The 55,488-nt window shown below is 67.2% G+C and carries 59 protein-coding genes and 3 tRNA genes (1 of these 62 only partly in view); 31 read left to right on the forward strand and 31 right to left on the reverse strand.

Annotated elements, in window-relative coordinates:
- Positions 1-98: 98 nt before the first annotated feature.
- From rplI to AC1ROC_RS16630, 5 genes are all read right to left on the reverse strand, one after another.
- Entirely contained in the window at positions 99-551 is a 453-nt protein-coding gene (rplI, locus tag AC1ROC_RS16610) for a 50S ribosomal protein L9 (protein ID WP_085367432.1), read from the reverse strand.
- 11 nt (positions 552-562) lie between these two features.
- Positions 563-826 carry a 30S ribosomal protein S18 gene (gene rpsR, locus AC1ROC_RS16615; protein WP_055897232.1) on the reverse strand — a complete coding sequence of 88 codons (264 nt, stop codon included), beginning with the start codon at positions 824-826 and terminating at the stop codon, positions 563-565.
- Between the two features lie 60 nt (positions 827-886).
- Complete coding sequence (locus tag AC1ROC_RS16620; protein ID WP_085367433.1) at positions 887-1,399, reverse strand: single-stranded DNA-binding protein; 513 nt, start codon at positions 1,397-1,399, stop codon at positions 887-889.
- Between the two features lie 4 nt (positions 1,400-1,403).
- On the reverse strand, positions 1,404-1,793 hold the full coding sequence (gene rpsF / locus AC1ROC_RS16625; RefSeq protein ID WP_085367434.1) for a 30S ribosomal protein S6: 390 nt from the start codon (positions 1,791-1,793) through the stop codon (positions 1,404-1,406).
- A 278-nt stretch (positions 1,794-2,071) separates the two neighbouring features.
- Positions 2,072-3,499 (reverse strand): CCA tRNA nucleotidyltransferase, encoded by a 1,428-nt coding sequence (locus tag AC1ROC_RS16630; protein ID WP_493001526.1) that lies wholly within the window; start codon positions 3,497-3,499, stop codon positions 2,072-2,074.
- Positions 3,500-3,610: 111 nt separating this feature from the next.
- On the opposite strand from AC1ROC_RS16630, the gene AC1ROC_RS16635 reads away from it, so the two are divergent.
- From AC1ROC_RS16635 to AC1ROC_RS16660, 6 genes are all read left to right on the forward strand, one after another.
- Positions 3,611-5,914, forward strand: coding sequence for a DUF6049 family protein (locus tag AC1ROC_RS16635; RefSeq protein WP_493001528.1), 2,304 nt, complete (start codon positions 3,611-3,613; stop codon positions 5,912-5,914).
- Positions 5,907-7,523 carry a murein biosynthesis integral membrane protein MurJ gene (gene murJ, locus AC1ROC_RS16640; RefSeq protein ID WP_493001530.1) on the forward strand — a complete coding sequence of 539 codons (1,617 nt, stop codon included), beginning with the start codon at positions 5,907-5,909 and terminating at the stop codon, positions 7,521-7,523. Before AC1ROC_RS16635 ends, murJ begins: the two co-directional genes overlap by 8 nt.
- A 75-nt stretch (positions 7,524-7,598) precedes the next feature.
- Positions 7,599-8,585 carry a thioredoxin-disulfide reductase gene (trxB, locus tag AC1ROC_RS16645; protein WP_085367437.1) on the forward strand — a complete coding sequence of 329 codons (987 nt, stop codon included), beginning with the start codon at positions 7,599-7,601 and terminating at the stop codon, positions 8,583-8,585.
- A 12-nt stretch (positions 8,586-8,597) separates the two neighbouring features.
- Positions 8,598-8,924 carry a thioredoxin gene (gene trxA, locus AC1ROC_RS16650; protein ID WP_055897216.1) on the forward strand — a complete coding sequence of 109 codons (327 nt, stop codon included), beginning with the start codon at positions 8,598-8,600 and terminating at the stop codon, positions 8,922-8,924.
- Positions 8,925-9,059: 135 nt separating this feature from the next.
- On the forward strand, positions 9,060-10,382 hold the full coding sequence (locus AC1ROC_RS16655) for an aminotransferase-like domain-containing protein (RefSeq protein WP_493001533.1): 1,323 nt from the start codon (positions 9,060-9,062) through the stop codon (positions 10,380-10,382).
- 91 nt (positions 10,383-10,473) lie between these two features.
- A complete protein-coding gene (locus AC1ROC_RS16660) occupies positions 10,474-11,430 on the forward strand; it encodes a D-alanine--D-alanine ligase family protein (protein ID WP_493001535.1) in 957 nt (318 codons plus the stop codon).
- Positions 11,431-11,585: 155 nt separating this feature from the next.
- Here the strand turns inward: AC1ROC_RS16660 and AC1ROC_RS16665 are convergent, their stop codons facing one another.
- From AC1ROC_RS16665 to rpmH, 8 genes are all read right to left on the reverse strand, one after another.
- On the reverse strand, positions 11,586-12,539 hold the full coding sequence (locus tag AC1ROC_RS16665; protein WP_085367440.1) for a ParB/RepB/Spo0J family partition protein: 954 nt from the start codon (positions 12,537-12,539) through the stop codon (positions 11,586-11,588).
- Positions 12,539-13,456 carry a ParA family protein gene (locus tag AC1ROC_RS16670; RefSeq protein ID WP_085367441.1) on the reverse strand — a complete coding sequence of 306 codons (918 nt, stop codon included), beginning with the start codon at positions 13,454-13,456 and terminating at the stop codon, positions 12,539-12,541. Before AC1ROC_RS16670 ends, AC1ROC_RS16665 begins: the two co-directional genes overlap by 1 nt.
- Positions 13,457-15,200: 1,744 nt before the next feature.
- A complete protein-coding gene (rsmG, locus tag AC1ROC_RS16675; protein WP_085367442.1) occupies positions 15,201-15,830 on the reverse strand; it encodes a 16S rRNA (guanine(527)-N(7))-methyltransferase RsmG in 630 nt (209 codons plus the stop codon).
- 29 nt (positions 15,831-15,859) lie between these two features.
- Complete coding sequence (locus tag AC1ROC_RS16680) at positions 15,860-16,471, reverse strand: Jag family protein (protein WP_493001538.1); 612 nt, start codon at positions 16,469-16,471, stop codon at positions 15,860-15,862.
- Between the two features lie 12 nt (positions 16,472-16,483).
- Positions 16,484-17,446, reverse strand: a complete 963-nt coding sequence (gene yidC / locus AC1ROC_RS16685; RefSeq protein ID WP_085367444.1) for a membrane protein insertase YidC — start codon at positions 17,444-17,446, stop codon at positions 16,484-16,486.
- Between the two features lie 7 nt (positions 17,447-17,453).
- Positions 17,454-17,765, reverse strand: coding sequence for a membrane protein insertion efficiency factor YidD (yidD, locus tag AC1ROC_RS16690; RefSeq protein WP_085367445.1), 312 nt, complete (start codon positions 17,763-17,765; stop codon positions 17,454-17,456).
- Positions 17,762-18,115: a ribonuclease P protein component gene (gene rnpA, locus AC1ROC_RS16695; protein ID WP_085367446.1), complete on the reverse strand. Its 354-nt coding sequence runs from the start codon at positions 18,113-18,115 to the stop codon at positions 17,762-17,764. The genes yidD and rnpA overlap by 4 nt, the downstream gene beginning before the upstream one ends.
- Positions 18,116-18,124: 9 nt before the next feature.
- Positions 18,125-18,262, reverse strand: a complete 138-nt coding sequence (gene rpmH / locus AC1ROC_RS16700) for a 50S ribosomal protein L34 (protein ID WP_055897189.1) — start codon at positions 18,260-18,262, stop codon at positions 18,125-18,127.
- 445 nt (positions 18,263-18,707) lie between these two features.
- On the opposite strand from rpmH, the gene dnaA reads away from it, so the two are divergent.
- The 10 genes from dnaA to AC1ROC_RS16750 all read left to right on the forward strand — a co-directional run bounded on the left by dnaA (position 18,708) and on the right by AC1ROC_RS16750 (position 29,672).
- A complete protein-coding gene (gene dnaA, locus AC1ROC_RS16705; protein WP_085367447.1) occupies positions 18,708-20,132 on the forward strand; it encodes a chromosomal replication initiator protein DnaA in 1,425 nt (474 codons plus the stop codon).
- Between the two features lie 432 nt (positions 20,133-20,564).
- Positions 20,565-21,710 carry a DNA polymerase III subunit beta gene (gene dnaN / locus AC1ROC_RS16710; RefSeq protein WP_085367448.1) on the forward strand — a complete coding sequence of 382 codons (1,146 nt, stop codon included), beginning with the start codon at positions 20,565-20,567 and terminating at the stop codon, positions 21,708-21,710.
- Positions 21,711-21,745: 35 nt separating this feature from the next.
- Positions 21,746-22,633, forward strand: coding sequence for a phosphogluconate dehydrogenase (NAD(+)-dependent, decarboxylating) (gene gnd, locus AC1ROC_RS16715; protein WP_168688232.1), 888 nt, complete (start codon positions 21,746-21,748; stop codon positions 22,631-22,633).
- 6 nt (positions 22,634-22,639) lie between these two features.
- On the forward strand, positions 22,640-23,842 hold the full coding sequence (recF, locus tag AC1ROC_RS16720; protein WP_493001543.1) for a DNA replication/repair protein RecF: 1,203 nt from the start codon (positions 22,640-22,642) through the stop codon (positions 23,840-23,842).
- Positions 23,835-24,350, forward strand: coding sequence for a DciA family protein (locus tag AC1ROC_RS16725; RefSeq protein WP_493001545.1), 516 nt, complete (start codon positions 23,835-23,837; stop codon positions 24,348-24,350). Before recF ends, AC1ROC_RS16725 begins: the two co-directional genes overlap by 8 nt.
- 124 nt (positions 24,351-24,474) lie before the next feature.
- Positions 24,475-26,448: a DNA topoisomerase (ATP-hydrolyzing) subunit B gene (gyrB, locus tag AC1ROC_RS16730; RefSeq protein ID WP_085367452.1), complete on the forward strand. Its 1,974-nt coding sequence runs from the start codon at positions 24,475-24,477 to the stop codon at positions 26,446-26,448.
- A gap of 31 nt (positions 26,449-26,479) precedes the next feature.
- Positions 26,480-29,017, forward strand: coding sequence for a DNA gyrase subunit A (gene gyrA / locus AC1ROC_RS16735; RefSeq protein ID WP_434952401.1), 2,538 nt, complete (start codon positions 26,480-26,482; stop codon positions 29,015-29,017).
- Entirely contained in the window at positions 29,007-29,420 is a 414-nt protein-coding gene (locus AC1ROC_RS16740; RefSeq protein WP_085367453.1) for a DUF3566 domain-containing protein, read from the forward strand. The genes gyrA and AC1ROC_RS16740 overlap by 11 nt, the downstream gene beginning before the upstream one ends.
- Before the next feature lie 59 nt (positions 29,421-29,479).
- A tRNA-Ile gene (locus tag AC1ROC_RS16745) sits at positions 29,480-29,556 on the forward strand.
- Positions 29,557-29,599: 43 nt separating this feature from the next.
- Positions 29,600-29,672, forward strand: a tRNA-Ala gene (locus AC1ROC_RS16750).
- 29 nt (positions 29,673-29,701) lie between these two features.
- Here AC1ROC_RS16750 and AC1ROC_RS16755 read toward each other — a convergent pair.
- Entirely contained in the window at positions 29,702-30,166 is a 465-nt protein-coding gene (locus tag AC1ROC_RS16755) for an Lrp/AsnC family transcriptional regulator (RefSeq protein WP_493001548.1), read from the reverse strand.
- 93 nt (positions 30,167-30,259) lie between these two features.
- Between AC1ROC_RS16755 and AC1ROC_RS16760 the strand changes: the two genes are divergently transcribed.
- Positions 30,260-30,700, forward strand: coding sequence for a rhodanese-like domain-containing protein (locus AC1ROC_RS16760; protein ID WP_493001550.1), 441 nt, complete (start codon positions 30,260-30,262; stop codon positions 30,698-30,700).
- Between the two features lie 3 nt (positions 30,701-30,703).
- On the opposite strand, the gene AC1ROC_RS16765 is transcribed toward AC1ROC_RS16760, so the two are convergent.
- Positions 30,704-31,567, reverse strand: coding sequence for an Fpg/Nei family DNA glycosylase (locus tag AC1ROC_RS16765; protein ID WP_493001552.1), 864 nt, complete (start codon positions 31,565-31,567; stop codon positions 30,704-30,706).
- A 47-nt stretch (positions 31,568-31,614) separates the two neighbouring features.
- On the opposite strand from AC1ROC_RS16765, the gene AC1ROC_RS16770 reads away from it, so the two are divergent.
- Positions 31,615-32,031: an NUDIX hydrolase gene (locus tag AC1ROC_RS16770; RefSeq protein ID WP_085367458.1), complete on the forward strand. Its 417-nt coding sequence runs from the start codon at positions 31,615-31,617 to the stop codon at positions 32,029-32,031.
- On the opposite strand, the gene AC1ROC_RS16775 is transcribed toward AC1ROC_RS16770, so the two are convergent.
- Together AC1ROC_RS16775 and AC1ROC_RS16780 are read right to left on the reverse strand one after the other, a co-directional pair.
- The gene (locus AC1ROC_RS16775) at positions 32,028-32,225 is read right to left on the reverse strand and encodes a PspC domain-containing protein (protein WP_168688237.1); all 198 of its coding nucleotides are present in this window, start codon (positions 32,223-32,225) and stop codon (positions 32,028-32,030) included. The two genes, AC1ROC_RS16770 and AC1ROC_RS16775, sit on opposite strands and share 4 nt — an antisense overlap.
- A gap of 141 nt (positions 32,226-32,366) precedes the next feature.
- Positions 32,367-32,912, reverse strand: coding sequence for a hypothetical protein (locus AC1ROC_RS16780; protein WP_168688238.1), 546 nt, complete (start codon positions 32,910-32,912; stop codon positions 32,367-32,369).
- Positions 32,913-33,013: 101 nt separating this feature from the next.
- Here AC1ROC_RS16780 and AC1ROC_RS16785 point away from each other — a divergent pair, with 101 nt between their 5' ends.
- The gene (locus tag AC1ROC_RS16785; protein WP_493001555.1) at positions 33,014-33,553 is read left to right on the forward strand and encodes a peptidylprolyl isomerase; all 540 of its coding nucleotides are present in this window, start codon (positions 33,014-33,016) and stop codon (positions 33,551-33,553) included.
- A 23-nt stretch (positions 33,554-33,576) separates the two neighbouring features.
- Positions 33,577-34,413 carry a rhomboid family intramembrane serine protease gene (locus AC1ROC_RS16790; RefSeq protein ID WP_434950625.1) on the forward strand — a complete coding sequence of 279 codons (837 nt, stop codon included), beginning with the start codon at positions 33,577-33,579 and terminating at the stop codon, positions 34,411-34,413.
- Between the two features lie 225 nt (positions 34,414-34,638).
- On the opposite strand, the gene AC1ROC_RS16795 is transcribed toward AC1ROC_RS16790, so the two are convergent.
- On the reverse strand, positions 34,639-34,881 hold the full coding sequence (locus tag AC1ROC_RS16795) for a cell division protein CrgA (RefSeq protein WP_055897136.1): 243 nt from the start codon (positions 34,879-34,881) through the stop codon (positions 34,639-34,641).
- A gap of 121 nt (positions 34,882-35,002) precedes the next feature.
- Here AC1ROC_RS16795 and AC1ROC_RS16800 point away from each other — a divergent pair, with 121 nt between their 5' ends.
- Genes AC1ROC_RS16800 through AC1ROC_RS16810 form a run of 3 tightly spaced genes read left to right on the forward strand, consistent with a single transcriptional unit; the run spans position 35,003 to position 36,608 of the window.
- Entirely contained in the window at positions 35,003-35,809 is an 807-nt protein-coding gene (locus AC1ROC_RS16800) for a class E sortase (RefSeq protein WP_493001558.1), read from the forward strand.
- Positions 35,810-35,814: 5 nt separating this feature from the next.
- Positions 35,815-35,973 carry a DUF4175 domain-containing protein gene (locus AC1ROC_RS16805; protein WP_143465528.1) on the forward strand — a complete coding sequence of 53 codons (159 nt, stop codon included), beginning with the start codon at positions 35,815-35,817 and terminating at the stop codon, positions 35,971-35,973.
- On the forward strand, positions 35,970-36,608 hold the full coding sequence (locus AC1ROC_RS16810) for an anthranilate synthase component II (protein WP_434950629.1): 639 nt from the start codon (positions 35,970-35,972) through the stop codon (positions 36,606-36,608). Before AC1ROC_RS16805 ends, AC1ROC_RS16810 begins: the two co-directional genes overlap by 4 nt.
- 23 nt (positions 36,609-36,631) lie before the next feature.
- On the opposite strand, the gene pknB is transcribed toward AC1ROC_RS16810, so the two are convergent.
- From pknB to AC1ROC_RS16845, 7 genes are all read right to left on the reverse strand, one after another.
- Positions 36,632-38,323: a Stk1 family PASTA domain-containing Ser/Thr kinase gene (gene pknB / locus AC1ROC_RS16815; RefSeq protein ID WP_281727826.1), complete on the reverse strand. Its 1,692-nt coding sequence runs from the start codon at positions 38,321-38,323 to the stop codon at positions 36,632-36,634.
- A 79-nt stretch (positions 38,324-38,402) separates the two neighbouring features.
- Positions 38,403-40,148: a serine/threonine-protein kinase gene (locus AC1ROC_RS16820; protein WP_085367465.1), complete on the reverse strand. Its 1,746-nt coding sequence runs from the start codon at positions 40,146-40,148 to the stop codon at positions 38,403-38,405.
- Positions 40,145-41,599, reverse strand: a complete 1,455-nt coding sequence (locus AC1ROC_RS16825) for a peptidoglycan D,D-transpeptidase FtsI family protein (protein ID WP_493001561.1) — start codon at positions 41,597-41,599, stop codon at positions 40,145-40,147. The genes AC1ROC_RS16820 and AC1ROC_RS16825 overlap by 4 nt, the downstream gene beginning before the upstream one ends.
- Positions 41,600-42,997 (reverse strand): FtsW/RodA/SpoVE family cell cycle protein, encoded by a 1,398-nt coding sequence (locus AC1ROC_RS16830; protein WP_085367467.1) that lies wholly within the window; start codon positions 42,995-42,997, stop codon positions 41,600-41,602.
- On the reverse strand, positions 42,981-44,231 hold the full coding sequence (locus AC1ROC_RS16835; protein ID WP_085367468.1) for a PP2C family protein-serine/threonine phosphatase: 1,251 nt from the start codon (positions 44,229-44,231) through the stop codon (positions 42,981-42,983). The genes AC1ROC_RS16830 and AC1ROC_RS16835 overlap by 17 nt, the downstream gene beginning before the upstream one ends.
- 2 nt (positions 44,232-44,233) lie before the next feature.
- Positions 44,234-44,821 (reverse strand): FHA domain-containing protein FhaB/FipA, encoded by a 588-nt coding sequence (locus AC1ROC_RS16840; protein ID WP_493001564.1) that lies wholly within the window; start codon positions 44,819-44,821, stop codon positions 44,234-44,236.
- Positions 44,818-45,564 (reverse strand): FHA domain-containing protein, encoded by a 747-nt coding sequence (locus AC1ROC_RS16845; protein ID WP_168688246.1) that lies wholly within the window; start codon positions 45,562-45,564, stop codon positions 44,818-44,820. Before AC1ROC_RS16845 ends, AC1ROC_RS16840 begins: the two co-directional genes overlap by 4 nt.
- Positions 45,565-45,680: 116 nt before the next feature.
- On the opposite strand from AC1ROC_RS16845, the gene AC1ROC_RS16850 reads away from it, so the two are divergent.
- Positions 45,681-45,764 (forward strand) — tRNA-Leu (locus AC1ROC_RS16850).
- Positions 45,765-45,798: 34 nt separating this feature from the next.
- Here the strand turns inward: AC1ROC_RS16850 and AC1ROC_RS16855 are convergent.
- Positions 45,799-48,204: an FUSC family protein gene (locus AC1ROC_RS16855; protein ID WP_493001566.1), complete on the reverse strand. Its 2,406-nt coding sequence runs from the start codon at positions 48,202-48,204 to the stop codon at positions 45,799-45,801.
- Between the two features lie 58 nt (positions 48,205-48,262).
- Entirely contained in the window at positions 48,263-49,291 is a 1,029-nt protein-coding gene (locus AC1ROC_RS16860; RefSeq protein WP_493001568.1) for a diacylglycerol/lipid kinase family protein, read from the reverse strand.
- A 121-nt stretch (positions 49,292-49,412) separates the two neighbouring features.
- On the opposite strand from AC1ROC_RS16860, the gene AC1ROC_RS16865 reads away from it, so the two are divergent.
- Positions 49,413-50,420 (forward strand): hypothetical protein, encoded by a 1,008-nt coding sequence (locus AC1ROC_RS16865; protein ID WP_493001570.1) that lies wholly within the window; start codon positions 49,413-49,415, stop codon positions 50,418-50,420.
- On the opposite strand, the gene AC1ROC_RS16870 is transcribed toward AC1ROC_RS16865, so the two are convergent.
- From AC1ROC_RS16870 to AC1ROC_RS16880, 3 genes are read right to left on the reverse strand one after another with little or no spacing between them, the layout of a single operon-like run.
- The gene (locus AC1ROC_RS16870) at positions 50,395-50,751 is read right to left on the reverse strand and encodes a hypothetical protein (RefSeq protein WP_085367475.1); all 357 of its coding nucleotides are present in this window, start codon (positions 50,749-50,751) and stop codon (positions 50,395-50,397) included. The genes AC1ROC_RS16865 and AC1ROC_RS16870 overlap by 26 nt on opposite strands.
- Positions 50,748-51,341, reverse strand: coding sequence for a hypothetical protein (locus AC1ROC_RS16875; RefSeq protein WP_085367476.1), 594 nt, complete (start codon positions 51,339-51,341; stop codon positions 50,748-50,750). The genes AC1ROC_RS16870 and AC1ROC_RS16875 overlap by 4 nt, the downstream gene beginning before the upstream one ends.
- The gene (locus AC1ROC_RS16880; protein WP_085367477.1) at positions 51,338-51,901 is read right to left on the reverse strand and encodes an RNA polymerase sigma factor; all 564 of its coding nucleotides are present in this window, start codon (positions 51,899-51,901) and stop codon (positions 51,338-51,340) included. Before AC1ROC_RS16880 ends, AC1ROC_RS16875 begins: the two co-directional genes overlap by 4 nt.
- Before the next feature lie 195 nt (positions 51,902-52,096).
- On the opposite strand from AC1ROC_RS16880, the gene AC1ROC_RS16885 reads away from it, so the two are divergent.
- The 6 genes from AC1ROC_RS16885 to AC1ROC_RS16910 are packed head-to-tail and all read left to right on the forward strand — an operon-like array spanning position 52,097 to position 54,433.
- A complete protein-coding gene (locus AC1ROC_RS16885; RefSeq protein ID WP_085367478.1) occupies positions 52,097-52,534 on the forward strand; it encodes an Asp23/Gls24 family envelope stress response protein in 438 nt (145 codons plus the stop codon).
- Entirely contained in the window at positions 52,531-52,722 is a 192-nt protein-coding gene (locus AC1ROC_RS16890) for a hypothetical protein (RefSeq protein ID WP_493001573.1), read from the forward strand. The genes AC1ROC_RS16885 and AC1ROC_RS16890 overlap by 4 nt, the downstream gene beginning before the upstream one ends.
- Entirely contained in the window at positions 52,719-53,048 is a 330-nt protein-coding gene (locus tag AC1ROC_RS16895; protein WP_493001575.1) for a hypothetical protein, read from the forward strand. Before AC1ROC_RS16890 ends, AC1ROC_RS16895 begins: the two co-directional genes overlap by 4 nt.
- Positions 53,045-53,617: a DUF6286 domain-containing protein gene (locus tag AC1ROC_RS16900; protein ID WP_493001577.1), complete on the forward strand. Its 573-nt coding sequence runs from the start codon at positions 53,045-53,047 to the stop codon at positions 53,615-53,617. The genes AC1ROC_RS16895 and AC1ROC_RS16900 overlap by 4 nt, the downstream gene beginning before the upstream one ends.
- Complete coding sequence (locus AC1ROC_RS16905) at positions 53,614-54,231, forward strand: hypothetical protein (RefSeq protein ID WP_493001580.1); 618 nt, start codon at positions 53,614-53,616, stop codon at positions 54,229-54,231. Before AC1ROC_RS16900 ends, AC1ROC_RS16905 begins: the two co-directional genes overlap by 4 nt.
- Before the next feature lie 28 nt (positions 54,232-54,259).
- Positions 54,260-54,433 (forward strand): CsbD family protein, encoded by a 174-nt coding sequence (locus AC1ROC_RS16910; protein WP_085367483.1) that lies wholly within the window; start codon positions 54,260-54,262, stop codon positions 54,431-54,433.
- Between the two features lie 72 nt (positions 54,434-54,505).
- On the opposite strand, the gene AC1ROC_RS16915 is transcribed toward AC1ROC_RS16910, so the two are convergent.
- A protein-coding gene (locus AC1ROC_RS16915; RefSeq protein ID WP_247597219.1) for a LacI family DNA-binding transcriptional regulator crosses the window boundary here: on the reverse strand, positions 54,506-55,488 show its 3' portion. 22 nt of this gene lie beyond the right edge of the window; the window shows 983 of its 1,005 coding nt (coding positions 23-1,005); the start codon falls outside the window, past its right edge — the gene reads right to left on this strand; its stop codon occupies positions 54,506-54,508.

A 55,488-nucleotide genomic window follows, 5' to 3' on the forward strand; every position in this document is an offset into this window, starting at 1 on the left:
CCCCCCCCCCCCCCCCCCCCCCCCCCCCCCCCCCCCCCCCCCCCCCCCCCCCCCCCCCCCCCCCCCCCCCCCCCCGCTACAATCACTGCTTATCGTGCCTACTTGGCAGCGACCACCTGAAGGGTGATCACAGCGGACAGGTCGTCGTGAAGACGAACCGTGGCCTCGTGGTCACCGACGACCTTGATGGGCGACGTGATCTCGATCTTGCGCTTGTCCAGCTCGCCGATCCCGGCAGCCTTGACGGCGTCCGCGATGTCGGAGGTCTTGACCGAACCGAAGAGACGACCCTCGCGGCCCGCCTTCACGGTGAGCTTGACCTTGGTGGCCTGAAGCTTCGCCTTGAGGTCCTGCGCCTGCTCGATGGTGTGGAGCTCGCGAGCGGTGCGAGCCGCCTTGATCTGCTCCACCTGCTTCTCACCACCGCGGGTCCACGCGATAGCGAAGCCCTGCGGGATGAGGTAGTTGCGTGCATAGCCGTTCTTGACGTCGACGACGTCTCCGGCCGAGCCGAGGCCGGTGACCTCGTGCGTCAGAATGAGTTTCGACATATCCGTATCTCCTAACGGCCCGAGCCGGCGTAGGGGAGGAGTGCCATCTCGCGTGCGTTCTTGACGGCACGTGCGATCAGGCGCTGCTCCTGCACGGAGACACCGGTGATGCGGCGGGCGCGGATCTTTCCACGCTCCGAGATGAACTTCCGCAGGGTCGCGACGTCCTTGTAGTCAATGACGCCGACGCGAATCGACTTCGCCGGAGCGGCGTTCTTGCCGTCCTTGCCCTTGCGGATCGGCTTGCGGCGGTCGCCGCTCGACTTTCCAGCCATGATTTCCTTTGCTTTCCGCCCTCATCGAAGCCCGATGGGGCTGGTGAATGTTGGTGACCCTTAGAAGGGAGTCTCGTCGCTGTAGTTGCCCGGCGTGTTCCAGACGTCTGCTCCCGAAGAGGAGGAGGCGTCTGCAGGCGCCGATGCTGCCCACGGCTCTTCGACGGCGCCGCCACCGGAGGAGAACCCTCCAGGGCCACGGCCAGACGACTGCGCGCGCGTGATCGAAGCGGTGGCGTAGCGCAGCGACGGGCCGATCTCATCGATCTCGAGCTCGATCGAGGTGCGCTTCTCACCTTCCTTCGTCTCGTAGGAACGCTGCTTCAGACGGCCCTGCGCAATGACGCGCGAGCCCTTCGTCAGCGATCCGGCGACGTGCTCGGCGAATTCACGCCAGACGCTCGCGCGCAGGAAGAGAGCCTCACCGTCCTTCCACTCGTTCGCCTGACGGTCGAACGTGCGGGGTGTGGATGCGATGGTGAAGTTGGCAACCGCGAGCCCGTTCTGCGTGTAACGCAGCTCCGGGTCGCTGGTGAGGTTGCCCACCACGGTGATGACGGTCTCGCCGGCCATGGGACTAGGCGCCAGCCTTGTCGGCGGCGGCTGCCTTGGCGGGAGCGGCAGCCTTGCGGGCGGCCTTCTCGTCGGCGAGCTTCGTTGCGGCGGCGACCTGAGCGATCGCCTCTTCCGCACGGAGGACCTTGGTGCGCATGACGGCCTCGCTCAGCTTCAGCTGGCGGTCGAGCTCCTTGGTGGTCTCACCGTTCGAGGTCAGCTGAACGACGGCGTAGATGCCCTCGGTCTTCTTGTTGATCTCGTAGGCGAGGCGGCGGCGACCCCAGATGTCGACGTTGTCGACGGATCCACCTGCGTCGCGGACGACGTTGAGGAACTTGTCAAGGCTGGGAGCTACGGTGCGCTCGTCGATCTCTGGATCGAGGATGACCATCAACTCGTACTGATGCATGACTAACCCACCTCCTTTGGACTTGGCGGCTACAGACGGTCTGTAGCAGGAGGGTTCTACATCTGTCGTGCGGGCATACGTCTGCCCAGACAACCTGTCCAGCGTAACGGATGCGGGCGTGTCGCGCCAGTCGGCGGTGGCCAGGGGAGCGGCGGCGGGGGCTTCGAGGAGTGCGTTGGTCATGCATCCACCCTCGCGGGGAGGGGCGCATCCGGGAACAGGCGGTCAGTGATCGGTGGATAACCCGGCGGGCGCGCGTCCCTGTGGAGAACCCGGCGTCAGTGCTGCGCGTTCCACCACTCCAGCAGCCGCCTGGTCGCCTCCTCCTCGCCGAGCGGGCCGTCGTCCAGCCGCAGCTCCAGCAGGAACTTCATCGCCTGACCCACCTCCCTGCTCGGCTTGAGGCCCAGGATGCGCATGACCTGCTCCCCGTCGAGGTCGGGACGCACCGCATCCAGTTCCTCCCGCTCCTTGAGCTCGGCGATCCGCGCTTCCAGATCGTCGTAGGCGAACCCGAGCCTGTCGGCCTTGCGGCGGTTGCGGGTGGTGACGTCGGCACGTGTGAGCATGTGCAGGCGTTCGAGCTCGGGCCCCGCATCCCGGATGTACCTGCGCACGGCGGAGTCAGTCCAGTGCGCGTCCGCGTACCCGAAGAACCGCAGGTGCAGTTCGATCAGGCGGGAGACGGAGTCGATGGTCGCCTTGTCGAATCGCAGGGCGGTGAGCCGCTTCTTCGCGAGCTTCGCGCCGACCACGTCGTGGTGGTAGAAGCTGACGACGCCGCCCGGCTCCAGCCTGCGCGTCGCCGGCTTTCCGATGTCGTGCAGGATCGCCGCCAACCGCAGCACGAGGTCGGGCGCCTCGCCGGGGTGCCGCTCCTTCTCGTAGCCGATCGCCTGGTCGAGCACCGTGAGGCTGTGCTGGTAGACGTCTTTGTGGTGGTGGTGCTCGTCGATCTCCAGCCGCAGCGCCGGGATCTCCGGGATGACCTGGGCGGCGAGGCCGGTGGCGACCAGCAGCTCGATGCCCGGCCGAGGGTCGTCCGTGCAGAGCAGCTTGCTGAGCTCGTCGCGCACTCTCTCCGCGCTCACGATCTCGATGCGCCCGGCGAGCTCCGCCATCGCATCCTTCGTCTCGTCGTCGACGGTGAAGCCGAGCTGCGACGTGAACCGGGCGGCGCGCATCATGCGCAGCGGGTCGTCGCCGAACGAGACGGCGGGGGTGCTCGGCGTCGTGAGCGTGCGGCTCAGCAGGTGCTCGACACCACCGGACGGGTCGACCAGCTTCACCTCCGGGATGCGCAGGGCGAGCGCGTTCACGGTGAAGTCGCGGCGGAGGAGGTCGCCTTCGAGCGTGTCGCCGAACTCCACATCCGGCTTCCTCGTCTCGCCGTCGTAGCTGTCTGTGCGGTACGTGGTGATCTCGACCGTGTCGTCGCCGAACCGCGCGCCGATCGTGCCGAACTGGCGGCCGATGTCCCAGACGGCGTCGGCGAGCGGCGACACGACACGCAGGATGTCGTCGGGCCGCGCGTCGGTCGTGAAGTCGAGGTCGTGCACCGGCCGGTCGAGCAGAGCATCCCGCACAGGACCCCCGACCAGCGCCAGCTCGTAGCCCGCTCCGGAGAACGCGGAGGCCAGCGTTGCGACCGTCGCCGAACGGGCGAGGTCGCCGAGGCGGGCGAGGGAATCGGCGACGCTGTGCATGGTGCCTCAGTTTAATAGGGGCGCTCCACCGGGCGCGCTCGTCGGGGTCTCACAGCGGGCGGCCTCTAGAATCGTCGACATGGAGGCCGAGTCGGGATCGTGCATCGACGCATGAGCGCACCCCGATTCACCCTTCGGCAGGGGGTGAGGAGCCTCGCCGCGCTCGTCTGCGCCGCGCTGGCCGTCGCTGTCGTGCCGGCGGCAGCATCCGGTGCCACGGCCTCCGGAGCGGGGTCTGCGGCGTCAGTCAGTGCCGCATCCACCGTCTCCGCGTCCACCCTCACCGCCGTCACCACCGACGACATCTCCGCCTCCCTCTCCGCAGACAACGGCGGCGTGCTCGCGCCGACGCAAGACCTCACGGTCTCCGTCACGGTCACCAACCCCACCGATAGCGCGTACCCGGCCGGCTCGGTCTCGCTCTGGCTCGACCCGTCCCCGCAGAAGTCGCGTGCCTCACTCAACTCCTGGCTCACCTCCACGACGGCCGTGTCGAACAGGGTCACCATCGGCGACGGCCCCGTCACCGTCCTTGAGCCGGGCACCAGCACGGTCGTCCGGATCACGGTCCCGGCCGCCGCCGTCCCGTTCGGCACCAACCCCTCCGGCGCGGTCTACGGCATCGGTGCCACCGCCAGCATCGGCGGCAAGACAGTGGATGCACGGGGCAGCGTCGTCTGGAACCCCGGTGTCGCAAGCACCCGCTCCTCGGTCGGCGTCGTCATGCCGATCGTCAGCCCGTCGACCTCCGACGGTCTCATTTCGGCGGCCGACCTCGCGACGTACACGTCCCCGAACGGCGTCCTCACCCGCGACCTCGACGGACTGATCGGCCACAGCACGGTCACGGTCGGCATCGACCCGATGATCGTCGCCTCCGTCCGCGCCCTCGGGAACGCGGCGCCCGCGAGCGCGACCGACTGGCTGAACCGCCTCGCCGGGCTGCCCAACGACACCTTCTCCCTCGGGTTCGGCGACGCCGACGTGACCGGTCAGGTGCAGGCGGGCATCGCGGCCCCGCTGGCGCCCACCTCGCTCGCGTACGCGCTCGACCCGAAGAACTTCACGCCGTCGCCCACGCCGGTCGGCGAGCCGTCCACCGCGACGCCCACGCCGCCCGCAGAGACGCCGTCGCCGACGCCCACCTCCGGAACCGACGTCACCCTGCCGACCCTCGACGAGCTGGTGGCCTGGAAATACTCGCTGACCGGCATCGGCTGGCCGGGAGACAACACGGTGCGCACGGCGGACCTCGCGCCGCTGGCCGCCGCCGGCCTGCGCACCGTGATCGCCTCCGGGTCCAACACCAACCAGAGCACGCTCGAGAGCACCCCCAACGCGACGCTTCCCTTCGACGGCGGCAAGCTTGTAATCTCCGACGAGGCGCTCTCCACCGCGATCCGGCAAGCGGCCTCCGCCCCCAGCGACGTCGCCTGGAACACGGCCATGTCCAAGGTCAACGCGCAGCTCGAACTGATCAGCGCGGAGGGCACCCAGAGCAAGCAGCTGCTCATCTCCTTCGACCGTTCCTGGCCGTCCAGCGGCACCCAGCTGCGCCGCACCCTCGAGACCCTGTTCTCCTCCCCGTGGACGACGCCGGCCACCTTCCCGTCGACGGCGTCCGCGGCCGCGAGCTCCGGCCTCGCGCTCAGCGACGCCCCGGAGTCGCAGACCCGCATCGACGCGTTCAAGGCGCTGGTGCAGGACGAGCAGTCGCTCGACGCCTTCGCGACGGTGCTCGACAAGCCGGAGACGATGACGGGACGCACCAGGGCCGAGCTGCTGACCCTGTTCGCCGTGTCCTGGCAGAACCCGCGCACCGACTGGTCTGCAGCGGTCGCCGCCTCCCGGAAGGGCACCGTCGACACCCTCCACTCGATCAAGATCCTGCCGACCGAGAACGTCAACCTGGTGAGCGCCCAGGGATCTATCCCGTTCACGGTCAGCAACGAGCTGAAGGACGAGGCGGCGAACCTCGTCCTTACGGCCGCGCCATCCAACAGCCGGCTGGAGATCGACCAGAACGCGACCAAGCGCATCCCGCAGGACTCCCGCGCGACCATGCTGGTTCCAGTGAAGGCGAAGCTCGGCAACGGGCAGGTGGTGCTGTCGCTGCGGCTCTACAGCCCCGCCGGCGTGCCGATCGGCGACCCGAGCGCTGTGACAGTGGATGTGCACGCCGACTGGGAGGGCATCGGTGCGCTGATCTTCGGCATCCTGCTGGTGTTGCTGTTCGGCTTCGGCATCGTGCGCAACATCCTGCGCCGCCGCGACCAGCGGAGGAAGCGGCTGGCGGGGGAGAGCGGCGACGGCGAGGTAGCCGAGCCCACCGACGCGGCCGAACCCACGCACGCGGCCGACCCCACCGACGAGGCCGAGCCCACCACCCCGCCCGAGGGGGACGCCCGTGGCTAGCATCGGCCGCGCGAGCGCCGTGCTCGCTTCCGGCACGCTCGTCTCCCGGCTGCTCGGCTTCGCGAAGGCGTGGCTGCTGCTGCAGGCGATCGGCGCCGTGGCGTTCGCCTCCAACGCGTACGCCACCGCCACCATCGTCCCGAACAGCATCTACGCGATCATCGCCCAGGGCATCCTGAACGCCATCCTGGTGCCGCAGATCGTGCGCGCCTCCGTCAACGCGGACGGCGGCAAGGCATATATCAACAAGCTGGTCACGCTCGGAATCGTCGTGTTCGCGGCCGTCGCGCTCGTCGCGACCCTGCTCTCGCCCGTGCTGATCACGCTGTTCGGTCTGCGCGGCGGTCAAGCGGAGCTCGCCACGGCGTTCGCGTATTGGTCGCTCCCGCAGATCTTCTTCCTCGGCCTCTATACGCTGCTCGGCGAAGTCCTCAATGCACGCAAATCGTTCGGTCCGTTCACCTGGGCGCCTGTGGCGAACAACGTCATCGCGATCGGGATGCTCACTGCCTTCATCGTGATGTTCGGCGCCGACCCGAGCGGAACGCGCAGCGAGCACTGGTCGGGCGGGATGGTCGCCCTGCTGGCGGGTGGCGCCACGCTCGGCGTCGCCGTGCAAGCGTTCCTGCTCTTCTTCTTCTGGCGGCGAGTAGGCCTGCGGTTCCGCTTCGACTTCGGCTGGCGCGGCGTCAATCTCGGCCACGCGGGCAAGGCGGCGGGCTGGACGCTCGCCATGCTGATCGCCACCCAGGTGGCCGGGCTGGTCGAGACCAATGTCGCCAACTCCGCCGGGAAGGGCTTCGCGGGAACGCTGGTGATGAACAATGCGTGGCTGATCTTCATGCTGCCGCACGGGATCATCGCCGTGTCGATCGTGACCACCTTCTACACCAGGATGGCCGAGCACGCGCACCTCAGAGACGCCGCGGGATTCCGCGACGACTTCTCCTCGGCCACCCGCTCGATCATGCTGCTGATCACCTTCTCCTCCGCCGCGCTGATCGTCGTGGCGTTCCCGGTAGCGCGCGTGTTCACCGTCGACTACCAGGCGATGGGCTGGGTGCTGATCGCGTATCTGGTCGGTCTCGTGCCGTTCTCGCTCGTCTTCATGGCCCAGCGCGCCTTCTACTCGCTGGGCAATACACGCACGCCGTTCTTCTTCACGCTCGCCCAGGTGATCCTGATCGTGGTGGGCGTGCTCGTGTGCTTCGCCGTCCCCGCGCCCGCGAGGGCCGCATCCGTCGCCCTCGTCGTCTCGATCGCGAGCGTCGCGCAGGCCGCGCTCGCGTTCGCCCTTCTGCGCCGCGAGACCGGGGGAGTGGACGGACGGCGCATCCTGAGCGGGCTGTGGCGGTTCGCGGTGGCCGCTCTGGCCGCGATGATCGCCGGTGGCGGCTTCCTGGTGATCATGGGCGGGGTGGACGAAGGTGCGTTCCCGGTGAGCGGGATCATCGGCGCCGTGGTGTCGTCCGCGGTGGTCGGTGTGGTCATGCTCGTGGTGTATTTGGGCATCCTGACACTGCTGCGTTCGCGCGATCTGCAGGCCGGTCTGGCACCGGTTCTGAACCGGTTGGGCGTCCGCTCCGAACTCACACGTGAAACGGAATAGCATCCGCCTAGGATGTGTTCTACACCTCAGCGGTCCGGTTCCGGGCCGTTACAGATAGTGCAAGGAGCTCCCGCCGTGCGGCAGATCATCATCATCGGTTCCGGCCCCGCCGGTTACACCGCAGCGATTTATGCTGCGCGTGCCAACCTCCGGCCGCTGCTGATCGCTTCCTCCGTCGAAGCAGGCGGAGAACTCATGAACACGACCGAGGTGGAGAACTTCCCCGGTTTCCCCGAGGGGATCATGGGTCCTGACCTCATGTTCAAGATGCAGGCGCAGGCCGAGAGGTTCGGCACGGAGGTCGTCCTCGACGACGTCGTGTCCGTCGACCTCACCGGCGACGTGAAGAGCGTCACCCTGGGCTCTGGTGCCAAGCACGAAGCCCTCTCGGTGATCTTCGCCACCGGTTCCGCCTACCGCAAGCTCGGTCTCCACGACGAGGAGCGCCTGTCCGGACACGGTGTGTCCTGGTGCGCCACCTGCGACGGGTTCTTCTTCCGTGAGCGCACGATCGCTGTCGTCGGCGGAGGCGACTCGGCGATGGAGGAGGCCAACTTCCTCACCCGCTTCGCGGACAAGGTCTACGTGATCCACCGCAAGGAGGAGCTGCGCGCATCCAAGATCATGCAGGAGCGCGCTTTCGCGAACGAGAAGATCGAGTTCGTGTGGAACTCCGAGGTCGTCGCCATCAACGGCGAAGAGACCGTGGAGAGCGTCACCCTGCGGGATGTGAACAGCGGCGCCGAGAGCCAGCTCGCCCTCAACGGCCTGTTCATCGCGATCGGCAACGACCCGCGCGTCCACCTGGTGCACGGTCAGCTCGACCTCACGCCGGAGGGCACCATCGCGGTCGCCGGTCGTTCGTCCAAGACCAAGGTCGCCGGTGTGTTCGCCGCCGGTGATGTGATCGACCCGACGTATCGTCAGGCCATCACGGCAGCCGCATCCGGAACGGTCGCGGCTCTCGACGCGGAGCACTACCTCACGACCCTCCCCAAAGACCTGCTGGACCAGACCGTCGAGGTCGAGTCCAGCGATCTCGAACTCACAACCACCGCATAAGGAGATATAAGAATGTCTGCAGCACGTTCGGTCACGGACGCCTCTTTCGAGAGCGATGTCCTCAACAGCGAGAAGACGATCCTCGTCGACTTCTGGGCAGAGTGGTGCGGCCCGTGTCGCGCCGTCGGCCCGATCCTCGACCAGATCGCCGCTGAGCACTCCGACAAGATCGAGATCGTGAAGCTCAACGTGGACGAGAACCCGCAGACCGCTGCGAAGTACCAGATCACCTCCATCCCCGCGATGAAGGTGTACCAGGGAGGCGAGGTCGTCAAGACCGTCATCGGCGCCAAGCCGAAGCCTGCCCTCGAAGCCGACCTGGCCGCCTACCTCGCGTAGCCGACCAGTTCTTCACAGACCCGTCCGGCGAATACGCCGGGCGGGTCTTTTTTTGTATCAGCGCGCATCCCTCGATTTCGGGCACGGCGCACCACACAAATAGCATTGGCAAACGGCGTAAGAAACGGAAGACAAGTGACTGAACAGGGCAGCCCGCTTTCACGCGGCAACAATCTGGACCCGTGGTACAACCACTACGCGCAGCGCACGAGCGGCCTGGCCGCCAGTGAGGTCCGAGCCCTGTTCGCCGTCGCCAGCAGGCCAGAGGTGGTCTCCCTGGCCGGCGGCATGCCGTACGTCGCGGCCCTTCCGGAGGATCTGGTCGTCGGCGCGATGGACCGGGTGATGCGCGAGCAGGGCCCTGTGGCGCTGCAGTACGGCTCTGGCCAGGGCGTTCCTGCCCTGCGTGAGCAGATCCTGGATGTGATGGCGCTGGAGGGCATCAAGGCCAGCGCGGACGACGTGGTCGTGACGACCGGCTCGCAGCACGCGCTCGAGCTGTTCAGCAAGCTGTTCATCGATCCGGGGGATGTGGTGCTCGCCGAGGGGCCGAGCTACGTCACTGCGATGGTGATCTTCCGCTCGTACCAAGCCGAGGTCGACCACGTGCCGATGGATGAGCACGGCCTGATTCCCGAGGCCCTCCGCGAGCACATCGCCCGGGTGAAAGCCGCCGGGCGCAAGGTGAAGTTCTTGTATACGGTGCCGACGTTCCACAATCCGGCCGGTGTGACCCTCAGCTGGGAGCGCCGCCTGGAGATTCTGGAGATCTGCAAGGCCAACGACATCCTCGTGCTCGAGGACAACCCGTACGGTCTGCTGTATTTCGGTGAGCGGCCGCCGGAGGCGATGCGTTCCGTCGAGCAGGACGGTGTGGTCTATCTGGGCACGTTCTCCAAGACGCTCGCCCCCGGGTTCCGGGTCGGGTGGGCGCTGGCGCCGCACGCGATCCGCGAGAAGCTGATCCTCGCCAACGAGGCGGCCGTGCTGAGCCCCAGCTCGTTCAGCCAGCTGGTCATCTCCGAGTATCTGCGCGACGCCGACTGGAAGGGCCAGATCGACACCTTCCGCGGCGTGTACCGGGAGCGCAAGGAGACGATGATCGCCGCGCTCGAGGAGTATCTGCCCGAGCTGAGCTGGACGAACCCCAACGGCGGGTTCTACGTCTGGCTGACACTCCCGCCGCACCTCGACTCGAAGGCGATGCTTCCGCGAGCGGTCACCGAACTGGTCGCGTACACGCCCGGGACGGCGTTCTTCGCGGACGGTTCGGGCGCCCAGAACATCCGGTTGTCGTTCTGCTATCCGACGCCCGAGAGCATCCGGGTGGGTGTTCGCCGGCTGGCGAACGTCCTCAACGGCGAGCAGGACCTCCTGGACACGTTCGCCGGCACCGGCCCGCTGTTCTCCGCGCGCCGCGAGCGCAACAGTCCCAACCCGCCCACCGACCTGCGCTGAGCAGTCTTCGGTGTCCGGCCCGCTCGATCCCATCCTGCAGCAGGCCACCGCGCACTCATCACCCGACAGAGTTTGAAGAAAAGAGCTGATCATGGCAGAAAACGCCGCTCTCAACATCGTCGTGCTTGCCGGTGGCATCTCGCACGAACGCGACATCTCCCTCCGCAGCGGCCGCCGCGTCGCGGACGCGCTGAACTCGCTGGGTCACCAGGTGACGTTCCGCGACCCGGATGCGTCCCTGCTCGGCTTCCTCGCCGAGAACCGACCGGATGTGGTCTGGCCGGCCCTGCATGGCGCGAGCGGTGAGGACGGCGCTCTGCGTGCGCTGCTGGAGCAGACGGGCATCCCGTTCGTCGGCTCCCGCACGGACGCGTCCCGGCTGGCGTGGTCGAAGCCGACCGCGAAGACCATCGTGGACCGCGCCGGTGTCGCGACGCCGCCGTCGGTGGCCCTCCCGAAGGAGACCTTCCGTGAGCTGGGCGCCAACAGCGTCCTGGCGACGGTGCTCGACGGTCTCGGCACGCCGCTCGTCGTGAAGCCGGCGCAGGGTGGCTCCGCGCAGGGCGTGACGATCGTGGAGCAGGCCGACGAGCTGCCGCGCGCGATGGTCGACGCGTACACCTACGCCGACGTCGCACTGATCGAGCGCAAGGTCACGGGAGTGGAGGTGTCGGTGGCGGTCATCGACACGGGGGACGGGCCGGAGGCGCTGCCCGCCGTGGAGATCGAGCCGGTGTCCGGTGCGTACACGTTCGACGCGCGGTACAACGCGGGGGAGACGCGGTTCTACGTGCCGGCGCGGCTGGATGATGAGGCCGCCGCTGCGGTGGCGTCGGCTGCGACGACGGCGCACGTCGCGCTCGGCCTTCGCCACCTGTCCCGCATCGACCTCATCGTGGACGAAGCCGGGGTGCCGTGGTTCCTGGAGGCGAACGTGCTCCCGGGTCTGACGGAGACGTCGATCATGCCGCAGGCAATCGCGGCGTCGGGGCGCGACCTCGGGGATGTGTACGCGGCGCTGGCGCTAGCGGCTATCGCGGAGGCGTGACGGGGTCGCGGCGGGTGGCGGCTCCGATCGACCGCTAGTCGGGCCGCGGGGTCAACTGACTCGCGGCCCTAGCTAACTCGCGGCGTCAGCGGACTCGCGGCGTCAGCGTACCCGCGGAGTCAGGGGGGACCCGCTGCGTCAGTGCACCCGCCGCGTCAGCTGAAGGTCGGCCTGGTGTAGCTCGGCTGCCCGATCTCATCCAGGATGCGGTTGAGGTCCTGAATCGTCGCGAAATCCACCACGATCTGGCCTTTTCTCGCGCCGAGTGAGATCTTGACCCGCGTATTCAGACGGTCCCCGAGCTTCTCGGCGATCTCATCCAGGTGCCCACGGTGTTTGCCCGCCGTCGCTTTCGACCGCACCGGTTTCGGACTCTTGCTCGCCGCAGCCTCGGCCGCGCGCACCGAAAGCTCTTCGTTGACGATCTTGTCCGCGAGTCGCGCCATGGCTTCTTCGTCGTCCCCGACGGACAGGATCGCCCGCGCGTGACCCGCACTCAGAACGCCGGCCGCCACGCGGCTCTGCACGCTGGACGGCAGCTTGAGAAGACGCAGGGTGTTGGTGATCTGTGGGCGCGAACGTCCGATCCGCGTAGCAAGCTCTTCCTGGGTGATCCCAAAATCAGCAAGAAGCTGCTGGTACGCCGATGCTTCTTCAAGCGGGTTGAGCTGTGAGCGGTGAAGGTTCTCGAGCAACGCATCCCGGAGCATGTCCTCATCGGCGGTCTCTTTGACCACCGCCGGGATGGAGTCGAGCCCGAGTTCTTTCGTCGCGCGCAGGCGGCGCTCGCCCATGATCAGCTCGAACTTGTCCGGCTGCCCAGCGATCGGCCGCACGACAACCGGCTGCAGCACGCCCACTTCCCGGATGCTCGCCACAAGCTCGTCCAGCGCCTCGCGGTCGAACTCGGTGCGCGGCTGCACAGCGTTCGGCACGATGTCAGCGGGGGAGAGGTTGGCAAGCCGGGCACCCGGGACGGCGACTAGGCCATCCGATGCAGCGTTTGCGGAGGAGTCGGGGAAGAACACGTCGACGGGACGCGCCGACTGGTCGGTGGTGGGGATGAGCGCGCCGATTCCTCGGCCCAATCCTGTGCGCTTCGCTGCCATTAGCGGGGTGCTCCTCTGCGTGCGATCTCGGCGGCGGCTTCCAGATAGGAGAGCGAGCCGGACGAATTCGTGTCGTAACTGATGACGCTCTGCCCGTAGCTCGGTGCTTCCGAGATGCGGACCGAACGCGGAATGATGGTCTTCAGGACTTCCTTGGGGAAGTGATCCCGCACATCCTCGGCGACCTGATGGGCCAGATTGGTGCGGGAGTCGTACATGGTCAGCAGGATCGTGGACACCTGAAGCTTGGGGTTGAGGTGTCGTTCGATCAGCTGGATGTTCTTGAGCAGCTGGCTCAGGCCCTCGAGCGCGTAGTACTCGCACTGGATGGGAATGAGCACCTCGGTCGCGGCCACGAAAGCGTTGATCGTGAGTAGACCGAGCGACGGCGGGCAGTCGATCAGGACATAGTCGAAGTCGTACTCGTCGAGGAAGCGCGTCAGCGCGCGCCCGAGGCGCTGTTCGCGCGCGACCATCGACACGAGCTCGATCTCCGCGCCAGCGAGGTCAATGGTCGCGGGCACCACGAACAATCCGTCGAACTCGGGGGACTTCTGAATGACCTCGTCGAGTTCTTTATCGTTAACGATCACGTCGTAGACGCTCGGTGTTCCTTCGCGGTGCTCAACACTGAGAGCAGTAGACGCGTTTCCCTGCGGATCCAGGTCGATCACCAGGACCCGAGCACCCGACTTCGCGAGGGCAGCGGAGAGATTTACGACGGTGGTAGTCTTCCCGACCCCGCCCTTTTGATTAGAAATGGTGAAAATACGGGTCCGCGACGGCAGGGGGAGTGTCTCGGAGGCGATAGCCTCCCGTCGACGGGTCAGTTCGTGGATTTCCTGCGCCAGGGGAGTGGATGCGTCGAAGCCGGTTGGGCTCGATCCGACCTGGGCATCCTGGTCCGGTTGTTTCACGTGAAACCTTGTCGCTCGATCATGGTGCACGGCACCGGGTGTCTGAGTACGGGGTCGCATGCGCTCTGCGGCCATCAGTCAACTCTATCTTGGATGGCGTGCTTGCTATTCCGCATCGCGGCACGCTGTGGATAGTTGGAGGCTGTGGGAAATGTGGGGAGTGGCCCGAGATAATGGTTGCCTCGGGGCGCGCCCCGGCTAGCTCTAGGCAGTGGGGAATGTACTTCTTAGATTGCCTCGAAACCGCTTGCATCTACATAGGAATTCGGCGCGCCGGTCCTCGCGAGCTCCTCGCACCGTTCGCGGGCTGCGCCACTCGTCGATGCGGGCGCTTCCTGGGCTACAGTTTCACGTGAAACGTTCGGCGCGTCCGGCGCGTCCCGCGCGGCGACTCGTACTCACGCCATCGCGCAAAGGTTGGGTTTCGGCACGTCTAGCGTTCAGGCCACCCGATCATGCGGGCGTTAGGCGCATGGCCCCTGCGAGTGGATGTGCGGACCAGGCGGAACCAGTTCGCACACCAAGTAGTGCCGTGTAGGGACGATGTGCCGTGATGTGCGCGGGGAAACCGCTGGTCCTGAGCGGCGGAGATGGGCAGTGTCGGGTGGCGGATTTGCGCCGTCCAGAGTGACCCGACTTGAACGGCGCGCGCAGGATTCCGCGTGCCGTCATGTCGGCGCGCGGAGTTGCCGACACCTTCCCTGGTGATGCGGCGTCCTCGGATCGCAGCCACGCTGCTCGACCGGGGGCGGGCAGCCGGACAGCGGGCCACTCCCATTACATTGACCACCGCGGTGAAAGCGATCTCACGCTCTCTGGTTGGATCCGGAGACACCAACTCGTCTCCAGTGAGGAGCGCGGACACCTCTGGCAAGATACCAGCACCGAGGGACACACCAACCCGGTTCTAGCGACGGGCAAGCGCCCCCAGATGACAGGCAATCGCCACACCGGGCGCACCCGGTGACGGCCAGTTCGAGTGCCCGTTTCACGTGAAACGCCGCATAGTCACGCTGCAATCCCCGCGCCAGTCTCTATATGTCGGACGCGAATTGCGCTGGGAACCCAGTAGGCTGCGCCGCTCACCACATGCCCATCCAACGATCCGCGATCCACACGCGCGCGCCTGAATCGACCTCAACTCCGCGCCCGGCACGGCCCGCCAATACCATTTGCGTCGTCGCGGGCAACAGGAAGCCGACGAAGTAGATTCACCCAGGTCAAGCGACTCATTGGAGAGCGCGGGCTGATGTGGATCCTCAGGTCTCACGTCACACCCCGTTTCCCCGCATTGCCTCACGTCTATTGCGGAGCCACGAGGGAAGCAACTCCACCTGACGCTCACGACGCAACAACTCCACGCCCGAGCTGGCTGCGTCGACCTGTGCGCGCGACCGCTGCGCCGACCGCGGTGCCCCACCGCACTCATCACCACCGATTGGCAGCGACAGGTGCAGCCGCAGCCGACCGGCGCTGGGCCCACCACGCGGCCATGCGCCAGCAAGGAACGCCCCAACGGCATCAAAGCCGCGAAGTGCCACGACCTGCGGCTCAGCGTAGAGCAGAGCTCCGCCGAACGCCGCCACCCCAGCAGGACCTGCACACAGTCGAAAACCAACACGAACGCGATCAGACTTCGAGCCCGCAATATCCCGAAACACCAAAACAGCACCCACCATCAGGGCATAAACCCCCGAAAACGCACCCGCTTCAGCGCCACAGGAGCGATCCTAAGCGCCTCTCGCTACCTCACGGTCGCGCGGATTACCCTCGTGACCTCGTCCAGCACGTCCTGACCAAGGGTCAAAACCTCGATTTCGTGCACTTTGTACTTGCGAATCTCTTTTGTCGCCGCATCCACTTCGGCCTGCGCGCCGGCGCCCTTCATCAGGACCAACTCGCCGCCGTCACGAAGCAGGGGAGCGGTGAGGGGGAGGAGCTTGCGGAAGGCGCTGACTGCTCGCGCGGTCACCTGGTCGAGCGGCGCATCCAGGCGGACGTCTTCGGCTCGGGCGCGGACCACATCCACGTTGGTGAGACCGAGCTCGGCGACCTGCTCGTTGAGCCAGGCGACGCGTCGCTCCATCGGCTCGATGAGAACGAACGAAACATCGGGCCGCGCGATGGCGAGGACGAGCCCGGGCAGCCCGGCGCCGCTTCCGATATCGCCCACGCGGCCCGGGCGGAGCAGCGGAGCGACGATGGCGCTGTTCAGGATGTGGCGCGACCAGAGGCGGGGGAGTTCGAGCGGGCCGATCAGTCCGCGTTCCTCACCCTGCGAGGCGAGGTTCGTCGTGAACTGTCGAGCCACCTCGATGCGCGGGCCGAAGAGAAGAGCGGCAGCAGCAGGCTCAGCCTCGAGGACGTCGTTCATCGCTCGGATCCCCGTTCCACGTGAAACAACTAGGACTTGGTGATGACCGTGTGACGGTCGCGACCCTCGCCCTGCGAATTCGAAACGAAGCCGCGCTCAGAGACGATGTCGTGCACCAGCTTGCGCTCGTACGAGGACATCGCGGGAAGTGCTGCCTGCTCCGCACCCTCTTCGATGCGGGCTATCGCGCGCTCGACGAGCGTTGCGAGCTCGGCCTGGCGGGCGTCTCGCGACCCGGCGATATCCAGGATCAGGCGAGAGAACGAGCCGGTCTTGTTCTGGACAGCCAGGCGAGTGAGCTCCTGCAGCGCCGTCACCGTGTCCGGCTTCGAGAGCAAGCGCAGGTTCGCGTTCTCGTCGGCGTTGACCGAGATGTACGAACGGCCGTTGCGAGCGTCGATGTCGATGTCGCCGTCGATGTCGGCGATGTCGAGCAGCTCCTCGATGTAATCGGCGGCGATGTCGCCTTCCTGGTCGAGCTGGTCGGCGGTCGGCTGCTCGTAGTCGCCGGACTCCGACGACGCGGGAGCCGAAGACGAAGCGCCCGACTCGGCGACCTCGACGTCCACGTCGACCTCGGCCGAAGGAACCTCAGCGGAGGTGGGCTCGACTACGGACTCGGACTGCTGCACATCGGTCATTGGGAATCCCTACTACTTTCCGGCCTGCTTCTTCGCGCGGTTCTTGCTCACGGGCTGAACGCGCTGAGTGGTCTTCTTCGTTTCCTCTTCGACCGTCAGCACGACGGCGCCGTCCTCCTGGACGAGCTTGCCCTTGCGTGCCAGACGCGCCTCGCGCGCCTTCGCGGCGTCCGAACCCGGAGTCGGCATGTTGCGGATGACGAGGAACTGCTGGCCCATGGTCCAGAGGTTCGAGGTCAGCCAGTAGAACATGACGCCGAGCGGGAAGGCGAAACCCGAGAAGAGGAAGACGAAGGGGAGGAGGTACAACAGGATGCGCTGCTGCTTGAACTGGGGGCTCGCCTTGGTCTCCGGCGACATGTTCTTGGAGACGATCTGCAGCTGGGTGAGGAACTGCGAACCGGTCATCAGCACGACCATCACGGCCGCGATGATCATCACGGCGACCTGCTGCGGGTGGGCGTTCATCGCACCCTGGAAGCTCTGGTGCAGGGGAGCGACACCGAACAGGGTCGCACCACCGAACTGCTTGGCGAGCTCCGAGTTCAGGGGACCGACGCCGGCGTGGCCGCCCTGGGCGCCGTTCAGCACCTGGAAGAGGCTGAAGAACACCGGCATCTGCAGCAGCAGCGGGAGGCACGAACTCAGGGGGTTCGTGCCGGTCTTCTTGTAGAGGTCCATCGTCTCGCGGGACATCGCCTCACGCGAGAACTGATCCTTCTTGCCCTTGTACTTCTCCTGGATCTTCTTCAGCTGCGGAGCGATTTCGAGCATCCGGCGCTGGTTCTTGATCTGGCGGACGAAGATCGGGATGAGGGCGGCACGGACAACGACCGTCAGTCCGACAATCGAAAGCACCCAGGTGAGGCCGGCGGCCGGGTCGAGGCCGATCTGCGAGAACAGCCAGTGGAACGCAACGAGGATGAGCTCCACGACCCATTTGATGGGCCACAGAATCGTTCCGATGATGTCCATGTGGTTGCTAGGCCTTTCCCTGGCTTGTGGCGACGACGAATCCGAACGGTGTCACCCGATAGCGACGCTTCTTCTTGAGGGGGACATCATCGACCCCGCCCGCGGCCCACGGGTGGCAACGGGCGATTCGGCGAACGCCGAGCACGGTCCCGATAGCGAGTCCGTGCTCCTGGATGGCCTGCAACGCATAAGCGGAACAGGACGGGTAGTACCGGCAGACGTCTCCGTACAGAGGTGAGATGACCGCACGGTATGCGCGAAGCACCAACACGGCACAGTTCCGCGGAAGAAGGAGCACTGCAGTGAATGCGGTGTTCATCGACGGACGTTGCCTCTACTGGTGAATCGGCTGATTGCTGCGGAGATCTCTTCGTGCAGGGTAGCCCACTCCGCTTGAGCGGACGCTGGCAATGCCCTGATCACGATGTCGGTGCCCGGCGACATCCGCGGAAGCAGTTCGTGGGCCGCAGCCTTCAGGCGACGACGCACGAGATTCCGCCGGACGGCGACACCGACTGTCTTGCCCACGATAAAGCCGAATCGCACCACATCCGGGTCCGGACTGGGACGGATGTACGTCACGGTGTTCGCTCCAGTGAAGCGAGCGCCGCGGCGCACAGTCGCCTTGTAGTCCGCCCCCCGCGTGATGCGATTGGCTTTGGCGAGCACCGGTGAAGGCTAGGCCGAGAGCTTCGTGCGGCCCTTGCTGCGACGTGCAGCGAGGATCGCGCGACCCGCACGGGTGCGCATACGCAGACGGAAGCCGTGGGTCTTCGCCCGCTTGCGGTTGTTCGGCTGGAAGGTTCGCTTGCTCATATCTCAATCTCCGTGTGGTCTCTTAACAGGCCGGTGCTGATGCAAAGTCCAGCACGGGGAGGCCGTGAAAAGTTTTTGGGCAGCCTCAACGGCTGAAGTCAACTGATTAAAACTACGACCTGTGGCGGACGAGGTCAAACCAGACGAGACAAATCCAATGATTATGCACAGGAATGGGAAGAACCTGAGGAGCGACGCGCCGCCGTATGCCCGCAAACGAATTTGATCCACAACCTGTGGACAAGTTACCGTGAGGACCAAAGTTATCCCCAGCCCATCCCAAAATCGGCAGGAGATCGCTACGGTATTGGACACACAGCGGTGGATAACCCTGTGAATACCTTTCCGGCCGCGTACGCGCAGCCGAACCGATGAACGCATCGACGAAGAAGTCGGGGTACTTCGCCGGTCGAAGGCATCCACACGAGACGAATTACGGGGAACGATGGCAGGCGGCGAAGAGTCCATTTCTGCGGCATGGCAGAGCGTGCTCGACTCACTGGAGTCGGACGACCGCATCACACCGCAGCTGCACGGATTCCTCAGCCTGGTCGAGCCCAAAGGCATCATGGCCGGCACCTTCTATCTCGAGGTGCCCAACGAGTTCACCCGCGGGATGATCGAGCAGCGCAGCCGCGTCCCCCTCCTCAACGCCATCGGCGGCCTCGACGAATCCCTCGCGGTCAACACCTTCGCCATCGTGGTCAACCCGGAGATCCAGCAGGAGACGATGGCCGGGCCCACCGAGCCGGCTGACGCCGCATACATCGAGGCTCCTGCGCAGATGATCGCGCCGCCCACCGAGATCACCGCGCCGCCGCGCAACAACGACACACGCCTCAACCCGAAGTACAGCTTCGACAACTTCGTCATCGGCCAGTCCAACCGCTTCGCCCACGCCGCAGCGGTCGCCGTGGCCGAAGCGCCGGCGAAGGCGTACAACCCGCTCTTCATCTACGGCGACTCCGGACTCGGCAAGACTCACCTCCTGCACGCCATCGGCCACTACGCGATGAGCCTCTACCCGGGCATCCGGGTGCGGTACGTCAGTAGTGAGGAGTTCACGAACGACTTCATCAACTCGATCGCGAACAACCGCGGCTCGTCCTTCCAGGCGCGCTACCGCAACATCGACATCCTGCTGATCGACGACATCCAGTTCCTGCAGCGAGCGGTGGAGACCCAGGAAGCCTTCTTCCACACGTTCAACACCCTGCACGACCACAACAAGCAGGTGGTCATCACCAGCGACCTGCCGCCGAAACACCTCACCGGGTTCGAAGACCGGATGCGGTCCCGCTTCGAGTGGGGCCTGATCACCGACGTCCAGGTGCCCGACCTGGAGACGCGCATCGCGATCCTCCGCAAGAAGGCGCAGAGCGAGAAGATCCAGGTACCGGACGACATCCTGGAATTCATGGCCTCGAAGGTGTCGAGCAACATCCGTGAGCTCGAGGGCACGCTCATCCGCGTCACCGCGTTCGCCAGCCTCAACCGCACGCCTGTGGACATGCCGCTCGTCCAGACCGTGCTCAAAGACCTCATCACGCTCGACGACGACAACGTGATCGCGCCGACGGACATCATCACGAACACGGCCGACTACTTCAAGCTCACCGTCGACGACCTCTATGGGTCGAGCAGGTCGCAGGCAGTCGCCACCGCCCGCCAGATCGCGATGTACCTCTGCCGCGAACTCACGAACCTCTCCCTGCCCAAGATCGGCCAGCTCTTCGGCAACCGCGACCACACCACGGTGATGTACGCGAATAAGAAGATCAGCGAGCTCATGAAGGAGCGTCGCTCGATCTACAACCAGGTGACAGAGCTCACGAGCCGCATAAAGCAGAACCACCGCTACAGCAAGTAGCGCGCCCGCGACACGCGCTTCGCGCACATCCATTCGGTCGAGTTATCCACAAATCTGTCCCCAGAGTGGGGACAGTCGATTATTAACACCTGTGGATAACTTGTGGAGAATCTCCGGAAAGTCGGCCCGTTAATGGGGAGGAATCATGGATGCCTGTGAATTGAGGCCTCTCGGGTCGCAGCTCGGGTTCCCTGTAAACAACAGGAATCCCCAGGTCATCAACAAGTCACAGACGTGTAGTTCCCAGTGGTTGACTGGCATCGACAGAGTTATCCACAGTTTCCACAGCGGTTAACACCATTAATCATTAAGTCTTCTGAATAGGGCGGCCGACAACCTGAACCCCGATCGCTCGAATCACAATTTCTCGCGCCGAGGGCAGGCGCTAGGATTTGTCACGATCCATTTCCCGCCGACGACAGAGGTGACTTCGTGAAGTTCCAAGCCAACCGGGATGTATTCAGTGAAGCCGTCTCCTTCGCCGTGAAGCTCCTTCCCCAGAGGACGACGCTCCCCATCCTGAGTGGTGTGCTGATCGAGACGACCGAGACGGGACTGCAACTTTCGTCGTTCGACTACGAAGTCTCCGCGCAGACCGAGATCGCGGCCGAGGTCGAGGAACCGGGTCGTGTGCTCGTCTCCGGGCGCCTTCTGGCCGAGATCGCGTCGAAGCTTCCGAATGCTCCCGTGCAGTTCTCGACAGAGGACTCCAAGATCGTTGTCCGCGCCGGATCGGCCAACTTCACCCTGCTCTCCATGCCGGTCGAGGAATATCCGAGCATCCCGCAGGTCAGCGGGGATGCAGGGCTCGTCCCGGCCGAGGAGTTCGCCGAGGCCGTTGCTCAGGTCGGGGTCGCAGCATCCAGGGACGACGTCACCCCGGTCATCACCGGCGTGCAGCTCGAAGTCGGCGACAACACGCTCGGCCTCGTGGCCACGGACCGCTACCGCGTGGCCGTCCGGGAGATCAACTGGGACAACGGCACCACTTCGGGCGAGCCCGTCACCGCGCTGGTTCCCGCGCGCACCCTCACCGAGATCGGTAAGACGCTCGGCCACAGCGGCACCATCGCCGTCTCGATCACGAACAGGGACGACCGCGAGCTGATCGCGTTCACGGCAGACAAGAAGACCGTCACCTCCCTGCTGATCAAGGGCAACTTCCCGCCCGTGCGCCGGCTCTTCCCCGAGCAGGTCGACAACTACGCGGTCATCAACACCGCCGAGCTCATCGAGGCGACCAGGCGTGTCTCCCTCGTGCTCGAGCGCGAGGCCGCCCTCCGTTACACCTTCTCCGCCGACGGGCTGACGCTCGAAGCCATCGGTTCGGAGCAGGCTCAAGCATCCGAGAGCATCGACGCTCTCCTCACTGGCCAGGAAACGGTGGTTTCGTTGAAGCCGCAGTTCCTGCTCGATGGTCTCGGTGCCGTGCACTCGGAATTCGTGCGCATTTCCTTCACCAAGACCGAAAACCCCAACAAGCCCGGTCCTGTGCTGATCACGAGCCAGACGTCAAAGGACCAGGCAGGCGCGGACAACTACAAGTACCTCCTGCAGCCCAACCTGCTGCTCAGGTAACCCGCCGTCCGCTCGAACAGAGAAGAAGGACAATCATGCACATCGGCCTCGTCGGTCTCGGAAAAATGGGCAACAACATGCGCGCCCGCCTCGAGAAGAACGGCATCGAGGTGACCGGCTACGACACGAACCCCGAGGTCTCGGACGTCGCCACCCTCGCCGACCTCGTCGCAGCGCTCCCCGCACCGCGCACGGTGTGGGTCATGGTCCCGGCCGGGAAGATCACGGACGCGGTCATCACCGATCTCGAACCGCTCCTCGAAAAGGGCGACCTCGTGATCGACGGCGGCAACTCGCGCTTCACCGAAGACTTCAAGCACTCCGAGCAGCTGGCGCCGAAGGGTATCGACTTCATGGATGCCGGCGTCTCCGGCGGAGTCTGGGGCCTCGACAACGGCTACGGCCTGATGGTCGGCGGCAGCAAAGACCAGGTCGAGCGTGTCATGCCCGTCTTCGACGCACTCCGTCCGGAGGGGCCGCGCGACGAGGGCTTCGTCCACGTGGGCGAGGTCGGCGCTGGGCACTACGCCAAGATGGTGCACAACGGCATCGAGTACGCGCTGATGCAGGCATACGCCGAGGGGTATGAACTCCTCGACACCCGCAAGGACATCGTCAAGGACGTCACCGGCACGTTCAAGGCGTGGCAGCGTGGAACCGTCGTCCGCTCCTGGCTGCTCGACCTGCTGGTGCGCGCGCTGGAGCAGGACCCCGAGTTCGAGCACATCGAGGGATACGTGCAGGACTCCGGCGAGGGTCGCTGGACCGTCGAGGAGGCACTCGCCAACGCGGTGCCCGTCCCCACGATCAGCGCGTCGATCTTCGCGCGGTTCGTCTCGCGCCAGGAGGACTCCCCGGCGATGAAGGCCGTGGCTGCCCTGCGCAACCAGTTCGGCGGTCACGCCGTGAAGGCCGTGGACTAACCCTCTTTGAGAGTTACACATCTTTCCCTGACCGACTTCCGCAACTACCGCACGGCGGAAGTGTCGCTTGCGGCCGGCGCGAACCTTTTCGTCGGCCGCAACGGCCAGGGCAAGACGAATCTGGTCGAATCGCTCGGCTACCTGAGCACCCTCGGGTCCCATCGGGTGTCGAGCGACCAGGCCATGATCCGGCAGGGTGAGGAGTCCGCGATCGTGCGCACCCGCATCCAGCACGATGGCAGGGAACTGCTGGTCGAGCTGCAGCTGAACCGCGGCTCGGCCAACCGGGCGCAGGTGAACAGGTCGGCGATCAAGACCCGCGAGCTTCCCCGCTACTTCTCGAGCGTGCTGTTCGCCCCGGAAGACCTGGCGCTGGTGCGAGGCGAGCCGAGCATCCGGCGTCGCTTCGTCGACCAGCTGCTGGTGCAGCGGAACCCGCGGTTCGCCGGGGTGCTGTCGGACTACGAGCGGGTGCTCAAGCAGCGGAACACGCTGCTCAAGTCGGCGCGCGCATCCGGGGTCAAGGAGAACCAGCTCGGAACCCTCGAGATCTGGGACGAGCGGCTGGTCGCACTGGGCTCCGAACTGGTGGATGCGCGGCTCGACCTGATCGCGCGCCTCACCGATCCGCTCACCACCGCCTACCGCTCGGTAGCCGGCGACGATCACCACCCGCGGCTCATCCCGCTGCTGACCGTCCGCGGCGCAGAGGTGGAGGATGCCGACGACGGGGGGCCGGCCGACGCTGTAACCGACTCATCCAGTGTCGCCACGGCCGATGCTTTCCGTCAGGCCCTTGCCGCCGTGCGACGCAAGGAGCTCGACCGCGGGCTCACCCTCATCGGCCCGCACCGCGACGATGTGCTGTTCGAGCTCAACGGGCTCCCGGCGAAGGGCTACGCCAGCCATGGTGAGTCCTGGTCGTTCGCACTCGCCCTGAAGCTCGCATCCGCCGAGCTGCTGAGGCGCGAGTCGAACACCGGCGACCCTGTGCTGATCCTCGACGATGTGTTCGCCGAGCTGGACCAGGCTCGACGTAGGATGCTTGCAACCGCCGTAGAGGGTTACGAGCAGGTGCTCATCACGGCGGCGGTGTTCGACGACGTTCCCGACGGCCTGACCGCGCACACCGTGCGGATCGAAGCGGGAGCCGTCGTGGACGGAACCCCGGAGAACGCAGAGAAGGAGAAGGGAGAGACCGATGGCTGAGCAGAGGGCATCGCTCGACCCGGCTCCGCTCTCGGATGCGTCCGCCACCTATCTCAGGATGCGCGCGCTCTTCGGCGGTGCGCCCACCACCCGCAGCCGTCGTGTCAAGAAGAAGGACGTCGACCCGTCCGCGAGCCAGCCGTTCGGGAAGGGCCGCGACCCCCGCGGACTCGGAGACGTGGTGGATGCGCTCGCCGTCCAGCTCGGCTGGGTCTCGCCGCTGGCCCAGTCCGACCTCCTCGAGGGATGGCTCGAACTGGCCGGCGAGGAGACCGCGAAGCACGCGACTCCGGAGGGCATCACCGACGGCGTCCTCACCGTGCGCTGCGAATCGACGGCGTGGGCGACGCAGCTGCGGATCATGCGCTCCGACCTGCTCGCGAGGATCGCGGATCGGTTCCCGGATGCGGACATCCAGTCGATCCGTTTTCAAGGCCCAGACGCCCCCTCCTGGAAAAGAGGCCCCAGGTCGATTCCAGGGCGTGGCCCGCGCGATACTTACGGTTGAGTGCACAAAAGAGGTCAATAGGCGGAAAACAACGCGTCAGACGGGCGATTTCGGCCATATCGACGCGCCGTGCTTGGTAGAATGAATAGGTCACTACTGAGTGCGGTCAGGAGCCTAATTTCATATGACGATGGAACCGAGCAAGGCTGAGTCGGAACACGACTACGGCGCGAATGAGATCCAGGTTCTCGAAGGTCTCGAAGCCGTACGCAAGCGACCCGGAATGTACATCGGTTCGACCGGTCCCCGTGGACTCCACCACCTCGTGCAGGAGATCGTCGACAACTCCGTCGACGAGGCACTGGCCGGTCACGCCGACAACATCGATGTGACGATCCTCGCCGACGGTGGCGTGCGCGTCATCGACAACGGTCGCGGCATCCCGGTCGACATCCACCCCGTCGAGGGCAAGTCGACCGTGGAGGTCGTCCTCACGATCCTGCACGCCGGCGGAAAGTTCGGAGGCGGCGGATACGCGGTCTCCGGTGGTCTGCACGGCGTCGGCAGCTCCGTGGTGAACGCACTGTCCTCCCGGCTCGACGTCGAGGTCAGCCGCCAGGGCAACGTCTACCGCCAGAGCTACCGCAACGGTGTTCCGCAGGCTCCGCTCGAGATGGGCGAGGAGACGGATGCGACAGGCACGACCATCACGTTCTGGCCGAGCCCCGACACGTTCGAGTCGATCGTCTTCGACTACGACACGCTGCGCACCCGCTTCCAGCAGATGGCGTTCCTCAACAAGGGGCTTCGTATCGCGCTGACGGACGAGCGTCTCGAAGAGGGGCAGGAGGAGCCGCGCTCCGAGGTCTTCCTCTACGAGCAGGGCCTGATCGACTACGTCCACTACCTCAACTCCGCCAAGAAGGCCGAGGTCGTGCACGACGAGATCATCGCGTTCGAGTCGGAGGACACCGAGCGCAAGATCGCGCTCGAGGTCGCGATGCAGTGGACGACGAGCTACAACGAGAGCGTCTTCACCTACGCGAACACGATCAACACGCACGAGGGCGGAACCCACGAAGAGGGTTTCCGTGCCGCACTCACCACGCTGGTGAACCGGTATGCGCGCGAGAAGAACATCCTGAAGGAGAAGGACGACAACCTCTCCGGAGACGACGTGCGCGAGGGTCTCACCGCCGTCATCTCCGTGAAGCTGTCCGAGCCGCAGTTCGAGGGTCAGACGAAGACCAAGCTCGGCAACACCGAGGCGAAGGCGTTCGTGCAGAAGGTCGTCGGCGATCAGCTCGGCGACTGGTTCGACCGCAACCCCAACCAGGCCAAGGAGATCATCCGCAAGGCGCTGCAGGCTGCGACCGCCAGGCTCGCCGCCCGCAAGGCCCGCGAGACCGCACGCCGCAAGGGTCTGCTCGAGGGCGGCGGGATGCCCGGCAAGCTCAAGGACTGCCAGTCCAAGGATCCGTCGATCTCCGAGATCTTCATCGTCGAGGGAGACTCGGCAGGCGGTTCGGCCGTGCAAGGCCGCAACCCGGAGACGCAGGCGATCCTCCCGCTCCGCGGCAAGATCCTGAACGTGGAGAAGGCGCGACTCGATCGCGCCCTCGCCAACAACGAGGTCCAGGCCATGATCACGGCGTTCGGCGCCGGCATCGGCGAGGACTTCAACCCCGAGAAGGCGCGCTATCACAAGATCGTGCTGATGGCGGATGCCGACGTCGACGGCCAGCACATCACGACGCTGCTTCTGACGCTCCTCTTCCGCTACATGCGTCCGCTGATCGAGCTCGGCTACGTCTACCTCGCGCAGCCGCCGCTCTACCGGCTCAAGTGGACGAACGCCGAGCACGAGTACGTCTACTCCGACCGGGAGCGTGACGCGTTCCTGGCCGAGGGGATCGCGGCGGGCAAGCGCATCCCGAAGGACAACGGCGTGCAGCGCTACAAGGGTCTCGGCGAGATGGACTACAAGGAGCTGTGGGAGACCACGATGAGCCCCGAGACCCGCACGCTGCTGCAGGTCACCCTCGACGACGCGGCCGCCGCAGACGAGATCTTCGCCACGCTGATGGGCGAGGACGTCGAATCGCGCCGTAATTTCATCCAGAAGAACGCGAAGGACGTGCGTTTCCTTGACATCTGACAACATCGACGGCATTCCCGGAGACGACATCGTGACCGACGACACCGCAGGGGCCGGATTCGGCGTCCACGGCAGGATCGACCAGGTCGATCTGCAGTCCGAGATGCAGCGCTCCTACCTCGACTACGCCATGAGCGTCATCATCGGGCGTGCGCTGCCCGAGGTGCGTGACGGTCTCAAGCCGGTGCACCGCCGTGTGATCTACGCGATGTTCGACGGTGGATACCGTCCGGACAAGGCGTTCTCGAAGTGCGCCCGCGTGGTCGGCGACGTGATGGGGCAGTTCCACCCGCACGGCGACTCGGCCATCTACGACGCGCTCGTCCGCCTGGTGCAGCCGTGGAGCCTCCGCTACCCGCTCGCGCTCGGCCAGGGCAACTTCGGTTCCCCCGGCAACGACGGAGCTGCAGCCCCGCGTTACACCGAGACCAAGATGGCCCCGCTCGCCATGGAGATGGTTCGGGACATCGACGAGGAGACCGTCGACTTCCAGGACAACTACGACGGTCGCACCCAGGAGCCGGCTGTCCTCCCCGCCCGCTTCCCGAACCTGCTGGTCAACGGCTCGGTCGGCATCGCGGTCGGCATGGCCACGAACATCCCGCCGCACAACCTCCGCGAGGTCGCGGACGGTGCGTTGTGGTACCTGGCCAACCCGGATGCGCCGCGCGAGGAACTCCTCGAAGAGCTGATCAAGCGCATCAAGGGACCGGACTTCCCGACCGGCGCGCAGATCCTGGGCGTCAAGGGCATCCAGGACACCTACCGCACCGGCCGCGGCTCGATCACGATGCGTGCCGTCGTGGCGATCGAGGAGATCCAGGGCCGCATCTGCCTGGTGGTCACCGAGCTGCCGTACCAGGTGAACCCGGACAACCTGGCGATCAAGATCGCCGACCTGGTCAAGGACGGCAAGATCGGCGGCATCGCCGACATCCGCGACGAGACCTCCGGCCGCACCGGCCAGCGCCTCGTGATCGTGCTGAAGCGGGATGCTGTCGCCAAGGTCGTGCTGAACAACCTGTACAAGCACACGCAGCTGCAGGAGAACTTCGGCGCGAACATGCTCGCGATCGTGGACAACGTGCCCCGCACGCTCGCCCTCGACGGCTTCATCACCGCGTGGGTCGACCACCAGATCGAGGTCATCGTCCGGCGCACCCGCTACCGTCTGCGCAAGGCGGAGGAGCGGGCGCACATCCTGCGTGGCTACCTCAAGGCACTGGATGCGCTCGACGAGGTCATCGCGCTCATCCGCCGGTCTCCAACGGTGGACGACGCCCGCACTGGCCTGAAAGACCTGCTCGACGTCGACGACATCCAGGCGGACGCCATCCTCGCGATGCAGCTGCGCCGCCTGGCCGCCCTCGAACGTCAGAAGATCATCGACGAGCACGACGCGATCGAGCGTGAGATCGCCGACTTCCAGGCCATCCTCGCCGACCCGGTGCGCCAGCGCACGATCGTCAGCGACGAGCTCACCGAGATCGTCGACCGCTTCGGCGACGACCGCCGCACCGAGATCATGTTCGGCTTCGACGGCGACATGAGCATGGAAGACCTCATCCCCGAAGAGGAGATGGTGGTCACGGTCACCCGCGGCGGCTACATCAAGCGCACCCGCAGCGACAACTACCGCTCCCAGCACCGTGGTGGCAAGGGCGTCAAGGGCGCCCAGCTGCGCGGCGAGGACGTGGTCGACCACTTCTTCGTCACCACCACGCACCACTGGCTGCTGTTCTTCTCGACCAAGGGTCGCGTCTACCGCGCCAAGGCGTACGAGCTGCAGGAGGCCGGGCGCGACGCCAAGGGCCAGCACGTCGCCAACCTGCTCGCCATGCAGCCGGATGAGGAGATCGCCGAGATCCTCGACATCCCCGACTACGAGGCGGCGAAGTACCTGGTGCTCGCCACCCGCGACGGCCTGATCAAGAAGACGGCGCTCAGCGAGTACGACACGAACCGCTCCGGCGGCATCATCGCGATCAAGCTGCGCGAGGAGGACGAGCTCGTCTCCGCGCTGCTCGTGGACGAGGACTCCGACCTGCTCCTCGTTTCCCGCAAGGGCATGTCGATCCGGTTCACCGCGACCGACGAGGCGCTGCGCCCGATGGGCCGGTCCACCTCCGGTGTGATCGGGATGCACTTCCGTGGCGACGACACCCTGCTCGACGTGTCCGTCGTCTCCGACAACGGATACGTGTTCGTGGTGACAGAGGGAGGGTACGCGAAGCGCACCTCCGTCGACCAGTACCGACTGCAGAACCGCGGCGGTCTGGGCATCAAGGTCGCGAAACTGAGCGACGACAGGGGCGACCTGGTCGGCGCGCTGATCGTGGATGACGACGACGAGGTCCTTGTGGTTCTTGCCAGCGGCAAGGTGGTACGCTCCTCCGTGGCCGAGGTACCCGCCAAGGGCCGCGACACGATGGGTGTCGTCTTTGCACGTTTTGCCGAGTCCGACAAGATCATCGCTCTGGCCAAGAACACCGAACGAAACCTTGATTCTCAGGAAGATGACGAAGAATCTGGTGACGTCGGGAAGGAAGAAACCGTAGATGAGCAGTAGTGTTGCCGAAAAGCTCGCCAAGAAGTCATCCCGGAGACCCGTGTCCGCTAAGCAGGTGCGACTCAAGCTGGTGTACATCGACTTCTGGTCGACCGTGAAGCTGTCGTTCCTGGCCGGGATCTGCCTGGCGATCATCGCGATCGTCGGAACGTTCCTGGTGTGGACGGTCCTCGACCGCACGGGGATCTTCGACCAGATCAACAGCCTGTTCAAGGACATCTCGGGCGCAGGAGGAAGCGACCTCAAGTCGATCCTCGGCCTCGGCCAGGTGATGGGCTTCTCGCTCGTCGTCGGAATCCTCGACATCATCGTGATCACCGCGCTCGGCGCTGTCTTCGCCTTGCTGTACAACCTCTCTGTGAAGATCACCGGCGGCCTGCTCGTCGGCTTCACGAACAACTAGCAGCACCCGCCGATTTCGCATTGGCCGGGCAGATCAGGTAGTCTCTAATCTGCCCAATCGGGGATATAGCTCAGGCGGTTAGAGCGCTTCGCTGATAACGAAGAGGTCCGAGGTTCAAGTCCTCGTATCCCCACCACTGTGATTCGGAAGACGATGTTCTTCCGGAATCGCAGCCCCTCGGGGCCTTAGCTCAGTTGGTAGAGCGCCTGCTTTGCAAGCAGGATGTCAGGAGTTCGAATCTCCTAGGCTCCACAGTTTTTCCCCTGCTTCTCCTCGCGCGTTCATCCCGCCGGCGGCACGATCGGCCGCGTCGGGAACGGGCTCGAATACGAGACGCTCGTCGTCACGCTGCCGAGGGTTCCGATCTTTCCGCTCACCTGTTCGAGGTGCCGCATCGAGGTGGCCACCACCTTCAGGATGAAGCAGTCGTCTCCGGTGACGTGGTGCGCCTCCACGACCTCCGGCGTCTCCGCGAGCAGGTCGTGCAGCGGCGTGTACACGCTGCTCGGGTAGCGCAGGCGCAGGAACGCGAGGATGCCGTAGCCGAGGCGTTCCGGGTCGATCAGCGCCCGGTAGCCGCCGATCACTCCGGCCTCCTCCAGGCGGCGCACCCGCTCGGCCACCGCGGAGTTCGACATGTGCACCCGCCGCGCCAGCTCGGCGATGGACTGGCGGCCGTCGCGCTGCAGCTCGGCGAGCAGGGCGTCGTCGACCGAATCGGTCACGTATGGGGGATTCGCGGTCATGCGCCGATTCTGCCATCACATCCCCGGCGGTGAGGGCCGAATGCCGGTGATCGTCTCTTCAAACCGGCCTCGCGCATCCCTACTCTGTTGCTCATGACCGTTTCAGCCGCAGATGCCGCCCGCCACTTCGCCGCGAAGCTCGACTTCGAAACCGACCCGTCCGACGTGAAAGCGGCACGGGATGCGGGGGAGCGGTTCGTGCTCGTCGACTCCCGGGGGCACGCTGCGTGGTCGCAGGCGCGCATCCCGGGCGCTGTGCACCTGCCGACGGCGGACATCCGGGAGCGGGCGGCAGCGCTCATCCCGGAGGGCACTCCGGTGGTCGTGTACTGCTGGGGTCCAGGATGCAACGGCTCCACCCGTGCCGCGCTCGCTTTCAGCCTGCTCGGATACCCGGTGAAGGAGATGATCGGCGGGTTCGAGTACTGGGCGCGCGAAGGGCTCGGCATCGAGAACGACCTCGGCCCCGTGGAGCGGCCCACCGACGAGCTGACGGCGCCCCTGGCGGTGGATGCGATCAACTGCGACTGCTGACTGTCACTTGAGCAGCCGGGACAGCACGCGGTCGGCCAGCGGCTTGCCCCCGGTCTGGCAGGTGGGGCAGTACTGCAGGGTGGAGTCGGCGAAGATCACCTGGCGCACCGTGTCGCCGCAGACCGGACAGGGCTGACCCGTGCGGCCGTGCACCTGCATCCCGAGCTTCTTCTCGCCTTTGAGCTCGGAGGCGGCGAGGCCGTCGGCGCGGGCGAGCGCATCCCGGAGCGTGCTCTGCATGGCGGCGTAGAGGCGGGAGACCTCCTCCGGAGACATCGAGGCCGGCTTGAACGGCGACATGCGTGCCGTGTGCAGGATCTCGTCCGAGTACGCGTTGCCGATTCCCGCAATGATCGACTGGCTGCGCAGCACACCCTTGATCTGGGCGCGGCCGTCGCCGGCCAGGATGCCGGCGAAGACCTCCTCCGTGAACTCCGGCGCCAGGGGGTCGGGCCCGAGGTTGGCGACGCCCGGCACATCGGACGGATCGTGGACGACCGAGATCGACAGGCTCTTCTTGGTGCCGGCCTCCGTGATGTCGAGCCCGGTGCCGTCGTCGAGGACGAGACGCGCGGCCAGCGGGCCCTTCCCGGGGCGACCGGTGGGCGGGGGAGGCGGCGCATCCCGCCAGCGGACCCAGCCCGCCCTGGCCAGGTGCATCACGATGTGCAGGTCGCCGGCCGAGATGTCCAGGAACTTGCCGTGCCTCGTCACGCCGCCGATGGTGAGGCCGCTGACCGCCGATACCGGCGGATCGAACGTCTTGAGTGCCGCGAACGCGACGATGCGCAGCGAGTCGATGACACGGCCGCGGAGGCGCGCGTCGAGGTCGGCTGCGAGAGCCGTGACTTCGGGGAGTTCAGGCACGCATCCAGTCTGCCGCGTGCGACCGACAAGCGCAGTAGGGTAACGGAATGGATATCAGGGTCGCTGCCTACGGGGTCATCGTCGACGACGGCAAGATCCTGCTTGCGCACTGGAACGAGGGCGGTCGCTCCGGCTGGACGCTGCCTGGCGGCGGCATCGACCCCGGCGAAGACCCGGTGGATGCGGTGGTCCGCGAGATCGCGGAGGAGACGGGCTACGAGGCGGTCGCCGGCGAGCTGCTCGGCATCGACTCGCACATCGTGCCCGCCGAAGCGCGGTTCGCGGCCGACGCCGGACCGCTGCACGCGCTCAGGATCGTCTACCGCGCATCCGTGGTGGGCGGCACGCTCGCGAACGAGCTGGACGGCACAACCGACGAGGCGCGCTGGTTCCCGCTGCACAGCATCCCGTCGCGGAGGGTCGAACTCGTCAACGTGGCGCTCGGGATGGCCGGGCTGGCCTAGGCCTGGCGGGGCTTGAGCTCCGACGGGATGATGATCCACATCGCGAGGTACGCGATGAACTGGGGGCCGGGGAGCAGGCAGGAGAGCAGGAACAGGACGCGCACCGTGGTGGCGCTCCATCCGAAGCGCTGAGCGAGTCCCGCGCAGACCCCGCCGAGCACGCGGCCGGAGGTTGGACGGTAGAGAGTGTTCATGCTTCGATTCTGGCCGTGCGCCGCCGGACCCGGTATCGGGGAATCCCCCCAATCGACCCTGAGGAAAGCACCAGGTCGCGGACGCGCGACGGCACGCGAAAGGGGTGGCGCCCTCCGGCACCACCCCTTTCGACGTCGCTGCTACTCGGCTGCGGGAGCCGTGGGCTCTTCGTCGGCGACCCAGAGCTCGTCGTCTGCGCGGAAGGTCTGCCACACGGCGTAGAGCAGCCCGACGGCGGCGATGGCGCCGAGGACGACTGCGATGACCGTCCCAGCTCCCGGGCCGGACGAGTCGTTGGTGGCGGCCTTGACCTTCTTCGACACGTCTTTGCCCGCCTTCTTCACGTCACCGATGAAGGCGCGTGCGCGTGCATCCCGAGCGTGGTCGACCACGGACATCGCCGTGCCGACGACGGTTCCCACAGCGGGGATCACGTCGGTGACCAGGCGCTCGCGTGCCACGCCGGCGACACGGCCGGCGGTCTGCGTGGCCGGGCGCACGTAGTGCTCGTACCCGTCGCGCACTCGCGGAGCGATCTCTTCGCGTGTGTAGTAGGCAGCCTGCTTGCGGGCCTCTGCGGCAACCGCGTTGGCATTCGCCAGCACGTCCTGCTGCTGACCCCAAAGCTCCTCGGCGCTACTGCGCAGTCGCTTGAGTTCCTTCTTCCGCTTCCGTGTCAGGTTCATCTGGACCTCCATTGCGTCGTGTAGCGAACTCACTCCATCTTGCCACCTAAAGGCCTGTGGATGGCCCGAGAGCCGAGAAGCCCTGTGCAAGAATTGGTGCCATGTCTAAGCACACCGCTGTCGCCACTCTCCACACTAACTACGGGGACATCAAGGTCAACCTCTTCGGCAACCACGCACCGAAGACGGTCAGGAACTTCGTCGGCCTGGCGACCGGTGAAATCGAGTGGACGCACCCGGGCACGGGCGTGAAGAGCACCGACCCGCTCTACGACGGTGTCGTCTTCCACCGCATCATCCCCGGCTTCATGATCCAGGGCGGCGACCCGCTCGGCCAGGGCATCGGCGGACCGGGCTACCAGTTCGACGACGAGATCAACCCCGAGCTCGACTTCACGCAGCCGTACATCCTCGCCATGGCCAACGCCGGCATCCAGGGCGGCCACGGCACCAACGGCTCGCAGTTCTTCATCACCGTCGCACCCACCACGTGGCTGCAGGGCAAGCACTCCATCTTCGGCGCCGTCGAAGACGAGGCGTCCCGCAAGGTCGTCGACAAGCTCGCCGAGCTGCCGACGGACGCACGCGACCGGCCGCTCGACGACGTCGTCATCGAGTCGGTCACCGTCGAGCAGGCCTAGTAGCGGCGGGGGCGGGTCGAACGATGTCTCAGCCCGTCGACGCGAGGGCGACCTTTTGCTATCGGCACCCCGACCGGCAGAGCTATGTGCTCTGCCAGCGGTGCGGTCGCACGATCTGCCCCGAATGCCAGACGCCCGCCGCTGTCGGCGTGATCTGCCCGGAGTGCATGGCCCAGCAGCGGGCTGAGGCTCCGCGCACCAAGCCGGCCTGGGTCACCAGGATGACCGGCAGCGGCGCGCCCGTCGTCACGTACGCGATCATCGCGCTCTGCGTGGTCGTGTTCATCCTGCAGCAGCTTCCCGTGCTCGGTTCGACGGTCACGGGTGCCCTGCAGTACGCGGGCGTCTACTCGACGCCGATCGCGTTCGAGCCGTGGCGGATGCTCACCACGGTGTTCACGCACGGCAGCATCCTGCACATCGCGCTCAACATGTACACGCTGTGGATCTTCGGCATGATGCTGGAGCCGCTGCTCGGCAGAGCCCGGTTTGCCGCACTGTTCCTCATCAGCGGCTTCGCCGGCTCGGTGGGTGTGCTGCTGATCGCCAATCCGCTGCAGCCGGTGGTCGGCGCATCCGGTGCCATCTTCGGGATGCTCGGAGCGTTCTTCATCATCCAGCGGCGCCTCGGCGGCAACGCGACCCAGTTGCTGGTGCTGGTCGGCATCAACCTGGTGATCGGGTTCATCCCGCAGTTCGGGATCGCGTGGCAGGCGCACATCGGCGGCCTCATCGGCGGCGCGCTGGTCGGGCTGATCTACGTCGAGACGCGCAGCATCGCGCGCCGTCGCTGGCAGCTGCCGCTCCTGATCGTGCTGTGCGTGCTGCTCGTCGCGCTGAGCCTGATCCGATTCCTGTAATTCCTCCCCAACGCGTGGATAAGTTATCCACAGGCTTATTAACAATGGGGATAATTACACACGTGTAACTCTCCACAGGCTTATTAACACTGGGGAGAACCACACCCGTGTGGTTGTCCTCACTGTGGAGGACACCTGTGAATAACTCGGTCGTCATGGCCGCCGGGGCATGAAAAAACCCGGGACCGGCTGCTGCCGATCCCGGGTGGAGAATATGCCGAAGGCTCAGCGCCAGCGGGTGGTCATGAGGAAGCCGATGAAGGCGATGCCGAAGCCGACGAGGATGTTCCACGCGCCGAGAGCCGGGATGGGATACATGTTCTGGCTCACGTAGAAGACGATGATCCACACCAGCCCGAGAAGCATGAAGCCGAACATCACCGGCTTGAACCAGACAGGGTTGGGGGCGTCCTCGCCCGACTGGGCGACAGTGCGCTCGGGCTTGGTCTTCGACTTGGTGCGTGCCATAGCTCCATAGTGTAGCGGGAGAGGCTGTGGGACTCCGCTGTCAGCTTCCCCACGCTTTCAGGGGACTTTCCGAGGGATGCGCGGTGCCATTACACAGGCGGAGTCTCCTAGAATCACACATATGACCGACCCGAACCCCCCGCAGGACGCCACTGCGTCCCCCGGACGGGTCCGGCGACGTCGACGCCCCCGTCAACGCGTCACCTTCTTCGGCGTGCTGGGCGAGCTGCTCATCACGGCCGGCGTGCTCGTTCTCCTCTTCCTGGGCTGGCAGATCTGGTGGAACAGCCTTGTGCTTGCCGGCCAGCAGACCGGCGCAGCGCAGGCGCAGAGCCAGCGCTGGCTGGACGAGGCGGCGAAGGCCCCAACCCCTACGCCGACAGCGACCGACACCGCGCAGCCTCCCGCTCCTCCCGTGCAGGCCGAGCCCGCTGACTACGAGCCGTTCGCCGTCATCTACATCCCGCGGCTCGGTGCGGACTGGAAGCGCACCATCCGGGAGACCGTCGACACCGAGCGGGTGCTCAACAGCTACGACGCCGGCGTCGGTCACTACAAGGGAACAGCCATGCCCGGCCAGGTCGGCAACTTCGCGGTCGCCGGGCACGACAGCGGATGGGGCAACACCTTCATCGACCTGTCCAAGCTGCACATCGGCGACCGCATATATGTGCAGACCAAAGACGGCTGGTACACGTACACGTTCCGCAACTTCGAGTACGTGCAGCCGAGCGCCGTCGAGGTGATCCTGCCCGTGCCGCGGCAACCGGATGCGACGCCGATCGACCGCCTGATGACGATCACCACCTGCAACCCGCCGTTCCACGCGGGAGAGCGGCTGATCGCATACACCGTGTTCCAGGACTACGCACCGATGCAGCAGGTGCCCAGCGAGATCGCGGCCGCCGTTGCGGCCAACGGAGGGTGACGACGATGTACGGTGCACTATGGCGCATCCTGCCTGGACCGGTGTGGGTGCGCATCCTGATTCTGATCGTGCTGTTCGTGGCGGTGCTCGCGGCGCTCGTCACCTGGGTGTTCCCTTGGGTTGATTCGCTCTTGGGCCCCCAGGAAGGTACCGTGGGGCCGTGACCCGCGTACTCGTCATCGACAACTACGACAGCTTCGTCTACACGCTGAACGGCTACCTCCATGAGCTGGGAGCGCAGACCGAGGTCGTCCGCAACGACGACATCGCCGAAGCCGACCTGCCGGCACGCCTCGCCGAATACGACGCCGTGCTGGTGTCGCCGGGGCCGGGCAAACCCGCGGACGCCGGGGTCTCCATCCCGATCGTGAAGCTCGCCCTGCAGACCGGGATGCCGCTGCTCGGCGTCTGCCTCGGTCACCAGGCCATCGCCGAGGCGTTCGGCGGTGTCGTCACCAACGCCGAAGAGCTCATGCACGGCAAGACCTCCGAGGTCAACCACGACGACAGCCCGTTCTTCGACGGCGTCGGTCAGCCCTTCACCGCCACGAGGTACCACTCGCTCGCGGTCGTCGACGGCACCATGCCGGACGACCTGATCGTCACCGCGCGCACACCCGGCGGCGTGATCATGGCGCTGCGGCACCGCGAGGCCCCGATCTACGGCGTGCAGTTCCACCCGGAGTCCGTGCTCACCGAGGGAGGATACCGGATGCTCGGAAACTGGCTCGAGGTGGCGGGACTGCACGGCGCCGCCGACGCATCCCGTGCGCTGAACCCGCTCGTGAAGCTGGTCTAGACCCCTGGTCTAGCCGGGCTGACTTAGCCCGAGCAGTAGGTCAGGTCGACCGCTGAGCCCTGCGGCACGTCGCCCACCTGCGACTGGGTGTGCACCAGGGGCGCTCCCTTGTCTTGCGGGCAGGTCGCATCCGGTTTCGGGTTCACCGTGAGGCCGAGATCCGACAGGATGCCCGTCGCCGCCTGCAGAGACTGACCGGTGAGATCGGTGACCGTGACCTTGCCGCTCGACACCGTGAGCGCGATGGCGTCGCCCTCGTGCGCGTTGGCGTTGGGGGCAGGGTCGGTGGTGATGACGACGTTGGCCGGGACCGTCGACGAGTTCGTCGTGGTGACGGGGCCGACGGAGAGGCCGACAGCGGCGAGGGCCGCCTTGGCCGCATCCGTGGTCATGTTGTGCACGTCGGGCACGCTGACCGTCTTCTTGCCGGTCGAGACGTAGACGGTGATGGTGTCACCGGTGGCGACGACGATGCCTGCGCCAGGATCGGTGCGGATGACCTCGCCCTGCGGATACGTCGAACTCGCCTCGGACGCCTGTGTCCACTTGAGCTTCATGTCCTGCAGCTGCGCGGTGGCCTTGTCGAGGGTCTGGCCGGACAGGTTCGGCACCTCGCGCGAGGTCTCCGGCATCGTGGTGCTCGGCGCGAGCCGCAGCACCCACGCCAGCACGGCGACGATGACGACGGCCATGATCGCGACACCGGCCCAGATCCAGATGACCGGTGGGCGGCGCTGCGTGCGGACCATCGTCTGGTCTTCTGCGAGCTGGCGGAACGCGGCCTCCGGACCGGACACGACGCTCGGCGGGGCGCCGAAGAGGGTCTCGCCCAGCGCATCCGGGGTCTTGTGGACGGGCACCTTGCCCGAGGCGGCCAATTCGAGGTCGTCGCGGAACTCGGTGACCGTCTGGTAGCGCTCGAACCGGTCCTTGGTGAGCGCGCGGGCGACGACGACGTCCATCGCCGGGGAGATCTTGTGGTTGATGGAGCTCGGCTTGACCGGCGCCTCGCTGACGTGCTGGTACGCGACGGCGACCGGGGTGTCCCCACGGAACGGCGGGCGGCCGGTGAGCATCTCGAAGAGGACCACGCCGGTGGAGTAGAGGTCGGTGCGCGCATCCACGGACTCGCCCTTGGCCTGCTCCGGAGAGAAGTAGCTGGCAGTGCCGAGGATGGCGGTGGTCTGCGCCACCGTGGCCGAGGAGTCGCTGATGGCGCGCGCGATCCCGAAGTCCATGACCTTGACCTGGCCGGACTTGGTGATCATGACGTTGCCCGGCTTGATGTCGCGGTGCACGACGCCGGCGCGGTGCGAGTACTCGAGCGCGGTGAGGATGCCCTCGGTGATGCGCACGGCCTCGGAGACCTCGAGCGGCCCCTTCTTGATCAGGTCTTTGAGGAGCACGCCGTCGACGTACTCCATGACGATGAAGGGCAGCTGCGCCTCGTGACCGTTCGGCTCGCGGACGGTCTCCTCGCCGGCGTCGAAGACGCGGACGATCGTGGGATGCGCCATGCGGGCCGCGGCCTGCGCCTCCTGGCGGAAACGCGTGCGGAACGCGGGGTCTGTGGCCAGAGACGGCTTGAGCAGCTTGATCGCGACCGTGCGGCCGAGGCGGGTGTCTTTGCCTCGGTGCACATCGGACATGCCGCCCCGTCCGATGAGTTCGCCCACCTGATATCGGCCTGCGAGCAGGCGGCTATCTGGGCTCAATGCGGACTCCTTCTGGGTGGTGGCTCCGGCTAGTGTAGCGGTCTCAGTCTGGGTATATCCCCGTGATGAAGACGCGCGATCAGCCGCCGTTCGTCCCCGTCCCTGTTCCTCCATTGTTGTTCCCCCCGGTGGATGCGCTGGCCTTGACCACGTACGGAACGGCGGGCGACTGCGCCGACTCGATCGACTCCCCACAGAAGATCGTGTACGAGAGCTGGTAGGTGCCGACGGCGTTCGGGGTCCACGTCGTGGACGTGGCGTTCACCGGTGTCTGCTGCGTGCCGTTGACGTAGAGCGCGCGGCCCTTGAGGTCCTGTCCGGCCGGGCAGGTGGCCGATCCGAAGGTGACCGTGACCTTGGGCATGTTGTTCGGGTCGAAGTTGTCGACCTCGCTCGGGTTGGCCGTGACCTCGTCCGTCGGCGTCGGGATCGGGGTCACCGGTCCGAACACCTTGACCGTGATCGTGGCGCCCTTCTGCACGGGTCCGGTGGGGTTCACGGAGTAGACCGTGTTCACCTGGGCCTGCGCGGTGGCGGCGTTGCCGGTCTGCACGTCGGCGACCATCCCGAGGCCCTGCAGCTTGGCGCGCGCGGCGTCGGCGGTCAGCCCGTCGAAGTCGGCCTCCGTGATCTGCACGGTGTTGCTCGTCGGGGTCGGGCTCGGCGTCGTCGGCTTGGGCGCCGGCGGCTGGCTCGTCGTGGTCTTGGTCTGCGTGGGCGCCGGCGTGTTCGGCTGTGCGACAAGGGCGATGATCGTTCCGATGAGCACGAGCGCCAGCAGAGCGATCAGCGCGATCAGCGGCCAGGTCCACGGGCTGCGCTTCTTCGTCGTGGTCGACGGCTCTGCTTCCTGCACCTCGGTCTGCATGGTCCGCGCGCCCGCGGACGGGAGCACGGTGGTCGCCTCGGTGGCGCCGGCGTTCGCCGACGGCATGAGCATCGTGGTCGCTCCGCCGAGAGCAGCACCGCCGAGGACGGCGGGCACGGAGGCGGCGGCCGCCTGGACGTCGCCGCGGCGGAGGGCCTGAGCCGCACGCGCCAGGTGCGCTGCCGACGCCGGGCGGTCGGCCGGGTTCTTCGCGATGCACGCGAAGACCAGGTTGCGAACCGGCTCGGCGACGGTGGCGGGGAGCTCGGGCGGAGCCTCGTTGATCTGCGCCATCGCGATGGCGACCTGCGACTCGCCCGTGAACGGGCGACGGCCGGCGAGGCACTCGTACGCGACGATGCCGAGCGAGTAGATGTCGGTGGTCGGAGACGCCGGGTGACCGGACGCCTGCTCCGGCGAGAGGTACTGGACGGTTCCCATGACCTGGCCGGTGGCCGTCAGCGGAACCTGGTCGGCGATGCGCGCGATGCCGAAGTCGGTGATCTTGACGCGGCCGTCCGGCGTGATCAGCAGGTTGCCCGGCTTGATGTCGCGGTGGACGAGCCCGGCGGCGTGGGCGGCGTGCAGCGCGGCGGCGGTCTGCGCGACGATGTCGAGCGTCTTGTCCGTGCTGAGCACGTGCTCGCGCTCCAGGATGGTCGACAGCGCCTCGCCGGGGACGAGCTCCATCACCAGGAAGGCGCTGCCCTCCTCCTCGCCGTAGTCGAAGACGTTCGCGATGCCCTCGTGGTTCACCAGGGCGGCGTGGCGGGCCTCGGCACGGAAGCGCTCGAGGAAGCCCGGGTCACCCAGGTATTCGTCCTTGAGGATCTTGATGGCGACGGTGCGTCCGATGACGAGGTCTGTCGCTTGCCAGACCTCGCCCATGCCGCCGATCGCGATACGCGACTGCAGCTCGTAACGTCCCCCGAAGGTGAGCCCTGCTGTGGGTCTCATTTATTCAGCACCGCCTCTAGTACTTTCTTCGCGATCGGAGCGGCGATGGAGTTACCCGTGCCGTTCTGACCTTGTCCACCGCCATTTTCAACAACAACCGCCACAGCGAACTGAGGATCGTTCGCCGGCGCGAAACCTGTGAACCAGAGCGTGAACGGGTCGTTGTCCCCGTTCTGCGCCGTTCCGGTCTTACCGCCGACCTCGACCCCGTCTATTCTTGCATTGCTCGCCACGCCGTGATCGACGCCGTCGACCATCATCTGCTTGATCGTGTCGGCGTTCTGCTGGCTGAGCGCCTGGCTGAACTCTCTCGCCTGGAAGCTCTCGAGGGTCTGCAGGTCGGCCGAGCGGATCGAGTCGACCAGGTTCGGGTACATCAGCTTGCCGCCGTTCGCGATCGCCGCCGACACCATCGCCATCTGCAGCGGAGTCGCCTTGTCGTTGTACTGACCGAACGAGCCGAGCGCGCGCTTCGCGTCGTCGACGTAGAGCGGGTAAACGCTCTTCTCCACCGGGATCGGGATCTTCAGCGACTGGTTGAAGCCGAACTTCTCGGCCTGCGTGTGGATCGTCTGCGGGTCCAGCTGCATCCCGAGCTCAGCGAACGGGATGTTGCAGCTCAGGATCTGCGCGGTCGCGATCGAGACGGTGGCGCCGGGGCCGCAGGTGGAGAAGTTGTCGTTCTTGACGACCGTGGGCGATCCGGGCAGCGGCAGGGACGACAGGTTGGGCAGCTGGCTGTCCTTGGTGAACTTGCCCGACTCGAACGCCGACGCGCTCATCACGGGCTTGAAGGTGGACCCAGGCGGGTTGAGGTCGCCGCCGATGGTGCGGTTGGTCAGGGGGCTGCCCTGCGCATCCAGAAGGGCCTGATAGTTGGCGTTGACCGTGTCGCCGTCGTGGCCGGCCAGGGTGTTCGGGTCGAAATCGGGCTTCGAGACCATCGCCAGGATGCGGCCGGTCTTCGGCTCCAGGAGCACCACGGCGCCCTGGTAGCTGCCGAGCGCGTCGTACGCCGCCTGCTGAGCGACGGGGTCGATGGTGGTCTCGACGGAGGCGCCCTGCGGGTTCTTGCCCGTGAGGATCGCGTTGACGCGGTCGAAGAACTGCGAGTTCGACGATCCGGAGAGCTTGTCGTCCAGGGCGCCCTCCAGGCCCGTCGGCTCTCCGTTGACCGGGAAGAAGCCCGTGACGGAGGAGTAGAGCGGGCCGTTGCTGTACACGCGCTGGAACTTGTACACGTCGTTCGACGGAACGGACTGCGCGACCGGTTGTCCGGCGACCAGGATGGCGCCGCGCTGCTGCGCGTAGCTGTCGTTGCGCGCCCGGCTGTTGCGCGCATCCGCCGTCAGGGCGTCCGCCTGGAACACGGCGAGGATCGACGTCGACACCAGCAGGGCGACGAACATCAGCAGCACGATCGTGCTGATCCGCTTGATCTCGCGATTCACTCAGCTCACCACCAGACGGGGTTGGTTGCGGACGGTGTCCGACAGCCGGAGCAGCAGAGCGACGATGATCCAGTTGGCGACGAGCGACGAACCGCCCGCCGCGAGGAACGGCGTGGTCAGACCGGTCAGCGGGATGACCCTGGTCACGCCGCCGATGACGATGAAGCACTGCAGTGCCACGGTGAACGCGAGGCCGACGGCCAACAGCTTGCCGAAGTCGTCCTGACCGGCGAACCCGATGCGCAGACCGCGCGCGACGAACAGCAGATACAGCGCGAAGATCGCGAACAGGCCGGCCAGGCCGAGCTCCTCGCCGATGCTCGCGATGATGTAGTCGCTCTGCGAGACCGGCGTCACCCACGGCTGACCCTGGCCGAGGCCGGTGCCGATGAGCCCGCCGTGCGCGAGCCCGAACAGGCCCTGCACCAGCTGGAAACTGCCGCCGTCCGCGTCGTAGACCTTCTGCGCGAACGGGTTGAGCCAGTTCTCGAACCGGTCGTGCACGTAGACGAGCACCTGGCTGGCGACGACGGCGCCGCCCACGATCAGCAGCAGACCCAGGATGACCCAGCTGATCCTGGCCGTCGCGACGTACAGCATCACGAGGAACAGGCCGAAGATCAGGAGACCGGTTCCGAGGTCGCGCTGGAACACGATGACCGCCATCGACATCAGCCAGACGATCAGGATGGGGCCGAGGTCTCTTGCGCGCGGGAACCGCATCCCGAGGAACTTCTTGCCGACCATCGAGAGCGAGTCGCGGTGCTGCACGAGGTAGCCGGCGAAGAAGATCGCGAGGCAGAGCTTGGCGATCTCGCCGGGTTGGAAGCTGAACGGGCCGATGCCGATCCAGACGCGCGCGCCGTAGATCTCCTTGCCGATGCCGGGGAGCATCGGCAGCAGGAGCAGGACGAGCGCCGCGAACCCGAAGATGTAGGTGTATCGCTGCAGGACGCGGTGGTTGCGGATGACGATGATGACCGCCAGCGCGCAGATGATCGCGATGGCGCTCCACACGATCTGGCGCACGCCGGCGCTGTTCCAGCCGGTGTCCTGGTAGTGGATGTCGATGCGGTAGATCTCGGCGATGCCGATGCCGTTGAGCACGGTGGCGATGGGCAGCAGGAACGGGTCCGCCTGGGGGGCGACGTAGCGGAGCGCGATGTGCATCCCGAACACCAGGACGGAGAGGCCGACGCCGAGGTAGAGCAGCGTGAGGTCCACGTGGCCGAGGGCGCCGAGCTGCACGAGCACGACGGCGACCGCGTTGATGGCGCAGGCGACGATGAGCAGCGCCAGCTCCAGGTTGCGGAGCTTGGCGGGCAGGCGCAGTCGTTTGACCCTGCCGGTGGCCGGCGCGGGCTGGTCGAGCGTCGCAGCGTTACTGTTTGACGGCATCGGACAGTTGATTCACGATCGCTTTGGCCGACTCGAGGCTGTCGGCGTTGATGGTCTGCTCCACGAGCTGCTTGTCGTACGCGGGGAGTTCGTCGACGTTCACGCTCGACTCCTCATAGACGTGCGAGAGGGAGATCGGGCCCAGATTCTGCTGGACCCCCTGGAAGATGGCCACGTTTCCGGACGGTGCCGCACCGACGAAGTACCGGGACTGCGTCCACTGGTAGCCGAACAGCGCGGCGAGGGCGATGGCGAGTACGAGGACGATCACGCCGACGAGCCAGGTGACGCGGCGACGGCGGACGCGGCGCTGATCCTCCTCGATCAGCTCGTCCAGATAGTCCTCGGACTGCGGCTCGAAGTGCGTCGGTCCGGTGGCCGGACGGATGGGGTGCAACCGCAGCGACGGCAGGCGCGTGGTGCGGGTGGTCGGCTTGGCCTCGGTGTCGAAGGACAGCGGGGAGGCGGCGGAGCCGACCGTGACCGGGTCTTTCATGGTCTCGCCGCGAGCCGTGTCCGCGATGTCGAGGATGACGACGGTGACGTTGTCCGGGGCTCCGGCATCGAGGCTCTGTCGCACGAGCTTCTCGGCGACCTGCTTCGGCGCATCCCTCGACGACAGGGCCGCGACCATGTCGTCGTGCTTGACCACGCCGCTCAGGCCGTCCGAACAGATCAGCCAGCGGTCTCCCGGCCGGGTGTCCAGGATCCAGGTGTCGATCTCGGGGGACGCATCCACGTCGCCGAGCACGCGCATCAGCACGGACCGGCGAGGGTGGACCATCGCCTCCTCCTCGGTGATGCGGCCGCTGTCGACGAGCCGCTGCACGAAGGTGTGGTCGATGGAGACCTGCTTGAGCTCTCCATCGCGGAACAGGTAGATGCGGGAGTCGCCGATGTGGGCGAGCGCGAGCTGGTCGCCGACCCGCACGATGGCGCTCACGGTCGTGCCCATGCCGGTGAGCTCCGGATGCTCGAACACGGTCTCGGCGAGCAGCGAGTTCGCGGCGATCAGCGCGGACTGCAGGGCGAACTCCGCCTCGGTGGCCGTCGCGTACTCCTTGTCGGCCTCGCGGATGCGGTTGACGGCGATGGCGGAGGCGACGTCGCCGCCCGCGTGACCGCCCATCCCGTCTGCGACGACGAACAGGTCATGCCCGGCATAGCCGGAGTCCTGATTGTTGGAGCGGATCTTCCCGACGTGAGAGACGGCCGCTGCCCGATTCGCCGCCACGTCTACCGTCGCAGCTCGAACGTCGTCGTGCCGATCTTGATCGGGGTGTCGAGCGGGATCTGGGTGGGGACGGTGACCCGGCGGCCGTCGAGGAAGGTGCCGTTCGTGGAGTCGAGGTCCTGGACCATCCACTCGTCGTTCCAGAGGAGCAGACGGGCGTGGTGGGTGGAGGTGTAGTCGTCGCGGATGACCAGCCCGGACTCGCTCGACCGGCCGATGGTGATCGGGTCGCGCCCGAGGGCGAGCTCGGTGCCCTGGCGCGGGCCGGAGGTGATGACCAGGCGGCCGGCGGACTGCGTGGTCGCCTTCGGGCGGCCGGTGGCGGTGTTCGCGCCGGACGGGAGGCTGGAGACGGGAGGGGCCTGCATGGGGCGGCCGGCTGCCGCCGCACCCGCTGCCGCACCCGCCGGTGCCGCGCCGCCGGCGGCCGCGACGAACGGGGATGCGGCTTGCTGCGCATCCGGAAGTTTGCGGACCCGCTGCCCGAACAGGTCGGTGCGCAGCGCGTAGACGATGCCGAACACGAACAGCCACAGCAACAGGAGGAAGCCGAACCGCAGCACGAGCAGCGTCAGCTCACTGGGGTTCACGATTCGCTCCAGAAATTCCCGATGTCGTTGCGCCGCGTCACGTCGTCGGCGAAGCCCTGACCGGCGGACGGGGCTGGCGCCGCCTGCGGCAGCACCCGGAACACAATACGGGTACGACCGATGGTGATGACGGATTCCGGCTCGAGAATCGCCTTCCGCACCGGCTGCCCGTTCAACTGGGAGCCGTTCGTGGAGCCGAGATCTTGCACCTGGGCGCGCTGCCCATCCCAGATGATCTGCACGTGCTTGCGGGAGATGCCGGTGTCGTCGACGGTGATGTCCGCGTCGCTTCCGCGCCCGATGACGGTGGTGGACCGGGTGAGCGGGTACCGCTTGCCGCCGATGTCGAGCACGGGCGTCCACGCGACGGCGCCCTTCACGTTCTCCGAGTCGACCTGCAGCATGCCCTCGGTGATGGAGGAGTCCTCGACGAGGTCGATGGAGATGCCGCCCGCGAACTGGTAGTGCTGGGTGGTCGCGTGCTGCTGCACGAACGAGACGAGCTCATCGGTGAGCGCCGCCCCCATCCCGCGCATCCGCTTGTAGTCGGCGGGCGACATGCGCAGGGCGAACCGGTTGGGAGCCAGGATGCGGTCCCGCGTGACGACGGCGGCCTTGGTGTCCAGCTCCCGCCTCAGCGCGCTGGTGAGCTCGACCGGTTGCAGCCCCGACCGAAAGGTCTTGGCGAACGCGCCATTGACAGCACGTTCGAGACCCCTCTCGAAGTTGTCCAGAATGCCCACAGGTCTCCCGCTCCCGGCTCGTCGACTATGAGCATGTTAGTCGGAACGGGTGAGAAGGCACCGAAGGGGCCCTGATTCGAAATGGATGCGGAGGTCGTGTTAGTCTCTCCTAGTTCGCGCGAGTGGCGGAATTGGCAGACGCGCTGGCTTCAGGTGCCAGTGCTCGAAAGGGCGTGGGGGTTCAAGTCCCCCCTCGCGCACGGACATAACGTACGAGGGCCGATCTGATGGAAATCAGGTCGGCCCTTCGTCGTTCCCGGGGGGTGTGCGCTGGGGCGTGTTGCGGGCCGCAGTCTCGGAGAAGGTGATGAGTGATTGGAGGCGGCGGACCACATCGAGGTAGTCGGCTGTCCAGATGAGGCGGACAGTGGTGGCTGCGCTTGGGGAGGTGAGGGCGGCGGCATCGGAGGCAACCGCATCCAGGTCGGGCGTGATCGCCTCGGCGAGGCTGCGCTCGGCGGCGGGGTCGCGGTGGAGGGGGAGTGGTGGCGTGGAGTGGGTGACGAGGGCGGCGCCGAGTTGGTCGTACCAGGTGGTGAGGCGGGTTGCCAGGTGCTGGAGGGGGTGGCGGGCTGCTGAGACGTCGGCGGGGACGGGGAGTTGGCCCTGCCAGACGTCGACGATCGAGTCGGCGGCGAGGCGGACGCCGGCCACGCCCGTGACCAGGGCGGTCACCTGGGCGAGGGGGAGGTGTTTGGTGCCGCGCTCGGCCAGGTAGGTGCGGAACGTGTCGTCGAGGCGGCGGGAGGAGGCTGCGGCTTTCGTGGACGGTGCGGTGGGGCGCGGGAGGGCCTCGGCCGACTCTGCGCAACGGCCGAGGCCGTATGCGACGGCGGCGGCGAGGTAGCGGAGGCCGTCGGCGTATGCCTCGGCGAGGGCTTGGCGGAGGGCGGCGGATGCTCCCCTGGGCCAGAAGAGCACGCCGACCAGGAGGCTCACGCCGCAGCCGATGGCGATGTCTTCGATGCGGAGCAGGCCGACGGTCCAGCCTGTCGGCGCGATGATGTTGAAGAGCAGCACGAGGGTGATCGTGAACGCGGCCTGGCCGGCGGCGAACGAGATGGCGGCGGGGGCGATTCCGGCGAAGAGGACCGCGATGGGGAGGAGCACCCACAGGGCCACCGTGTTCGTGCCGATCGCGAGGAGCAGGATCGCTCCGGCCACGACGCCGAGCGAGGTGCCGAGCACGCCGCGGAGGGCGGTCTGGCCGGTGCTGAGCGCGTTGGAGCGGAGCACGGAGAGGGTGCCGAGCACCACCCAGAACGAGTGCTGCACGCCCGTGAGGTCCGCCAGCAGCACCGCGAGCGCGAGGGCGGCCGCGCCCCGGATGCTGTTCCTCAGCCAGACGGAATGCCAGGTGAAGTAGCCGCTCGCGCGCTCCTCGGCGGCCGCGAGCGGGCCGGGCACGTCGCCGGGCTGCTTGCCGAGGACGCGCTGCCACCAGGTGCGGCGCTCCGCCCGGGCGGTGAGCGCGATGTTCTGGGCGGCCTGGTCGACGGCGTGGCTGAGCTCCTGGGCGCGGAAGCCGGGGTCGAGTGCGGAGACGAGGGGGCTCGGGGTGGAAGTGGTGAGGGATGCGCCACCCGCTCCGGATGCGCCGCCCGGCAGCGCGGGCATCGACATGGCGGCCGCGTACACGGCGGCGCGGGCCTGCCGGAGGTCCGCCAGGGCGGACTCGAGGGGGGCGGGGTCGCCGCCGGATGTCAGAAGCAGCCGGCCTCCCGCATCCAGTGCTGCTGCCGCGGCGAGCTTCGACTGCAGGGCGGTCTCGCGGAGCGGGGAGGCCGGGGTGGAACCGAGGGGAGGGGACAGCGCCGACTGGGAGATCTGGATGTTGAGCCAGGTGAGCTCGTCGACGAGACGCACGATGATGCGGGCGGACGTGCTGAGGCCGGTGGGGCGGTATGGCGACGCGAGGAAGACGGTCTGCAGGGCGTCGACCGCGGTGTCGGCGGCTGTGACGGCTGCGGCGCGTGCCGAGGACAGGGCCGGGTCGCCGTCGCCGTGCAGGTAGGCGACGTCGGCGCGGAGGCGGGCGGCCAGTGCGCGGCACGCCGCGGCGGCCGGAGCTCGGAGGGGTTCCCTGGTGGGTGCGGGCCAGAGCACCGCGATGGCCACGAGGCCGACGGCCGCCGCCAGCCCCCAGCCGAAGAGGCGCGGCGGGATGTCGGCGAGCGTCCCGGGGAGGGTGACCGGCAGGATGAAAGCCAGCAGCAGGGAGGTGCTCGCCGACGCGAGCACGGAGCTGACCGTCCCGGCGAACAGCACGGCGAACGCCACCACCGCCATTGCGGCGACGGCCAGCCAGATCGGGGAGGACGCGAGGGTTCCCAGGCAGACGAAGACGGCGCCGGTGATCGCGAGGCCGAGCTGAGCCTGGAGGCGTTCGCGCATCGGACCGGCGAAATCCACCAGCATCAGCATGGCGAACGAGCCGAAGGCGGCGAAGGTGCCTACCTGGGCGTCACCGAGCACGACGCTGCTGAAGGCGAACAGCAGCGGCATGACGATGGCCGTGCGCGTGGCGCGGCGGAGGGCTGCGTGGCCGGGGTCGTGGCGCGTGTACCAGGCCGACAGGCGCGCGAGGGTCCGCATCGGTGTCGCGTCGGAGGCCCGCGGCGGGGAAGACCCAGCGTGCATGGCGGCAGTGTATCCCGGCGCTGCGCAGCGCCGTAGAGAGGGAGCCCGGCAGCCGCCGCTACGACGCCAGCACGGGAGCGGCGCGGCGACGCTGCGCCGCCCGCTGCGGGTCCACCCGCACCGTCAGCGCGTGCGGCTGCACCGTGAGCGTCGCCCCGATCACTACGCCGTTCGGGTCGCCGTCGAGCTGGATCTCCTGCGGCTCGTCGAACCGGACCCGCATGGTCTTCGCCTGCGCGTAGCGGATCGCACGCGGCGTGGGGCTGTAGCGCGACACGAAGCGGCCGAAGCCGGTGCGGTGCAGCATCCGGTTGAAGGTGAGGCGGTAGCCGATGTTCGTCCAGCCGCCGCCTCCGCGGGGGCGGAGGACGACCGCGTCGAGCAGGCCGTCGTCGATGGTCGCGGAGGGGATCAGGAGCAAGCCGGCGGTGAGGCTGCCCGAGTTGCCGACGATCACCGTGTGCGCCCGGAGCGCCACCTCCGGTTCGTCGTCGAGCGCGTAGTGGAGGTCGAACTGCTTGTTGCCCAGGATGCTGCGCGCGATCGGGTCCGAGTACGCCAGCCAGCCGATGCGCTTCTTGAGGCGCTGATTCGTGTGCCCGGCCATGTGCGCATCCAGTCCGATCCCGGCCATCACGAGGAAGGCGCGCCTGGTCTGCGTGCCGTCCGGCCGGTCGAGCACGGCGAGACCGAGGTCGGCGTTCGCATCCACCCCGGTGAACGCGGTGGTCACCGCAGCCTTGACGTTGGAGACGGGGAGGCGCAGTTCGCGGGCGAACAGGTTGCCGGTGCCCGCCGGGACCAGTCCGAGCGGGATGCCCGTCCCGGCGAGGACCTCGGCCGACGCGCGGAGCGTCCCATCGCCTCCGACGATCACGGCCAGCTCCGGATGCTCGGCCAGAGCGCTCTGCGCGGCCGCCCGGCCGTCGTCGGCCGCGCTCGTCTCGAACCAGAGTGACTCCGCCCAGCCGCCTCCGGCCTCCTCGCGCGCGACGAGAGCACGGAGTATGCCCACATCCACCTTGGTCGGGTTGTAGACGATCGCCGCACGGCGGGGCGGCGCCGGGTTCTTCGCGTCAGCGTTCACCGGTCAAGAATAGGTCGCGGCGAAGTGAGAAATCGTCAGATCGACCTTGTGTTGCCGCGCAGGGCGGCGTTTGATGCGAAGGGCCGCTGTGTCGCGGTCAGCCTCGCGAAAGGACAGCGCTGTGAAGGTTCTGGCTTTCATCCTCTCCACCGTTCTCGGCACCGCGCTGGTGGCCGGGGGCGTGCTGCTGATCGTCACTCAGTCGTCCAGGCACTCCGCCGGACTCGACCTGCTGGCGATCTTCGCCCTGACGATCCTGATCTACGGGCCCCTGGTCCTCGGTTCGCTGACGTCGTACTGGGATGTGCGCGGGTCGCAGGGCAGCCGGTCGTTCTTCCTCCGCTACCTGTGGGTCGTGGTCGGCCTTGAAGTGCTCGCGGCTGTCGCGATCGGGCTGTTCGCCGTGCTGGCCGGGGCGCCGGTGTGGCTGCCGATCCTGTTCATCGTGGGAGGAGCGGTGCTCACGCCGCTGGCGCTCGCCGTCGGCGGGCTGCTGCAGCGGCACGAGCGGGCGCATCCACGGGCCGACGACGAGTGGATGCCCGTCGGCCGCCGGGAGATCCAGCGGAAGGTGCTGATCGTGGCCGGGATCTTCGTCGCGGCGTACGCGGTGGGGGTCGTCGCATTCGGCGCGCTCCTGTCACCCGACATCGGCGGGGCGCTGGTCATCGCCCTCCAGTTCGCCGCGCTCGCCGCTGCTGTGGCCTGCATCGCGTTCACTGTGCCGCTCAACCGGCGGCTGCGGAGCACGGTGGGCGGGGATCTCGGGACGGTCAGGAAGGTCGGGAGGGTCGTCCTCAGTAAGAAGGACCTGGACCTGGACCCCGCAGAGCGCGTCGCAGCGGCGAAATACGCGGCGATCGTCCCCACGGTGCTCAGCTTCACCCTGGGCTGGACGACGCTGCTCTACCTCAGCATCGCCGTGCAGCAGGTGCGCTCCATCGTGGACGGCCGGAACGCGGCGTTCTCCGTCGGGCTCGCGGTGCTGCTGGTCGCGATGCTGGTGTTCCTCGTGCCGTACTACGCGGTGCGGATCGGCCGCGCCCAGCGCTACGCGCGCGAGCACGCGGCGGAGCTCACGGCTCAGCCGGACGAGGACCCCGTCAGTCCCCGATGGTCGCCGCGGTGACGTCGACGACGCACCCGGTGCGGCCCGTCCTGTCCGCCCACGCCCGGACGACCGCGTACACCGTGCGGCACACCTCGCCGGCCGGTTCGACGCCGTCCACACCGATTCGCACCCGGATGCGGTCGTCGCTCAGCGCGATGTCCACCCGCTCTGCGACGCCCTCCCGGTCCGCGTCTGCCGGCGTGAGCGCAGCGCCGATCGCGGACACCACCTGGGCGACCGGCGATGCCGCCGGGTAGACGGTGGAGACGCCCGGCACGCCGAGGATGTGGTCGGAGAGGCCGGTCAGCGTGTCCGCCGGTGTCTCGTCGGAGGCGTGCGTCGCGCTCATCCCTGCTCCTTGCCCGCGCGAGGCTCGCGCACATCCGTGACCACCACATCCACTGAGGCGACCGTCAGCTCGGCGTGCTTGACGAGCTCCGCCGCCACGGCGTTGCGCACCGCAGCGGCCGTGCCGTCCAGGGGGAGGCCGAAACGCACCGAGATCTCGAGGTGCACGGCGATCGGGGAGCCGGGGGTCTCGAGGTCGCCGTCGAGTCGGCAGCGGCCCACGATCACGCCGTCGACATCGTCGCCGACGCTGCGCACGAGCGCACGGACCGCCCCCTCGGTCAGGGAGAGGTCCGCGGCGGGGTCGTCGTGCACGATCGGGACGCGTCTGCCTGCCTGCACATCCAGGCGGATGCCCGTGAGGATGCGGGAGACCCAGGTGTCGTCTGCCGGGGTGGCCGCGGCCTCGGCTTCGAGGAGCTGCGTGGTGGCGCGGCCGAGACGGTCCAGTGCGGCGAGAGCCGCCTGGCATTCCGGGGAGTCGTCGATGGCCGGGTTGGCCGGGCGGCGGCCGTTCGCGAGGTAGTCGCTCAGCTCGTCGAGCGTGTGGCCGTCGATGAGTTCGTCCTCGGGCAGGAGCGGGTCTGTCATCGCCAGTCCTCCATCGCCTCGAGCAGATTCTTGCGAGCTCTCGCCAGCTGGCCGCGCACCGTGGATGCGGGGATGCCGAGCTCGGTCGCTATGTCGTCGTAACTGTACTGTCCCACTTCGCGCAGCACCCAGCACCTCCGCTGCAGTTCCGGCAGACCGTCGAGCGCCCTGCCGAGTGCGGCAGAGGCCGTCCTGACCTCGGCGAGATGGCCGGGATCGTCCTTCTGCTGCGTCGGCACGTCCAGCTCGGTGACGTCGTCGTGCTCGTGCCGCGCCCGGATGCGGTCGATGCACCGTCTGCTCAGGATGCGGATCAGCCAGCTCTTCACCGCCGCGCCGTTCTCCAGCTCGCCGAGACGTCGCCACGCGGTCACGAAGGTCTCCTGCACGACGTCGTCGGACTCGTAGGTCGAGCCGAGCATCCGGGCGGCGTATGCGCGCATCAGCGGTCCGTGGCGGCGCACGAGCACTTCGAACGCGACGGTGTCTCCGTCCGCTGCGCGACCGACGAGGGTGTCGTCCGCCGCGTCCAGCAGGTCGGCCAGGGTGGACTTCCGCACGGCACCCCCTCCCGATCCGCATCCTTGAGCGCTGACCAACATCATGTTAGACAGTCGAATAGCAAGCCAAGCGAGCTTCTTCTGAAGATTTTCGAAATAGGACGTGACGAATCCCGGACTCGGCTCGTCTGAGAAGCACAGGTCACAACGGTGACCGAGGCGGGAGGCCCCCGCCACGAGACGGAAGGAAAGCGCATGGCAACCACACCCACTGCCCCCGCAACCACAGGAATCGCGACCGCGACCGCCGCATCCGGCACGCAGGGCAAGACCGTCATCAGCGACGCGGTCGTCGCGAAGGTGGCTGGCATCGCCGCCCGCGAGGTTCCCGGCGTCTACGCGCTCGGCGGCGGGGCGGCCCGCGCACTCGGAGCCATCCGGGATGCGATGAACGCCTCCGACCTCGGCCAGGGCATCAGCGTCGAGGTCGGCGAGACCCAGGTCGCCGCCGACGTCACCATCGTGGCCGAGTACCCCGTGCCGCTGCAGAAGGTCGCAGCGGATGTGCGCGCCTCCATCTCGCAGGCGATCGAGCACATCATCGGCCTCGAGGTCACCGAGGTCAACGTCACGGTCAACGACGTGCACGTCCCGTCCGACGACGCGGACGAGCAGGAGGCGCGAGTCCAGTGACCACCGCCAGATTCGGCCTGCTCGTCGGCGCCGTGCTCGCCGTCGTCTGGGCGTCCCTCGGATTCTGGGCGTTCGTGGGCGTCGCCGTCGCGATGCTGGTCGGATGGCTCGTCGGGCGCCTGGTGAGCGGAGACATCGACGGAGCCCGGCTGATCGACGTGCTCCGCGGCCGCCGCTCGTCATCGTGACCGGCGGACGCGACCGCTTCGCCCCGCGGGCGCTGGAGCACCTGGTGCAGGCGATCGCGGCAGACGCGCTCGGTGTTGCTCCCCGCGACCCGGCTGTGCGCATCAGCGACGCGGCGGGAGCGCTCGCCGTGACCGTGCGGTCGCCCGTGACGATGCCGCCCCTCGGCGGCGGCGACGGCGGCGCCGACGGCCAGGATCTGATCCAGCGCCTGGCGGCAGCCGCCGCAGACACCAGGGCGAGATTCGCCGAACTGACCGGCCTGGATGTGGCCCGCGTCGACATGCGGGCCACGAAGGCCATCATCACGGAGAGGAGGGTGCGATGAACGGGGTGGAGACACGCGTCGTCCGCCGCGAGACGCACTCGCCGCGGTCGACGTCCGCCATCGTCGTGGCGTCGGTCCTCGGACTCCTGATCGTGCTGCTCGCGACCGAGGGCATCCTGCACCTGCTCGGGATGCGGCCCCTGCTGGCCGACCCGCGCGGCACGCTCCTCGCCGTCCTCACCTTCCCGGACGCCCCGGCCGCGCTGCGCATCGGCGTCGCGGTCGTCGCCGCGGTGATCGGACTCGTCCTGCTCGGGCTGGCCGTGTTCCCCGGACGGCGGGCGCGCCGACCGCTGACGGCGAACCGTGCTGCGGTCGTCGCCGACGACGGGATGCTGGCGTCCGCCCTCGCCCGGGCCGCGGCCAGGACCGCGCGGGTCGATCCGGACGCCGTGCGCGTCTCCCTCGGCCGGCGCAGCGCTGCGGTGCAGATCGTCCCCGTCTCCGGGGATCGCGTCGACCAGGCGGCGGTACGGCGCGCGGTCGAGGAGGAGTTCGCGGCCGCCGGCGCCGAGAAGGCCGTGCGCGTGTCCGTCACCGTCGCACAGACGGGGAGGGTCGGATCGTGAACAGCACCAACCGGGCTCTCAACCGCGGGCTCCTCGTGGTTCTCGGGCTCGCATCCATCGCCATCGCCTGGACGCTCGTGGCCCCGTCGGCCGCGCGGGCCTGGCTGGACGCCGGACGTTCCGCGAGGACGTGGACGGACAGCGTGTTCGGCACGCCGCTCTGGGCGGGCACGACGGTCAGCGTGGCCGCGGTCGTCGCGATCGCGGGTGCCGTCGTGCTCCTGGTGCTGCTGATCGTCTTCATCGTGTGGCAGGGACATGGGGCGGCGTCCACGGTGCTGAGCGCGCGGACAGGGGACGGCGACCTCGATGTCGACGTGTCCGTCGCGGCCGCTCTCATCGAGCAGAGCCTCTCGACCGTTCCCGGCGTGGCGAGAGTGGCCGTCAGTGCATACCGCGTTCGGAAGGTCGTGGCGCTCAAGATCGCCGTCGACTGCCGACGAGGAGCCGCGCCGCGCACCATCGTCGACGCCATCGACGACACCGTCCGCCTGCTGGGCCAGGCACTCGGATCGCAGCCGGCGGTCTACGCCCAGCTGACGGGCGGATTCCGGTCCCGCCTCCGCTCAGCGGTGCGGGTCGACACCACGACGAGGGCCGTCCGGCCGTCGTGACACCAGAAGAAGAAAGAAGGAGAAGCAGATGAGTGCAGAAGACAAGATCAAGAACGCCGCGCAGGACCTCAAGGGCAAGGCCGAGGAGGTCATCGGCAAGCTCACCAACGACGACAGCAAGGTCGCGGAGGGCAAGGCCGATCAGACGGCGGCGAAGGCCAAGGGGACGGTCGAGGACGTGAAGGACGCGTTCAAGAAGTAGTCGTCCTCGGAGGAACGGCGCGACCGGCACGGCTGGTCGCGCCGTTCCGTGTCTCCGGGTCGTGCAGCCCGGTCACCTGCTCAGGACGGAGTCCCGGTGCACGACCTCCATCGGGATGAGGGCCTCGCGCACCGGGTCGTCGTTCAGCAGCATCTCCACAGCCCTGGCGCCCATCGCCTCGTGGGGGAGCGCGACGGTGGTAAGCCCCGGGCGCAGGTAGGCGGCCAGTTCGTCGTTGTCGAAGGAGACGATCGAGAGATCGTCCGGGATGCTGAGCCCGGCTTCGAGCGCCGCCTGGTACGCACCGAACGCGAGGCGGTCGTTCATGCTCAGGATGGCCGTGGGGCGCACCTTCCTGGCGAGCAGCTTCTTCGTCGCCTCGTAGCCTTCGTCCGGTTCCCAGAGCCACGACGACGACTCGGAGGCGAACGTCAGACCGTTCTCGGCCATCGCATCCCTGATGCCCGCGACGCGCTGCGCCACCGTCGCCGAGCGGAACAGCCCGCGCTCCTTCTCGTCGCTCTGGCCGAGGAGGGCGATGCCGTCGCGGAAGCCGGCGTCGGTCAGGACGGCGACGGCGGATCGGCCGCCGCCGTACTCGTCCGGCAGCACGGCGTGCGGGAACCGGGCGTTGGTCGCGTTGAGCATGACCACGGGCGTCTCGATCGCCATCTCCGGCAGGAACAGTTCGCGGGCGCGCATGGTGGCGAAGACGATCCCGTCGACCTGGCGGTCGAGGACGGCGCCGATGGCCTCGGTCTCGCGCTTCGGCTCTCCGCCGGTCTCGAGCACCATCATGACGTGACCGGCCTTCTCGGCCGCGGTCAGCGCCCCCTTGATCAGGCCGGACGCGAAGCGGGTGGTGGCGACCACGTCGGAGATGAAGGCGATGGTGTGGGTCTTGTCGGTCTTCAGCCCGCGTGCTGCGACGTTCGGGCGGTAGCCGAGCTCGCTCGCGGCGGCGTGGACGCGGTCGTGCGCATCCTGAGACAGCCGCGTGTCCGGGCGGCCGTTCAGGATCATGGACGCGGCAGACACCGACAATCCGGCCTTCC

Source organism: Leifsonia sp. GW821-FHT13C05, assembly GCF_058806515.1.

What these genes read in the sequence shown, in the direction of transcription:
- rplI (WP_085367432.1), bottom strand. Translation starts at nt 551, where the DNA reads ATGTCGAAACTCATTCTGACGCACGAGGTCACCGGCCTCGGCTCGGCC.
- rpsR (WP_055897232.1), bottom strand. Translation starts at nt 826, where the DNA reads ATGGCTGGAAAGTCGAGCGGCGACCGCCGCAAGCCGATCCGCAAGGGC.
- AC1ROC_RS16620 (WP_085367433.1), bottom strand. Translation starts at nt 1,399, where the DNA reads ATGGCCGGCGAGACCGTCATCACCGTGGTGGGCAACCTCACCAGCGAC.
- rpsF (WP_085367434.1), bottom strand. Translation starts at nt 1,793, where the DNA reads ATGCATCAGTACGAGTTGATGGTCATCCTCGATCCAGAGATCGACGAG.
- AC1ROC_RS16630 (WP_493001526.1), bottom strand. Translation starts at nt 3,499, where the DNA reads ATGCACAGCGTCGCCGATTCCCTCGCCCGCCTCGGCGACCTCGCCCGT.
- AC1ROC_RS16635 (WP_493001528.1), top strand. Translation starts at nt 3,611, where the DNA reads ATGAGCGCACCCCGATTCACCCTTCGGCAGGGGGTGAGGAGCCTCGCC.
- trxA (WP_055897216.1), top strand. Translation starts at nt 8,598, where the DNA reads ATGTCTGCAGCACGTTCGGTCACGGACGCCTCTTTCGAGAGCGATGTC.
- AC1ROC_RS16660 (WP_493001535.1), top strand. Translation starts at nt 10,474, where the DNA reads ATGGCAGAAAACGCCGCTCTCAACATCGTCGTGCTTGCCGGTGGCATC.
- AC1ROC_RS16665 (WP_085367440.1), bottom strand. Translation starts at nt 12,539, where the DNA reads ATGGCAGCGAAGCGCACAGGATTGGGCCGAGGAATCGGCGCGCTCATC.
- rsmG (WP_085367442.1), bottom strand. Translation starts at nt 15,830, where the DNA reads ATGAACGACGTCCTCGAGGCTGAGCCTGCTGCTGCCGCTCTTCTCTTC.
- AC1ROC_RS16680 (WP_493001538.1), bottom strand. Translation starts at nt 16,471, where the DNA reads ATGACCGATGTGCAGCAGTCCGAGTCCGTAGTCGAGCCCACCTCCGCT.
- yidC (WP_085367444.1), bottom strand. Translation starts at nt 17,446, where the DNA reads ATGGACATCATCGGAACGATTCTGTGGCCCATCAAATGGGTCGTGGAG.
- yidD (WP_085367445.1), bottom strand. Translation starts at nt 17,765, where the DNA reads ATGAACACCGCATTCACTGCAGTGCTCCTTCTTCCGCGGAACTGTGCC.
- rpmH (WP_055897189.1), bottom strand. Translation starts at nt 18,262, where the DNA reads ATGAGCAAGCGAACCTTCCAGCCGAACAACCGCAAGCGGGCGAAGACC.
- dnaA (WP_085367447.1), top strand. Translation starts at nt 18,708, where the DNA reads ATGGCAGGCGGCGAAGAGTCCATTTCTGCGGCATGGCAGAGCGTGCTC.
- gnd (WP_168688232.1), top strand. Translation starts at nt 21,746, where the DNA reads ATGCACATCGGCCTCGTCGGTCTCGGAAAAATGGGCAACAACATGCGC.
- AC1ROC_RS16725 (WP_493001545.1), top strand. Translation starts at nt 23,835, where the DNA reads ATGGCTGAGCAGAGGGCATCGCTCGACCCGGCTCCGCTCTCGGATGCG.
- gyrB (WP_085367452.1), top strand. Translation starts at nt 24,475, where the DNA reads ATGACGATGGAACCGAGCAAGGCTGAGTCGGAACACGACTACGGCGCG.
- AC1ROC_RS16740 (WP_085367453.1), top strand. Translation starts at nt 29,007, where the DNA reads ATGAGCAGTAGTGTTGCCGAAAAGCTCGCCAAGAAGTCATCCCGGAGA.
- AC1ROC_RS16755 (WP_493001548.1), bottom strand. Translation starts at nt 30,166, where the DNA reads ATGACCGCGAATCCCCCATACGTGACCGATTCGGTCGACGACGCCCTG.
- AC1ROC_RS16760 (WP_493001550.1), top strand. Translation starts at nt 30,260, where the DNA reads ATGACCGTTTCAGCCGCAGATGCCGCCCGCCACTTCGCCGCGAAGCTC.
- AC1ROC_RS16770 (WP_085367458.1), top strand. Translation starts at nt 31,615, where the DNA reads ATGGATATCAGGGTCGCTGCCTACGGGGTCATCGTCGACGACGGCAAG.
- AC1ROC_RS16775 (WP_168688237.1), bottom strand. Translation starts at nt 32,225, where the DNA reads ATGAACACTCTCTACCGTCCAACCTCCGGCCGCGTGCTCGGCGGGGTC.
- AC1ROC_RS16780 (WP_168688238.1), bottom strand. Translation starts at nt 32,912, where the DNA reads ATGAACCTGACACGGAAGCGGAAGAAGGAACTCAAGCGACTGCGCAGT.
- AC1ROC_RS16785 (WP_493001555.1), top strand. Translation starts at nt 33,014, where the DNA reads ATGTCTAAGCACACCGCTGTCGCCACTCTCCACACTAACTACGGGGAC.
- AC1ROC_RS16790 (WP_434950625.1), top strand. Translation starts at nt 33,577, where the DNA reads ATGTCTCAGCCCGTCGACGCGAGGGCGACCTTTTGCTATCGGCACCCC.
- AC1ROC_RS16795 (WP_055897136.1), bottom strand. Translation starts at nt 34,881, where the DNA reads ATGGCACGCACCAAGTCGAAGACCAAGCCCGAGCGCACTGTCGCCCAG.
- AC1ROC_RS16800 (WP_493001558.1), top strand. Translation starts at nt 35,003, where the DNA reads ATGACCGACCCGAACCCCCCGCAGGACGCCACTGCGTCCCCCGGACGG.
- AC1ROC_RS16805 (WP_143465528.1), top strand. Translation starts at nt 35,815, where the DNA reads ATGTACGGTGCACTATGGCGCATCCTGCCTGGACCGGTGTGGGTGCGC.
- AC1ROC_RS16820 (WP_085367465.1), bottom strand. Translation starts at nt 40,148, where the DNA reads ATGAGACCCACAGCAGGGCTCACCTTCGGGGGACGTTACGAGCTGCAG.
- AC1ROC_RS16830 (WP_085367467.1), bottom strand. Translation starts at nt 42,997, where the DNA reads ATGCCGTCAAACAGTAACGCTGCGACGCTCGACCAGCCCGCGCCGGCC.
- AC1ROC_RS16855 (WP_493001566.1), bottom strand. Translation starts at nt 48,204, where the DNA reads ATGCACGCTGGGTCTTCCCCGCCGCGGGCCTCCGACGCGACACCGATG.
- AC1ROC_RS16870 (WP_085367475.1), bottom strand. Translation starts at nt 50,751, where the DNA reads ATGAGCGCGACGCACGCCTCCGACGAGACACCGGCGGACACGCTGACC.
- AC1ROC_RS16875 (WP_085367476.1), bottom strand. Translation starts at nt 51,341, where the DNA reads ATGACAGACCCGCTCCTGCCCGAGGACGAACTCATCGACGGCCACACG.
- AC1ROC_RS16885 (WP_085367478.1), top strand. Translation starts at nt 52,097, where the DNA reads ATGGCAACCACACCCACTGCCCCCGCAACCACAGGAATCGCGACCGCG.
- AC1ROC_RS16900 (WP_493001577.1), top strand. Translation starts at nt 53,045, where the DNA reads ATGAACGGGGTGGAGACACGCGTCGTCCGCCGCGAGACGCACTCGCCG.
- AC1ROC_RS16910 (WP_085367483.1), top strand. Translation starts at nt 54,260, where the DNA reads ATGAGTGCAGAAGACAAGATCAAGAACGCCGCGCAGGACCTCAAGGGC.